Here is a 57026-nt window from a genome sequence, read left to right as displayed (position 1 = left end):
GCGTCGGCCGCGCTTCGTGCCCACATCGGCCCTGTCCAGGCCAAAATCTGGCGCAAGTTGCCTGCGCAACGGCAGGCCGTCTTGCGGCTGTTGTCCGGCTTCGACATCACGCCGCATCAAGTGCGGCTCCTGCTCAACGGCGACACCGAAGTCGAGATGACTGCCGAAGACCTCCTGGACAACCCCTACTTCGCATCCACGTGCACGTATGGCACGCCGGACCATGTGCCGTTCACTGCGGTCGACCGGGCGCTCTTCCCGCCGAGCCACGTGACTTGGACGCCGCCACTGCCGGACGAGGTGGTGCTTGACGGCCATCTCGACCGTCGGCGCATCGAGGCCCTGCTCACCGACGTACTGGAGCGCCGAGCGGTACAGGGCGACACCGTCGTCCCGGAAGGTGAGGCCTTGGCTTCGGCAAACGAGGTCACGCTCGCCCAGCCGCCCGATCTCACCCGGACGATTCTCGCGGGCCTCGAACTTGACCACGGAGGCATCTGCGAATGCCCGGAGTGGTCACCACTGACCAGCGTGCAGATGGTCGGTGGCAGCCCGGCCTTCAAACTGACGCGACTGTCCGAGACAGCATCGCTGATCCGACGATGGCTCAAAGACCAGCGTGACCTGGGTAGTCTGGGTGCCATCCCCGGTGCCCGCAAAGTGCTCGACGACGCCCTCGACCGGAACGACAACGTCGCGGGGGACCTCGACGATCTGGAGGATCGCGCCCGCACAGAGAAGGCCGCCGGCCTGTCGGCCCTGCACGACTCACCGCTCACGGTGCTGATCGGGCCCGCCGGAACCGGCAAGACCACCCTTCTGCGCGCGCTGGTCGAGTACCCCGGTGTCGACGACGGGGCGGTGTTGCTGCTCGCGCCCACCGGCAAGGCCAAGGTGCAGTTGGAAACCAAGGTCAAGTTGCACGCGAAGACTCTCGCATCCCACCTCGTTGCGACGAAGCGCTACGACGGGGACACGGGTCGCTATCTGGTCTGGGGCGAAGAACAGCCGCGCCGACGGTACTCGTTGGTCATCATCGACGAGGCGTCGATGCTCACCGAGGAGATGCTCGCGGCCACCCTCGACTCACTGACCGGGGTCAAGCGGCTGATCCTGGTGGGCGACCCCCGCCAACTACCTCCTATCGGGGCCGGGCGCCCGTTCGTCGATCTGGTCAACCTGCTCCGTCCGGACACCTTCGAGAACTGGGTACGAGTGGCTCCCTGCTACGTCGAACTCCAGGTGCCCAGACGGCAACTCGCCGACGGCAGCCACGGGACGCGCCACGATCTGGAACTCGCCGCCTGGTTCGGGGACAACACGCGGGGCGCGGGCGACGAGGAGATCTGGGCAGAGCTGGCGTCAACTCCCGACCTGCCCACACTGCGCTATGTCCAGTGGGGCAGCCGGACGGCCGCGGCGGCGCTGGCCGACGAACTCGCCCACAACCTGGCGCTCGACGGCGACCCGGACCCCGCTCGCGCCTTCGCCTTGACATACGGCGGTGTCGTGAACGGCCCCTATCTCAACTGGCAGCTCGGGGCAGGCCCACACGCCGAAGACTGGCAGATCCTCACCCCGACCCGATCCCGTGCCTTCGGCTCCGTGGAGATCAACCGGCACATCAAGCGCACCTACCGGCAGAGCGACACCACCTGGGCCCAAAAGACCTGGAAGAGCAACATCCCTGCCCCCGTTGGCCCCGAGCTGATCGTCCGCGGCGACAAAGTCATGCAGACGACCAACAGGCGGTCTTCGGGCTGGCCGCGCGAGGGCAGTCTCAACTACGTCGCGAACGGGGAGATCGGCGTCGCCATCGGATATGTCACACCGGCGACGAAACGGCCGAAAAAGAGTCTGCGCCTGAACGTGGAATTCTCCTCCCAGCCCGGGTTCCAGTACTCGTACTGGCCTTCGGACTCGGATGATCCGCCGCTGGAACTCGCCTGGGCCGTGACGGTGCACAAGTCCCAGGGCTCCGAGTTCGGCACAACGTTCCTCGTCTTGCCGGCGAGGGCGAACGTGTCGCGTGAGCTGATGTACACCGCTCTGACCCGCCAGAAGGACAAGGTCGTCATTCTGCACGAGGGCACGTTGCCCGAGCTGCGCGAGCTGGCACAGCCCTGGCGCTCGGAGACGGCACGGCGTCTCACCGACCTGTTCGAGGCCCCGGATCCCACAACTGTGGAAATCCATGGCACAGCACGCCGCTTCGACCGCAAACTCGTGCATGTCTCGGCCAACGGCACCCCCATGGCGTCGAAGAACGAGGTGATCATCGCGAATCTGCTGGACCGCTTGGTTCCAGGCCGCTGGCAGTACGAGGAGCCGCTCACCGGCAGCGACGGCCGTACTGTCCGGCCCGACTTCACCATCACCGCCGACCAGGGCCGAACCGTCTTCTGGGAGCACGCCGGGATGCTCGACCTGCCGGACTACGCGCGCAAGTGGGAGCTCAAGAAGGCCTGGTACGCGGCCAACGGCATCCTCCCGCACGACCAAGGCGGCGGACCCCGCGGTGCACTCATGTGGACCGACGACCTGCACGGCGCCGACGCCCAGGCGTGGTTGTCGCATGCCGCTCAGGTACTCGCGGTGGACCCGGCGGTCCCAACCACCTCCTCGGCCACGGCCTCACCGGCACGACGCGCCGCGAAGCGCGTCGCCCCGCGCGACCCGAACCCGAGCCCATAGCCATAGCCATAGCCCTGGGTCGCGGTCACGGCTGCCTTGTCGGCCGGGTGTGGTTCGCTGCTGGGGTGACTCAGGACCCGGAGATCGTGACGTTCGAATCCGCCGAGGCGTTTCAGACATGGCTCGATGAGAACCACGCTGTCTCGGCCGGCATTTGGGTCAGGCTTCGCAAGAGGGTTCCGGAATCGTGGCGCTGGACTACGCCGAAGCGCTGGATGTGGCGCTCTGCTACGGCTGGATCGACGGCCAAAAGGCAACGTTCGATGACCGGTGGTGGCTCCAGCGGTTCACCCCGCGCAGGCCGCGCAGCAAGTGGTCCAAGGTCAACCGGGACAAGGTGGCCGCCCTGATCGAGCAGGGCCGGATGCATGCGGCGGGGCAGGCCGAGGTCGACCGCGCCAAGGCGGACGGCCGCCGGGAGGCGGCCTACGACGGCGCGAAGACCGCTACGGTGCCGGACGACCTCATGGCGGCCCTGGCCGCGGACCCCGCCGCGGCGGAGTTCTTCGAAACACTGGACCGGCAGAACCGCTACGCGATCCTGTACCGGGTCCAAGACGCCAAGAAGGCCGAGACCCGGGCGCGCCGGATCGAGAAGTTCGTGGCGATGCTGGCGAAGGGCGAGAAGCTGCACCCGTAGCCGCGCAGAGGGGACATGCCCCGGGACCGAGAACTGGTGGTACGCCTCACCGCGGTGGGCCGGAAGCCGGTCGTCTCCTGAGGCGCGAGACAGTCGGCGCCCGTCACCGGCCGGCCGGTTGGGATCCGGTCGACGGTGCGCTGCACCGCGCGCAGGATGGCCGACTCCCACCAGGTGCCGCACCAGCACCGCGCCTAGATCGGGGTGGTCCACGCGGACGTTGCGGTTGTAGCTGCCTTCCAACACAGGTTCCCCTGCCGCAAGGAGGCCCTGCGCCGACGGGAACAGCCACGCAGCCGTCGCCTCGTCCAACTCGCTCGACAGCGGTCTCCCGTGAATGGTCGCCTCCCGGCATCCGTGCCTGCCCCTGCGAGGGCCGAGGCAGGCTTCCGACCCGCGAGACACGCGATCGCCAAGCTCCGGAAGAGCCAGGCGATCCGGGCCCGCGCGCCGTTGCAACACCGACCCGGCGCAGCCTTCGCCGGGCGGCAACCCACGGCAGTCAGGCACGCTCACGGCCGGATCGCGACGCGTGCGGGCTCACCGTCGGACGGACGACAGGAAGGGTGACGCACCCCGACGGGGCGGCATTCGCATTCCACGCACGGAGGTACCACGATCTGCGCACATCCCTGCTTCGCAGCCGCGGGAAGACTGCCACCTGGACCGTCGGTCCCAACGCCGCGAGTGGCGCCGTAAACGGGAACCGGCCTCGATTTGGCGGTAGCAGCACAGGAGGGGTAGGACGCGCGGCGTCCCACCCCTGTGGCTGTGCGAGCCGATCCGTACGGTTGCGGCGGTCGGAGACTATGCCCAGGCGGGGTCACGGCCGGTCAGGCCGAGGATGCGGTCCAGGGTGGGTGCGTCGGCTGGCACCGCGACCTCCGGTCCGTACATGCCCATCTGTCGCCCCTGCTCGACGCCGGCGGACACGGTGTCGTGCAGGTGCGCCAGTAGGTCGGCGGGCAGGTCCAGGCGCTGCCCGGTCGCGGCTGCCAGGTCCCAGCCGTGCACGGTCAGCTCGCCGACGATCATGTCGCCCAGGACGGGCGCGGGCAGCGGGTGCGGCGTGTCGTCCAGCAGGGCGAGCAGGCGGCCGCGCCAATCGCCGGCCGCCAGGTCCACATCGGACTCGGCGGCTGCCGGCTGCGGAACGGACTCCTTGCGGCCGCCGCCGGCGAGCGACGGGCCCCAGAACAAGAGGTGGTTGACCAGCCCCCGCACGTCGTACTCCGCGCACGGAGTCTTGTTGGCGAGTTGGTCGTCGGTGATGCCGCGGGCAACTGCGGCCATGGCCTCGGCGGCGTTGGACAGGTGTGACATGCCGCGACACTAGGCGGACCGGGTCGAAGGGGTATTGAACAAACGCGACGCACACCCGCCGTGGAGCGGGACGTACGTGAGACGCGCAGTGCGTGGGCCACGTGACAGCGCCACACGTTCCCCAGCCCGTCGCCAACACGTGGAGCTGTATCCGACGCCGCCCACCCGACGAGGACCACCGCCGACCAACTCGCCAAGTCCGGCGACGGGCGCAGAGGCGACGGCGGCGTTGAGTCGGGGTGGACGAGCGCCCGATCCGCGTCAGTCTGTGGAACTGCTTTCGAGCAAGTTCTTGAGCGGACGCAGTCGACGGCATGCCAATCGCGCACCACGATGTCGTCTCCGTCGCGAACAACCTCCGCGTGCTTTGGGACGGACGTGGCAGGGCCAGATTGCGGATGGCGTGCCGTCTTCGTCCTCGGCTGCCAGGTCGATCGACCCGACGGGCGCCCTGTAGGTGTGGTGTTGCGCGACTGCGCAGCCCTGGCCGTCTAAAGCTCTCGATGATGTTGTCGCCGAAGGTCAGCTGGTCCACGACCGCCGGACACAGCCGGGATCGGTGAACCTCCGGGTCCCGCCCGCGAACGCTCCCGACCGAGTTTGCCTTGCGGCGTCAGCCCCGCAGTTCGCGGAGGCGCTTGACTACTTCGCCCGCGCCTGCAGCAAGGACAGCCAGGACCGTCACGGTGTAGAAGGAGTCCGGGGTCTGCCAGCCGCCGTTGAAGTCGGCCAGAAAGACCGGGTTGAAGAACTCCTCGTCGTACAGGATCCACGCCAGCGGCAGGCTGAAGGCGGCCTCGGCGGCGATGCCCCAGACCGCGAGAGATCGCGTGGCCCCGCGTACCGCCCGGACCGCGTCGATTGTCACCAGCGCGGCAAGTCCGGCCAGGATCGGCCAGATCCAGCCCGACCACAGGCCGGGCTCCAGGACGTCTACGTGGGTGCCGTCCTCGATGCGGTACGGCTGCGCGGTGTGCTGCCACACGATGAGCGCGGCCAGAAGCGCGTGCCACGCCATCGACGCGTACGCCGGTGTGCCCGGCTCCGTCGGCGTGCGGCGGTCCGGCAGGTCGTCGGGCGTCCATGTGGCGCCGGCGACGGCGGTCCGCTTTCCGGACCGCTCGACGACGGCGAACACCACCGTGAGCCAGGCGACCAACTGCGCGCCCACGGTGAGCACCGTCCCGACGGCCCCGCCGATCACGTCCGGGGTCCCCCGGCCGTCGACGACATCGAGCACCGCACTCACCGCCACGACCACCGGCAGGACGGCGGACAGCAGGAGGGTGAGGATCCGTATGTACGTCGGGTAGAGCGCGGGGCCGACCAGCGCCAGCGGGCGGTCGGTGTACCGGGACGCGAGCCGGATCGGGTCGCCCAACTCGACGAGCACCTCGCGCTCGGCGGATTCCGGGTCGTCCGCGCCGCGCGCCTCGACCGTGTCGGCGATCGTGGCACGCAACTCGTCAGCCACGTCTCCGCGTTGGTCGGCCGAGATGTGTCGAACGACCTCCGCCACATAGCGATCGGTCAGCTCACCGGCGCCGGTCATCTGCAACATCCTCAACAGCCTCCCTCGGTCAGTCGTGCAATCGACGCACCGAGCTCCTGCCATTCGCGCAGCAGCCCGGTGCGGACCTGCGCGCCCTCGGGACTGACCCGGTAGAACTTGCGCGGTCTGGACTCGTCGGTGTTCCACTCGCTGATGAGCAACCCCTGCTTCTCCAGGCGGCGCAGCAGCGGGTACAAGGTGTTGCCGTCGACAGCCACCCCGGTGTCGCCCAGTGTCTCCAAAAGCGCGTACCCGTACTGCGGCTCCTCCAGGAGCGCCAGGCACGCCAGAACGACTGTGCCGCGGCGCAGTTCCTGGACGTGACTGACGATCAGCTCACCAGTGTCCATGCATCACACGATAGTGTGTGCCACACACTATCGTCACGAGCCCGCACCCGAGCGGCGCTCCCCGGCTCAATCCGTCCGGCACCTCTGACGGACTCGCCCTGCCTGTGATCTCCCCGGGAGGCCCCCAGCCCTACCGGTCGACAGATGCCTACGGCAAGGGCCAACTCTCATAAGTAAGTTCGCCAGAAGGCAGGCATGAAGGTCACCGCCACGCTCAGGCTTCCTCCTCGACCGCGCAAACGTCGCGCAGGGATTCGAACTCCTCGACTCCGCCGCCGGAATCGGCCTCGCCCAACTCCTCAGGGGCAACCCGGCGCAAAACCGCCGAAGCCGCGGCCTCAGCTCCCTGGTGTGCTACTCGTCCGATTGTCGTTCCGCCGCGGCCGCGCGCGGCCCACCGCACCGCGCACAGCACGGCCTGCCGTGACAGCGCCTTGCGGTTGCCGGGTGGGAATGCGCGCCGCGCGTGGGTGCCGAGGTGGCTGGGGATCAGCTTTCTGCGGCGCGCACCGCACCGCACCGGTGCGGTGCGCGCGGTGCACTCAGGCCTGAGTGCGCTGCTCGTAGTCGAGCTCCGCCTCAAGGCCGCAAGCGCCGCGGGACTGGCCTCCCTGCTCCTGTCGGCCCTGCTGTCGGCCCCCGCAGCACCGGCATCCGCGGCCCCGACAATCCCAGCAGCGGCACCTGCCCTCGAACTCATCCCCCAGAGCCGGTACATCGAGCGGTTCGGCGCGCAGCGGCTCGCACAGGCCGCGCTGACCAAGATCCCGGCGCAGCGCCCCGCGCGGTCAGGACAGGAACGCACGGCCGCGATGGACCCGCCGCTGCCGTGGCACAACATCGCCTGGGTCGCGTCCGACGCCGACGCCCGCGACCTGCCCACACGACGCGGCAACTCCGAGCTCGGCTACCTGCACTACTCCGAGCGGCACAACGTGCGCTACTCCAAGCCCATCCTCATCGCCTACACCGACACCAAGCCCGCCGTGATCAAAGGAACCCACCTGGAGTACGTGGCAATCCTCACCGACCGGTTGGGGATCATCTACGCCAAACTCCGGGTCGTGAACGAGCAGAGCCCCGTCACCGAGGACAAGCGCTACAAGACCCCGGACGGCCGCCCCATCGGCACCATCACCGCCTTCTGCGAAGGAGTGAACAAGTGCCCCGACCAGATCAACCAATCCTGACGATCCGGCAGGACGACATCAACATCGGGGGCGAGCTTGTGTGCCTGACAGTCCGCCCGCGACATCGCATCTGTGGTCGGCCACCTGGCGGCGGGCGGTCGGTCCGGAAGGGGCGTGTCTATCGGGTGGTTTCCACGCGGGTGAAGGAGAGCCGGTCGTGGAGTGCGCGGTTGCCGGGCAGCAGTGCCAGTGCGAGTCCGCCGGTGGAGACCCAGGAGATGACGCGGTAGGCGAGGGGTTGGTCGGCGCGTTCGGCGACCTGGTAGGCCCAGCCGTAGCAGATCAGTGCGGTGGGCACGCCGATGAGGATCAGGCTGCGGACCAGGCCGCGGACCATGCCGGCGCGCCATCCGCCGTGGACGGGGACGACGGCGATGCCGAACACGATCTTCCCGAGGGTGCGGCCGAAGACGGCGTGGGCGATCCAGTCGTAGAGGAACCAGAGCACCATGGAGACCAGCAGCAGCGCCATGACGAAGGTGGACGCGGTCTTGGCCATGGTCTCGGCCGAGTCGCGGGCGGTGTCCTTGAGGACGTCGGTGTCCAGCCCGGAGGAGACGATCCGCCCTCCGGTGCGCCGGCCCACCCGCTGGGCCTGGACGGTGACCGCGCGCTGTACCAGCGGGACGGCGGTCCAGCCGACCACGGCGGTCGGCACGAGCACCAGCATGTAGTCGAGCAGCCTGGCCCCGACACGGCGCCGCAGCACACCACCGGACACGCCCCCACCCACCCTCACGTGTCTGTATCCGCGCACCCCTACGCGAACCACCAGTGTGACGCCGACAACCGCGCCAGGCCCCGTGATCGGCGAAAACCCCGGGGCCGGGGACGGCTTCGCGGTGCGGCCGTGGGGACGTACGGCTTGCCTGTCTGCGGGCCGTGGAGGGGGCGATGTTCTGTTCAGCCCAGCGGAGGCAGGCGACGGCGGCCAGCAGGTGTGGATGGGCACGCCGCTGCTGACCAGGTCGGTGGCGAACTGGCGCTGAAGTCGTGCGCGGTGAACGCCAGTGCGGCGAACCGCACATCGTGCTGCCCGATCTGGTGGCAGGCCGTGCGTAGCAGGCGCAGCATCGTGCCGTCGTTCAGCGGACCTGGGGCGGAGTTGTGCCTCCACCGGAACGTGGCGAGGTTCGCGCGGGGCCCGGTCGGCGAGTTCGGTGTCGACTTCGACGGTGACGACCTGGTCGACGCTGAGCCGGGCGGCAAGTAGGGCGGCGGTGTAGCGGGTGCCGACGTCCAGGACGCGGTCGCCGCTCACCTTCAGGTCGTAGAGCATGTCCGCGGCTGCCGACGGCATCGACGCCGACGACGCGCTGCCGACCCGCAGCCTCGTCGACACGCAGACCGCCGACCTCGCCGGGCGGCTGCGGTATCCGGGACGGCCGACAGGTCATACCTCGCGGAGCCGATCGACACCACATCCGTGGACTCCCGGCCACCAGGTCGCGGGGAGCGTCTTCGGCGTTCGTGGTCAACGCCACAGGACTGAGTCGCCCTGCCAGGCTCCCGGTGCCGCCCGGGAGCGGCGCGTGCAGACGGTTGTCTCGGCCGCCGTGATCGTCCGGTCATGGTCTACCGCGCAGCCCTCGGTGAGGGGCCAGTCGCTGTGCGCGCGCCGTGGAGCGCTGCTGGTCTCACCAGGGCGTGGGCGGCTTGCCGCCGTTCCCAGCGCCGGGGATAGAGCGAGTTAGGCGACGTAGATGCAGAAGGGGTGTCCGGAGGGGTCGGCGAACACGAACAGCGGTTCGTCGGGGTCGTCGTGCTCGTCGAGCAGGAGCTGCGCACCGAGCCCCAGTGCGCGCTCGCGCTGCGCGTGCAGGTCGGCCACGGTGGGGACGGACAGGTCCAAGTGCATCTGCATCGGGACGTCGTGCCGCGGCCACGTCGTACGCGGCAGGCGGTCCACGCGCTGGAAGGCGAGCCGGTTCGCTCCGGCGACGTCGCGCAGCACGAGCCAGTCAGGCTCGTCCTGCGTCCCGACCCCGGGCGGTTCGTCTCCCGCGCGGTACGACAGTCCGAGCAGTCGGCGGTAGAACTCCGCGAGTTTGCGCGGTTCGGTGGTGTCCAGAACAGTCTGAACAAGCCGCGGGTATTCGACCATGCCCGCTCCCCTGCCCAGAACCGCCCCTAACACACTCACTCCTCCAGCGCGCCTGTCACCACCGGCGGCAGGGTCAGCCGGTCACATCTCCCGCGCGGCGCGCGTCAGGGGGGTACGAAGCCAGGCTGCGGCGGCCCGGGGTCACAGTCCGGACCCGGCCACGCCACCTGACCCGTTCCGTTCCCTCGTCGTTGATTCGGAGGTGCGCCTTGTCCGCGCCCGTCAGCCCCGCCCAGCCACCCGACCCCACGACCGGCCGCACGACCGGCCGCACGACCGGCCGCACGGCAGGCCCAAGTCCCGGCGCAGTCCTGGCGTTCGTCTGCCTGGGCCAGTTCATGGTGTTCACGGATGTGTCGATCGTGAATCTCGCGCTGCCGTCGATCCAGGACGGCCTGGACATGTCGGATGTGAGCCTGAACTACATCGTCACCGCGTACGCCACCGTGCTCGGCGGGTTCCTGCTGCTCGGCGGACGGCTCGCGGACACGTTCGGCCGCCGCAGGCTGCTGCAGATCGGCTTCGTGGTGTTCGCGCTCGCGTCTCTGGCGTCCGGGCTCGCTCACAACGGCGCCATGTTGATCGCCGCGCGAGCCGTCCAGGGCCTCGGCGCGGCGATGATCACCCCGGCCGCACTGTCCGTCCTCACCAGCACGTTCCCCGAGGGCTCGGAGCGCAACAAGGCACTGGGCGTGTGGGGTTCACTGTCCGGCATCGCCTCGATCTTCGGTGTGATCCTTGGCGGAGTACTGGCGGACGGGCCCGGCTGGGAGTGGATCTTCTGGATCAACGTGCCCATCGGCCTGGGCGCCGCACTACTCGCACCGCGCATCGTCCCGGAGGGCCGAGCGGCGGAACGGGGGCGGTTCGACTTCCCCGGCGCGGCCACCCTCACCGGCGGACTTCTGCTGCTGATCTTCACCCTCGGCGAGGCCACCCACGTCGGGTGGGACAGCGCACGCACCATCGGCGGGCTGACCGGCGCCGCAGTGCTGCTCACCGGCTTCGTCGCCGTCGAATCGCGGGTGGGCGCACCGATGATGCCGCTGCGCATCTTCCGCCTACGCACCATGCGCACCGCGAACATCACCGCAGTCCTGGTGTTCGGCACCTTCGGCGGACTCTTCTTCTTTGCAAGCCTGTTCATGCAACAGGTCTTCGACTACTCGCCGATGAAAGCCGGGTTCGCGTACGTGCCGCTCGCCGTCGCCGTGGCCGCCGGCGCGGGCGTCGCCTCGGCGCTGATCGCCAAGGTCGCCGCACGCTCGGTGCTCATCGCCGGCCTGACCACCACCGTCGGCGGCCTCCTGCTTTTGTGGCGCGCCCCGGCCGACGGCCACTACGCCGTCCACCTGCTACCCGCGTTCATCGCCCTCGGCCTGGGCTGCGGCATGGTGTTCGTGACCCTGCAGATCGCCGCGTTCAGCGGCGTCGGCGAACAGGAGGCCGGCGTCGGCGCCGGCCTGATCAACACCAGCCAGGAAGCCGGCGGCGCACTCGGCCTCGCCGTCATCGCCACCATCGCCTACAACGGCCTCGGCACCGAACTCGCCAACGCAGGCACCGACTCCGCCGCGATCCGCGACGTCCACGCCGCCGCCAACCACGACGCGTTCCTCACTGGCGCATGCCTCGGCTTCACCGCCCTGCTCCTCGCGGTCTTCCTGATGCCCCGCGGCAAACAACCCGAGCCGCACCCCGCCCCCGAGCACAAGCAGAAGCACGAGCACGAGCACGACGTGCAGGTGACCACCCAGCACTGACCACCCAGCACTGACTGCCCCGGCACGGGCACCCCCGCGCAGGCGCCTGACCCCATGACGTCAGGCGCCTGCGCGCCAGTCGGTAGGAGCGGCACCACATGGACCGCACGTCGCGCTCGGCACCGTGTAGTCGTCGTGTGGGGCGCCGACCCGAGTCGATCACCCTTTCCGTCTCCGGTGGGAATCGCGATTCGGTCCTCGGACTGAAGACCGGGGGACGCGCGGGCTCCAGGCTGCCGGTATGGACTCTTCGCGATCACATAGGGCGGCGATTTCGGTCGAGGGGCTGACGAAGCGCTACGGCCGGACCACCGTCGTCGACCAACTGTCCTTCACGGTGCGGTCCGGCGCGGTCACCGGCTTCTTCGGGCCCAATGGCGCAGGCAAGACCACCGTACTGAAGGCGGTCGCCGGGCTGGTGCGTCCCACCGCCGGCCGCGTGCTGGTCCAAGGCGCTCCGGTGGTGTCCGACGCGCGGGTGCTGGGCGTACACATCGAGCCGTGCGGAGCACACCCCGGGCGTACCGCACGGGCCCACTTGTGGACACTTGCGGTTATCGCCGGGCTGCCCGGGGCACGCGTCGGCGAGGTGTTGGACCTGGTGGGGCTGGACCACGCCGCCGAGGTGCGGGTCGGTACGTTCTCGCTGGGCATGCGCCAACGGCTGGGACTGGCGAGCGCGTTGCTGGGCGACCCGGAGATCCTGGTGCTGGACGAGCCGGTGAACGGCCTTGATCCGCAGGCGATCCGATGGCTGCGTACGCTCATCCGGGAGCGAGCGGAACGCGGAGGCACGACCTTTCTGTCCAGCCACATCCTGAGCGAGGCCGCCCGGACCGTCGACGACGTCGTGATCATCGATAAAGGACGCCTGGTCTGGTCCGGCACGGTCGACGAACTGTCCCAGGGCGGCGGCTCCCTCGAAGACGTGTTCCACGACCTGACCGGGGGGCGGGGCGTATGAGCCGCCTGGTCAAGGGGGAACTGCTCAAGACGGCGACCACTCGGACCGGGTACGCGTTCCTGGTCGGCGTTGTCGCGTTCGGCGTGCTCAACGCCGTGGTCGTCGCGGCGGCGTCGGGTGGCCTGGACGAGGCCGCGGAGAAGCAGGAGGCGTTCGCGGGGCTGCCGGTCCTGCCGATGCTGTGGGGTCTGGTCGGTGCCGCGGGCGAGTACCGGCACCGCACCGCGGCACCGACCGTGCTCGTGGCCGGGCGCGACCGGGGGGCGGTGCTGCTCGCCCGGATCGGCGCGTACGCTCTCACCGGCCTGGTCATCGGGGCGGTGACCGTAGCCGCCTCGGTCGCGGTCGCCGTACCGCTGCTGCGCGACGACCCCGGGCCCGACCTCACATCCGCGCAGGTCGCGGCGGTCGCGGTGGGCAACCTGGCGGCGTTCGTGCTGTCTGCGATCATGGGGGCCGCCATCGGCGCGATGGTGCGGGTCCCGGTGGTGGGGGTGGTCGTCCTGCTCGTCGTGAACTTCGCGGTGCTCCCGCTGATCGCCGGCGTCGCCGAATCGGCCGCCGACCTCACGCCCTTCGGAGCCGCCGCCATCCTGACGCGGTCGACACACCACACGACGCTGTCCGTCGGGACGGCCGCCCTGGTCGTGGCCGCGTGGGCGGTCGCCCTGGTGATCACGTCCGTCGCGAGCGAACGTCGACGGGACCTGGCGTGAACGCCTCACTCCGCTTCCCGCGTGCGGTGCGCCGGTGGTTGCCCGCGCACCGCACGCAGGTGTTCGACATCGCCGTCGCCGCGGTGACGACCGGCGTGGAGATGGGACTGATGTTCGAGGACGCCGCGCCCGTCGCCCCCGCCCCCACCCTGCTCGCCCTCGCGGGCGGCGCGGCGCTGCTCGTCCGGCGGCACGCACCCGAAGCCGTCCTCGCCTTCACCTGCACCATTGCCGCCGTACTCACGGTGGTGGGCCACCACCACCCCGGCGGCGCCCCGCCCCTGGTGGCCCTGTTCACGGTCGCCGAACTCCGCGAACGCGGCGCGTCGCTACTCGCGCTCGCGCCGACGGCGGTGTTCCTGACGGCGGCGGGCATCTCGGCCGCCCCGGTCGCTGCCGGCGCGTGGGCGCTCGGCGCGTACGCCCAGACCCGGCGCCGGTACACCCTCGCCCTGGAGGAACGCGCGGACCACCTCGAACGCGAACGCACCCAACTGTCCCTGATTGCGGCACATCAGGAACGCACCGCGATCGCCCGCGAACTGCACGACATCGTCGCCCACTCCGTCACCGTGACGCTGCTGGGCGTACGCGGCGCCCGCGACGTCCTGCGTGCCGCGCCCGACGTCGCCGACGACACCCTGGCCCGGGTGGAGATCAACGCGGAGCAGAGCATCGCCGAGTTGCGGCGCATGCTCCTGGCGCTGCGCGAGCCCGGGCGGCAGGAGGCCGCCCTGCACCCGCAGCCGTCGCTGGACCGACTCGGCGAACTCGTCGCCACGTACGACGCCGCCGGGCTGCCCGCACACCTGGAGGTCAGCGGCCACCAGCGGCCGTTGGACGGCGGCGTGGAACTGTCCGCCTACCGCATCGTCGAGGAGGCGCTGACCAACGCGCTCAAGCACGCCCGAGCCACCCGGGTCGCCGTGCACGTGGGCTTCGGCCGTACTCACCTGGAGGTCTCCGTCGTCAACGACGACGGCCACCGGTCCCCGCCCGCGGACTCCCCGCCCGTCGCCGGCGAACGCCCTTCCCGGCCCGCGCGTTCCCCGGCCGTGACGCCCTTGCCCGCCACCGGCCACGGCCTCGTCGGGATGCGCGAGCGGGTCGCCGTCCTCGGCGGCGAACTGGACGTACGCCCCGAACCCGACGGCGGGTTCCGGATCGCGGCCCGGCTGCCCATAGGCGGCGCGGCGTGACGATCCGGCTGCTCATCGTCGACGACCAGGAACTCATCCGCACCGGCCTGCGGCTGTTCCTCCAGACACAAGACGCGTTCGCCGTCGTCGGCGAGGCCGCGAACGGCGAGCAGGCGATCGCGCTGGCCCGCGAACTGCAGCCCGACGTGGTGCTCATGGACATCCGCATGCCGCATGTCGACGGCATCGAGGCGACCAGGCGACTGCACGCGGCGGGCATTACGCCGTCGCCTCGCGTACTGATCCTGACGACGTTCGACCTGGACGAGTACGTCTTCGGCGCGCTGCGAGCCGGTGCAGCGGGCTTCCTGCTCAAGGACGCGTCCCGCGCGCACCTGGTCGAGGCCCTCCACGTGGTCCACGACGGCGAGGCACTCCTCTCCCCCTCAATCACCCGCCGTCTCATCGAGAACTTCGCCACCCGAGCCGAGCCGCGTCCCGCAGACATGGCCCTGGTCGCCGACCTGACCCCGCGCGAACGCGAGACCCTGCTCCTGGTCGCGCGCGGCCTCTCCAACACCGAGATCGCCGCCCGCCTCGTCGTCACCGAGGCGACCGTGAAAAGCCACGTGGGCAGCATGTTCGCCAAACTCGGCCTGCGAGACCGGGCCCAAGCGGTGGTCTTCGCCTACGAACACGCCTTGATCATCGCCGGCGAGGCCGGCTGACCCAGGAGCGGCCGTCATACGCGGATCACCTATAGACCGCACTCGTCCATCCAATCGGGTGAGCTACGTGTCCTGGCCGAGATCACCGAGGCCGCCCCGCAGGACGCGCTCCATGCCGCAGCCGGCTTGCTGGATGAACTTGAATCGGTTGCCTCGCCGATTCTCCTGCACGGCGAGGACCGCCGCGTGGCCCATTCTGCGATTTGCGGCCTCCCGCCGCCTGGATACCCGGGTCGGCCTGGAGACGTACTCCACCTCCCCGACGGCGCTCCCGCCCCGGACAACGCCGCTCTCATCCGCGTAGCACGCGAGACCATCCAGCGCACACCGCGGGGCACGCCGTAGCGAGTCGTGATTGCCTGGTCCGCGTGAGGTCCTTGATCCAGATCATGGGGGCGCGGAGGCGCCCCGACGACCAGCCCGCCGGTAGCACGGCCCCCGTTCGCACCTGTCACACGTGTGCGGCCTGGAGACGTCTGCCGGTGGGCTGGTCGTCGGGGCGCGCCGGATCACCGGGGAACGTCGCGATCACGGCGAGCCCTCCGTCGGGCCTGGCATGGGCGGTGACGTCGCCGCCGTGGGCGCGGGCGACGGCCTGGACGATGGACAGGCCGAGCCCGGCGCCGCCGGCGTCGGCCGGGCGGTGTCCGCCGAGGCGGTGGAAGGGTTCGAACAGGTTTGGTACGTCGTCGGGTTCTATGTGATCGCCGCTGTTGGCGACCTCGATTTCGGCGCGTCCGTCCGGGAGGGTGCGGCTGGTGACGGCGACCCAACCGTCCGCGGTGTTGTGCCGGATGCCGTTCTCGACGAGGTTGTGCACGAGTCGCTCGAGGAGGAGGGCGTCGCCGACCACTAGTGATTCGCCGGCGTGCTCGTGGACTGTGACCCCCGCGCGCGCGGCTGCGGGCGTGGTTTGGGAGACCACGTGGCCGACGATGTCCGCGAGATCGAGGGATGCGCGTTCGGTGAGTTCGTTCTCAGCGTCCGCGAGCGCGAGGAGGCCGCCGAGGAGGCGTTCGTGGCGCGTGCTGATCTCCAGGAGCTTCGCGCCCAGCCGCTGTACGTCGTCCGACGCCGTGCCGCGGTGCATCGCCACTTCCACCAGCGCACGCCCGAGGGTGAGCGGGGTGCGCAGTTCGTGCGAGGCGTTGGCGACGAATCGGCGCTGCCCGTCGAAGGAGCGGTCCAGGCGTTCGACCATCCGGTCGAACGTCTCGGCCAGTTCCTTGACTTCGTCGTCGGGCCCGCGCAGGGCGATGCGTTCGCGCAGACCCCGGTTCGCGGCGGGCGCCGCGGCTATGCGGCGCGCGGTGTCGGTGACGCGGTGCAGAGGCCGCAGCACCTGCCCGGCGATCAACCAGCCGAATCCCGCCGCAAGGCCCCCGACGATGGCGAGCGCGACACCGCCCTGCGTGATCATCGATGTTGTCGCGGCGTCGCGCAGGTGCTCCTTGTATGACTGCATCTCTCGCCGCGCCGCCTCGCCCACATGGAGCTCGCCGTCGGCGCCGACAGCGAACACCTGCTGCTGCAGGAGGGCCTCGCTCTGCGGGGTCGCCGGGGTCGACGCGCCGGTGGTGACCTTGACCACCCGGGAGCGTTCGAGCTGTTGGGTGAACAGGGCGTAGGTGAGGCCGAGGAGGACGACCCCGGCCACCAGGAACATCGCGCCGTAGATGACGGTGAGCCGGGCGCGCAGTGTGATTCTCACGGGATGCGGTACCCCACCCCGGTGACGGTCTCCACGACGGGCGGGTCACCGAGTTTGCGGCGCAGTTTGAGGACGGCTTGGCGTACTGCGCCGGTGAACGGGTCGGCGTGTTCGTCCCACGCCTTTTCGAGTAGTTGCTCGGTGGCGACCACGGCCCCGTCGGCGAGCAGCAGTTCGGTCAGGACCGCGAACTCTTTTTTCGACAACGGCACATAGCGGCTGTCGCGGAATACCTTGCGGCGGGCGGGATCGAGTGTGACGCCGGCTCGGCACAGCACGGGCGGGGCGGCCGGGCGGGCGCGGCGCCCGAGCGCCTGGACGCGCGCTCCGAGTTCGGCGAACGCGAACGGCTTCGTGAGGTAGTCGTCGGCGCCCAGCGCGAGTCCGGTGACGCGCTCGGTGACCTCGGCGGCGGCGGTCAGCATGAGGACGCGCGCGGGCGATCTTGACGCGACAAGCGAGCGGCACACATCGTCGCCATGCAGGCGAGGGAGGTCACGGTCGAGGACGACGATGTCGTAGTCGTTGGTCTCGGCGCGGTACAGCGCCGCCTCGCCGTCGTAGGCGATGTCGACGGCGTGTGCCTCGTCTCGCAGCCATTCCGCGATCGCATCGGCGAGGGTCGGTTCATCTTCGACCACCAGGATCCGCATTGGCGGCCTGCTTTCTCTTGGGCGGCACTGCACAGGAGCGGCCCATGCTCGCGGAGCGGGCGTTTCGTGCGCGTTAGGAGGTCGCTCCCCCGATGCGCCGATGCGCCGATGAACTGAACTCGCGTACCGCAGGTGTCTCCAGGCTCCGGTCTCAGTCCTCGGGGCCGGCGTTGTGTCTGCCGTCCTGTCCACCCGGCCCGCCGGCGACGATGCTCCCGTCCGCAGGCGTGTCCGGGGACGGGTGGAGACAAGGGGGAAACAACTGTTGGCGTTCTATCGGCTCCCGACCGGCCGGAACGAACCGGCCCGCGACGAGGAGACATCGATGCGCATCACCCGATCACTGCCGACGCGGATATTCGGAGAACTGCGGCCCCGGCCGAAATCCGTGCCCCGGGTGCTCTCCACCTTGCTGCCGGTGGCGGTGGTTCTGGTGGTCGGCGGGTGTTCCTCGGACGACGGCGACGGGTCGGACAAGGCCGCCCGGACGCCGGCCGGAACGGCCTCCGGGCTGAGCGACGACGAGCGCAGCGTGAAGTACGCCGAGTGCCTGCGGGAGAACGGCCTCGATGTCGCGGACCCGCTGCCCGGGCAGAGTGTGCAGTTGCGGATCGACAGCGGCACGACCGACATGGCCACGGTCGGCAAGGCGAAGGAGGCGTGCCGCACGTTCAGCCCGCCCCAGTCCGCGGTCGCCCCGGGAGGGCAGGGCAACCCGGCCGGGCAGGAGTTCGCCGCGTGTATGCGCGACAGGGGCGTCGAGGCGTTTCCCGACCCCGATCCCAACCAGCAGGGCGTGCGGATGAGCGGAGAGGTTCAGAAGGACCCCGACTTCGAGAAGGCTGCCGCCGCCTGCCAGCCGATCTTCTCGGGCGGCCAGGCCGGACAGGGGCAGGGATGAGCAGCTCGGAGCCCGGCACGGCGCCGACACCCGACGACGGCCTTGCGGACCGCCCCTCCCGTGCGCGGCGCGGCAGGCGTACCGTCGTCGCATCCGCCGCGGTCACGGCGGTCATTGCCGCGATGACCGCCGGCGCGTTCGCCCTCCGCGGCCAGGGCGGTGCGGACAGGCCCGCCCGGTCGGGGCCGCTGCCCCCGAAGACCACCGAGGTCAGTCGGCAGTCCCTCAAGGACACCCGGACCGCCGACGGCGAGCTCGGCTTCGGACCGACGACGACGGTCACCGGGCGCCGCGCCGGGACGATCACGGCCGTCCCGGAGTCCGGCGATCGCATCGTGCGCGGGCAGGCCGTGTACGCCGTCGACGCGGAGCCGGTGCCGCTCCTGTACGGCGCGCTGCCCGCGTACCGCGACCTCGCCGTCGGCGTCGAAGGCGAGGACGTCCGCCAATTGGAGACCAACCTGTGGGCCCTCGGCAGCCGCGGCTTCACGGTCGACGACGACTACACCGAGGCGACCGCCGATGCCGTGGCCGACTGGCAGGAGGACCTCGGCGTTCCCGAGACCGGCGTGGTCGCGCTGGGACACGTGGTGTTCGCGCCCGACGAGATCCGTGTCGAGGCCGTCAAGGGGACCGTCGGTACCGCCGTGACGGCCGGAGCCGAAGTACTCACCTACACGGGCAACGCCACGGTGGTCACCGTCGCGCTCGAGACCGCCGACCGACGTCTGGCGGCCAAGGACGCCGAGGTGACCGTGACGCTTCCCGACGACACACCGGTACGCGGCCGGGTCCACGACGTCGCGACCGTCATCGAGCCGGCCGCCGGACCGCACGAGGAGCCGACCACCAAGGTGGAGGTCGTCGTCGCACTCGACGACCGGCAGGCCCACCAGGCCGCACCGTACGCGTTGGCCGCCGTCGATGTGACGTTCACCGCCGGGACCCGGGACGACGTCCTCACGGTCCCGGTCGCGGCGCTGGTCGCCCTGCCGTCCGGTGGGTTCGGCGTCGAGGTCGTCACCGGTGCCACGACGCGGTACGTCCCTGTTGCCACGGGCCTGTTCGCCGCGGGCCGGGTCGAGGTCTCCGGTGAAGGCCTCACCGAGGGAACCACGGTGGGGATGCCGAAATGATCACTTTGAGCAACGTGTCCAAGGCGTACGCGGGCGGCGTGACCGCACTGTCCGATGTCACCCTCGCCATCGCGCGCGGGGAACTGGTGGCCATCGTCGGCCCGTCCGGGTCCGGCAAATCCACCATGCTCAACATGCTCGGCACGCTGGACCGGCCGAGCACGGGGGTGGTCCACGTCGACGGCTACGACGTCGCGGAACTCTCGGACGCCGAACTCTCGGGGCTTCGAGCGCGCCGCATCGGCTTCGTCTTCCAGCAATTCCACCTGGCCTCCGGAACCCCGGCGCTGGACAACGTCGCCGACGGCCTCCTCTACACCGGCCTGCGCCACCGCGAACGCAGGAGACGCGCCGCGGCGGCGCTGCACCGTGTCGACCTGGGCCACCGGATGCACCACCGCCCCCACGAAATGTCCGGCGGCGAGCGGCAACGCGTCGCAATCGCCCGCGCGGTCGCGGGCGACCCGCCGCTGCTGCTCGCCGACGAACCCACCGGCGCCCTGGACACGGCCTCCGGTGCGGCAGTGATGACCCTGCTCCGGGAACTCCACGCGTCGGGCACCACCGTCGTGATCATCACCCACGACCGTGAGATCGCCGCTTCCCTCCCCCGGCAGGTCAGCATGCGCGACGGCCGTGTGACAGCGGATTCCCCGCAGGTTGCGGTGGCGGCCACGTGACCGCACGGGAGGACGGGACAGGGCCGTCCGAGGCCGGTGTCCGGGTGCGCCGGGCGGCACTTCGCCCGTCCCGCCTCACCCCCCGCGACGTTGTCAGAGTCGGTGCGGTGGGGCTGCGCACCCGGCCACTGCGGGCCTTCCTCTCCGCGCTCGGCATCGCCATCGGGATCGCCGCGATGGTCTCGGTGGTCGGCATCTCGTCGTCGTCGCGCGCCGAACTCGACCGGCGGCTCGCGGAGATGGGTACCAACCTGCTCACCGTCGGCCCGGGCAGCACCGTCACCGGAGCGGACGCGCAACTGCCGCTCGAATCCGAGGCGATGGTGGGCCGCCTGGAGCCGGTCGAGACGGTGTCGGCGGTGGGCCTGGTCGACGACGCGAAGGTCTACCGCAGCGACAAGATCCCCAAGACGCAGACACAGGGGATCAGCGCGTACGCGGCTCGCAGCAACCTGCGCGACGCCCTCGGCGCCGAACCGCGGGCCGGAACGTGGCTCAACGACGCCACCGCCGGCTATCCGGCAGCCGTCCTCGGCGCGAGCGCCGCCGAGCGCCTGGGTATCGGAGCGGTCGGCGCGGACACTCAAGTACTCATCGGAGAAAGGTTGTTCACCGTGATCGGGGTGTTGGAGCCGATCCCGCTGGCACCGGAACTGGACGCTGCCGCCCTCGTGGGCTGGCCCGCCGCGGAGACCGTCCTCGGCTTCGACGGACACGCGACCACCGTCTACACCCGAACTGTCGGGGCACGCGTCGAGCAGGTCCGGGCGGTGCTTGGCGCGACGGCGAACCCCGAGGCGCCGAACGAGGTGGAAGTCTCGCGTCCGTCCGATGCCCTCGCCGCGAAGGAGGCGGCGGGCGACGCGTTCACCGGACTGCTGTTGGGCCTGGGCGCGGTGGCGCTGCTCGTCGGCGGCATCGGGGTGGCGAACACGATGGTGATCTCGGTCCTCGAACGCCGCGCCGAGATCGGTCTGCGGCGCTCACTGGGCGCGACCCGCGGCCAGGTCCGCACCCAGTTCGTCGCCGAGTCACTGCTGTTGTCGGCCCTCGGCGGCATCGGCGGTGCGCTCCTGGGAACCGGGGTGACCGCGGGATACGCGCTCTCCCAGGGCTGGCCGACGTCCCTACCGGCCTGGGCGGTCCTCGGAGGAGCCGGAGCAACGCTCGTCATCGGCTGCGTCGCGGGACTCTACCCGGCCGTCCGCGCGTCGCGCCTGGCTCCGACCGAGGCCCTTGCGGCTCCCTGACACCGACCGCAAAGCCGCCTCACCGCCTGTCCCGGACAGCACGCCGACCCGGGGTCGAGCGGGGAAGCGTTGGCGCCGCGGGGCCCGACCGTGCCTCCGGTCGGGCCCCGCGGCCGCGCTGCCACGGCACCGCGTTTGCGGCGAACCCATCCCGACCGCACAGGTCTTCGGCGACGCGGCCGAGACGCGGCACCGGCGGCGGCACCGGCGGGCCAGTCGGACCCGCTTCCTCGCGTGGAGCGACGACCCCGCAGCCGAACGGCCGGCCGCGTCACCGTATCCGGAGCGCTTCACACAAGGGCGCATCCCGCTTCCACGTCCAGCCGGGAACGTGCCTGGCACCACACCGGTCGGCGACCGCCGCGCCCCACCTGGTGACCTGACTCAAGCGGCTCTTGTGGCGTCGACGGAGCACGGCCTGCGGGTGCCGGGGCCTCCCCCGCCTCCGACGCGCCCTGCCCACCAGGGTCGTCAACGTCGACGCCCCCGGCCGGGGAGGACGCCGTCGACGCCACCCCGGCGGGGTGAATCCCCGACGCACACGCCTCATTGCCGTTGGCAAGCGCGGAGACATCTGCGAAACACGCTCCGGTGTTGCATCGACCGCATGACTCGACACCGCACCCCGACATCCCGGCGAACCGTGCTCCGGCTGCTGGGCGTCGCCGCTCCGGTCGGCGTTCTCGCGACCGCCGTCACCGCGCAGGCCGACGGTGACGGCCGGGCTCCGGCCGACCGGATACCCGAGGACCTGCGTCCCGGCGGCGCCTACGACCGATTCGTCGCGCAACTGGCCGCACAGGACCAGTTCTCCGGGACGGTACTCCTCAGCCACCGTGGAAGGACGGTGCTGTCCCGGGCCTACGGGATGGCCGACAAGGAACGGTCCGTACACAACCGCCCGGACACCATCTTCGCTCTCGCCTCCGCCTCCAAGCCGTTCACCGCCCTGGCCATCCTCCAACTCGCACAGCAAGGCAAAATCGACTTCTACGGGACCCTGGGCACCTACCTGCCCGGGTTTCCGGCCGCCATCGCCGACACCGTCACCGTCCATCACCTGCTCACCCACACCTCCGGCATGGGCGACCTCCTCGACAACCAGGAGTTCCTCGAACAGGTCGGCACCTGGACCAGCGCCGACCAGGTCACCGCAGAGCTGGTACGGATCATCCAGAAGCAGCCACTGCACTTCGCCCCCGGTACCAACAGCCGGTACAGCAACAGCGGTTACGACACCCTCGGCGCGATCGTCGCCGCAGTCTCCGGACAGTCGTTCTACGACTACGTCCGCGAACACATCTTCGCTCCCGCGGGCATGAACCGCAGCGACTTCTACACCAGGCCGCAGTGGCTTGCCGACGGGCGCATCGCCCACCCCTACGCGCTCAACGCGTCGGGCCAGCGGTTCGACGTCCTGCGCGCCGGGGAAGGCGCGTCGCGCATGTTCATCGGCACCGGTGGCGGCAATGCCTTCTCCACCACCTCGGACCTGGTCCGGTTCGCGCACGCACTCCAGAGCGGCGCCCTGCTCAATCCCGCCTACACCGAACTGTTCATGGGGGCCAAGCTGCCCATGCGCCCACGCGGCGCGGCGACGCCCGGCGTACGGAGCTTCATGGCCTATGGCGCAACCGCCCCCATAGTCAACAACCACCGGCTGCTCACACACGGCGGCGGAGCCGCGGGCGAATCGACCAACTGGACCATCTACCGCGACCTGGACTGGTGCGGAGTCATTCTCGCCAACTACGACCAGATCGACCTCACAGCGATCATCGACAAGGAACGAGGCCCCATCTGCGGCACGTCGTAGGCCGCCAGATCCAAAACCGACGGACGTTGTTCACAGACGGGCCTCTCGAATCCGGGAGACCTGCGTGAACGAACCTCACTCGGCAGGCGTGCCGCGGCACCGGTTGGTGGTGCCGCGGCACGTCGAGGAGGTTCGGCGGCAGCGTCCCGGCCGTCTGCCGCCACCACGGGATCCGCGGGTTCCGTATGCCGCCGCCATCGGCCCAGCACGGGCCATGGCGGCGGCGTTGCCGTGCGAGGCGCTCTCGCCGCATCCGCGCCTGATGGGGCCACGGGTCGGCGGGTGCGTACATGGTCAGTTCACGGCGATCACTGTCTTCCCGAGTGCCTGGCGGGACTCGATCGCGGCCTGTGCGGCCGCGGCCTGTTCCAGCGGAAAGGTCCGGCCGATCATCGGCCGGACATGGCCCGCCGCCGCGGCAGCCATGATCTGTTCGGCCCACCCGCGCATCCGCGGGCCGAACGTGAACAGTTGCTCGATCGCCAGCACCCGGACCCCGCGCTCGCGGGCCTCCTGCGGGTCGACGAACGTGGGTTCCCCGCTGGCGACACCGTGGACGGAGAACCGGCCTCCCCGTGCGGTGATCTCGAACGCGGCGCGCCCGATCGCGCCGCCGACCCCATCGAAGACCACGTCAGGACCGCCACCGGTCACCTCGCGCACCTGCTCCGTCCACCCGGCCTGTGCGTAGTCCACTGCGGCCGCGGCACCCAACGCGCGGGCCGCGTCCAACTTCCGGGCGCCGCGCGCCGCGGCGACCACGTGCGCGCCCGCCGCCACCGCAAGTTGCACGAGAATGCTTCCCACCCCGCCGGCCGCCGCTTCCACCAGGACCCAGTCGCCGGGCTTGACCTACGCGCCTTCCAGCAGCCCCGCCGCAGTGCTGCCGTCCGTGTGCAGAGCGAGCGCACCGGACAGGTCCAGCGCATCGGGGACCGTGATCAGCTCACTCGCGTCGGCCGCCACTCGTTCGGCGAACCCGCCGGTGCCCCCGGTGCCGGCCAGCACGCGCCTCCCCACCCAATCCGGCGCCACCCCGACGCCCGTCGCGCTCACTCGCCCGGCGACCATGCCGCCCGGGATGAAAGGCAGTTCGGGTCGTTCGTGCCATTGGTCGGTGCCTGCCCGCATCTGCGTCTCGACGAACGTCACCCCGGCGAACGCAACGTCGACCACAACCTGCCCGGTACCGGGAACCGGATCAGGCGCTTCACCCAGCACCATGACCTCAGGCCCCCCGAACCGTGTCACGAAAACCGCTCGCATAAAGCACCCCGCTCCGTCCCGACCTGGTCCGCCGGAACGCCTTCACCGAGTGGAGCGATCACCAAGCGCGGAACATTCGATCCCGCAGTGTGAGGAACCCGACAGCCGAACCCACGCACCGGGAAGCGGTCCGTCGCGTCGTCATCGCGAGGCCACCCCCATTGCGCTCGGGGCGGCGTCCGGGTCGGTGTTCGGGCCGAGGCTGCGAACCTCGATGCGCGGCTCCCAGATCCACAGGACTCAGCGGCACTCGCCCTCGACGATCTCACGCGTACTCGTGAACTGCTTGGGCTGGGAACCTCATGGCCAAGGTCAACGCCACTGGACGTTGTCTGGGTACGTGTTGTCGGTCATCGGTGCGGTCCTTCCTTGAGGATCAGGTCTTTGTCCTGGCAGGTCCCGCAGGTCCCGCAGGTCAGCCGGTGGCCGTGATCGCGGTCCTGGTGCCGGTGCTGCTTGGTGCGAGGATCGAGGGGGTCGTTCGCTCGGAGGGGCACCGATGAACACGCTTGCCGCTGCTGCTGGTTGCGGGGGCGTCGGCTTCTGCAGGAAGAGCGGGCGGACACGATGACGATGGCGGATCCCGGAGGTGTCGCCGAGCTGGCCGCGTTGATTGCCTTCGTGGCGGAGCGGTTGGACGAGGGGGAGCAGGAGGCGGCGCTGTTCCACGAGCCGACCTGCGCGTCTGCGCCCGTCGCCGGACCGATGGAGTGCGGTTGCCGGTGTCCCGCCCGGCTGTTGGAGCAGGCCCGTCTGGAGCGCGGTGTCCTCCACGGCTGTCTGCGGCGGGTCGGGTACATGGAGTCTGGTGGCACTCCCGACGCGGGCGATGTGGCCTTCGCGTACATGAGCTTGCGTGTGCTCGCGCTCCGTCATCGACGGCACCCCTTGTGGCAGCAGCGATGCGGCCCGTGAGCTTCTCCTGTGAGCGGGCCGATGAACTCGGCTGCCGGAGTGGCTGTTTGCTCTGGATCTGTGCGTGCCGCGCCGTTCTGCCTGGTTCGCGGATGACGCGGGGTCAGGTTCCAGAGCGGGGCCTGGCGTCGATGCGGGCGGTGTCGGCCAGACGGATCTGGCCGAGCAGGATGAGCGGGGCCGCGTAGGCGGCCTGGTGTCCCAGCGTCAGCGCGAGGGCGAGAAGCGGCCCGGGCACCCAGCGGTCTTCGGGCGTCAGGTGGTTCAGGACGGCCCAGACGACGGCGAGGGCGGTCTGGGCGACGATGCAGAGCCAGGAATCGAAGACTGCGGCGGCGCGGCCGGCGAGCCGGGCGCCCGCGGTTCGGGCGCGGTGGCGGCGTCGACCGTTCACCTGGGGGCAGGTGTCTTGTCGGCCGACGAGGTCGAAGTCGCGTTCCGGCGGGTGGTGCGGGGTTGTCGGCATCGGCGTGGTGGTATCGCGATCGGCGGTGGGGCGTCACCTCCGTGCGGTCCGCCGCCCCAAGCCCCTGCCGCGGCTCCTGCCGCCACTGCGGCCACGGCCCCGGCTTCGGCCGGTGCTGCGGCCCGAGCCGCGGTTGGTGATCGCGCGGTACGCCACGAGCAGCAGGATGGATCCGGCGATGGCGCTGACCCAGGTGGAGAGGTTGAAGAAGCCCTGTGTCCCGTTGACGTCGAAGACCCGGACGGCGATGAAGCCGCCGAGCAGGGCGCCGGCGATGCCGATGAGCGCGGTGACGACGAGGCCGCCGGGGTCCTTGCCGGGGACCAGCATTTTGGCGATGACCCCGGCCGCCAGGCCGAGGACGATCCAGGCGATGATGCCCATGACCGGTGCTCCTTGTGAGCGTTGTGTGTCGGCTGCGGGGATCGGCTTTCCGGGCCGGTCACGCAGCGCCGAAGGCCGCGGGGTTGCGGCTGGCGACGGTTGCGCTGTTCGTCGTCCAGGTCTGTTCTGTGCCGGGAGCACCCTCCACGGGCAGATCTGGAGTGCCGTCTCTTGATCGGCTGTGCTGGCCGGGCGGGAGCGGCGTCACCGAACGCGGGGCGTGCGGTTTTCCACCGCGTCGTCGTCGAGCAGATGGACGTCGTGAACGGAGATGTTCACGGCGGCGACTTCCAGGCCGGTCATGCGCTCGACCGCGTCAGTGACGTCGGCACGGGCCTGGGCTGCGACGTCGGCGATGTCGACGCCGTAGTCGACGATCACGGCGAGGTCGATGGCCGTCTGCTTCTCGCCGACTTCGACCTTCACGCCACGGCTGATGTCCGTGGCCGTGCCGGGCACGCGGTCGCGTACCGCGCCGTAGCCGCGGGCGAGTCCGCCGCCCATGGCGTGGATCCCGCGGACTTCGCGGGCCGCCATCCCCGCGATCTTCGCGACCACCGCGTGCGCGATGGCGGTCCTCCCCCGGGCTGCGGGTGCCTCGCGGAGCATCATGTGCGGAGTCGGATGTGCGGCCGGTGTGGCCGGCTCGGCGACCGGGGGTTCGAGCGGCCGGGTCGGGTGATCGGGGCCGCGCCTGGGCTGGATGTGCGCCTGGGGCTGCGGCTTGGGACGGGTCTGGCTGATCGGCTCCGTCATGCGAAGCCACCTCCTCGGGAGGTCTGCGGAAGTGCGCGCGACGGCCGGCGGTGCCCGCCTCGTCCGGCACCGCACATCACGGCGTTGCGGAATCGTCCGGGTAGCGCCGACGTACGTGGGCGGGTCCGGCGTCTCGTGATGTGCGGAGTCGGACGAGGCGGGTCCTCCGGCCGGCTTCGCGAGGCACATGCCTTCCCGACATCCGGGAGCAGCCATCGGAAGCGGTACCGCGGATGCGGACGCTGGATCCCTGCCCGGACCCCGTCGGGAGCCCTGAGGAAGTGTGCGGCAATGAGGGGGAGTCCGCCGACTGCGTACACCACGCGCCTCCTCGGAGCGGACGGTTCGTCTCGCTGCCGGGGGCCAGGGCGGTCATGGACAACGTAGTCCCACGAGGGCGCCGCGAACAGGCCCCGCCCCCGACCGTTACACGCAGTCTGCGCAGCCGGGCCGCGATACGCCGGTCGGCGGCAGCCGTCGGGCAAGGGCTCGTTGCCCCTGTGCGCAAGGGGCGACCGGGGCTAACGTGGGCGAAGCGGCCCCGGCCCCCGGCAGCACGGAACCTCTTCCGCGCCCCCACGGGGCGCCCCTATGCGGGCACCGCTCTCCAGCCCGTCGGCGTCATCCGCACCCGACGACAGGCATCATCGATGTACGCACTAATCCTCGTGCCCGTGTTCCCCTTCCTGCTGCTCGGCACCGTCCTGGGCCTGTCGTGGTGGGAGGACCGCATCCTGCCCCCGGCCGGCCGCCCCGACCCGTTCGCCCCCGTGCTGCGCGCGCCGCAGGCACCTGGGGCGACCGAGGCGCCCCGCACCGCGCCCCGCGCCCTGCCGATCCCCGGAACCGCCCGGGCGCCGTCTGGCATCCGGCGAACCTCCCTACGCCGAAGCCCTGTTGACAGCCATCGCGGCCGGGAGTTGACTGATGGGCACAGTAGGAGAGCCATGACGCCCCGGAATATCCGGGCGACGCGCCACCTGCCTGCTTCGCCGGGACCCCGCGGACATTGACCGTGTGAAGGCCCGGCCATGCTCTTCTGGATCGTCCTTGTTCTGCTCGCCCTGGTGCAGGTTGGGGTCGGACTCACCACCTTCCTGTTCTGGTGGATCGTGGCAGTCGTTCTGATGATCGCCGGGTGCCTCGGCCACCGCCACTGACCCCTACGGCGAACACGACCGCCTCGCCGAACAGCGCGTGCATGCGGGTCCGCAACAGCACCCGAAGATAAGGGGATTCCTCATGGCACTGCCCACGCTCACCCCCGAGGACCGCAGAGCCGCACTGGCGAAGGCGGTGGCCGCCCGCCGGGAACGCGCAGTCCTCCTGGCCGACATCAAGGATGGCTCACTCACCTTGGCCGCGTTGTTCGACCGCGGCGGGCCGGTGGCCGGCAAGACACCGGTGCGCCGGGTGCTCGAGGCGCTGCCCGGCGTAGGGAAGGTCCGCGCCGCACGCGTCCTGGGCCAGATGGACATCCCGGCGAACCGCCGGCTCAAAGGGCTCGGCCCACGCCAGCGCGACCGGCTCCTCGAACTGTTCCCGCCCAGGCCCCGGACTGTGGCCGGGCGCAAGGAGATGCAAGTACTCCGTAGCGCGGCGTCCGCGATTCGCGCGCACTGATGCCCTCCTACCGCGGACGCAACGGCCCGGCCAACACCCGGCATCGCGCCGAAACGGTCGGCCTGGTGTTCCGCGTCCGACGACGAGGCGCCGACCTGCGGCGTGCCTTGGGAGCCTGGCCGACGGTGCGCACCATCACCCGTGGAGCGCTACACACCACCCGCGCCCGCAGGCCGGACGGTCCAAGGGTCGCCATGGTTCGGCCCCGCGGGAAGCCACGCCCGCGAGCGGCCCTGACCCATTGAAGCCGCGACCGAGAGCGTTCGGCGACGTGGTCTCTGCGCGGTGCAGCCAACTGAGGGACGGGGCAACCCGCCCTGGAGGATCGGGCCTCCTGACGCCCCGGCGCCCGGCATCGGAACCTTCGCAGCCCGACCCATCGAACCGCCGTAAACCTCATCGAATCGGCTCGAACTCGCCGACGTCGCAAGGTTGTTCACAGATGTTGCCGCGGGGCGTCGGCTGAGAGTTACGGCAACGGGGTTGACAGCGCAGCTGTGACCGGGCAGCGCTCTCGATGTCGCTTCGCCGACCCCGCACGGACCGTGCTTGACCGCGTGGAGGCCCGGTCGTGCCGGTCTGGATCGCGCTTCCGGTGCTGGCCCTGGTGCTGTTCGGGGTCGGCTTCTTCACCATGCCGATCAGGTGGATCATCGCGGCCGCCGTGCCTGGGCGTGGATCGCCGCCCGCGCGGTCAAGCGCGAATACCGCAAGCGATGTCCAAGCGCACCGAACAGTTCGTCGACCTGCTCGGCGTCGTCGGTGGGGTGAGCCGGGGCGGCGCGTCACCAAGGGGTGGGAGGGGCCTGGCGATCTGCCCGGGCGGCATGTCGCCGTGGCCCCCTCGGCCTCGTGAACTCCGGTGATTCTGTAGGTGGTTGACAGGAGCGACGGTAGGGCGTTGACTCGGAGCCAACGGTATACGTCGGTAATGCTCCGGAGATTCCGGAACGCGTGCCTCATACCGTTTCGCCGGGACCCCGCGGATGTGACCGTGTGGAGGTCCGGCTGTGTTGATCCTTGTTCTGATCGTCGTGGTGGCTGTCGTGTTGTTCCTGTTCGGCTTCATCGCGCCCTTGCTGTGGGTCGTCGCGATCGGGCTCCTGATCGCGTGGATCCTCGGCACCTTCCGCCGTGCCCGCTACGGCCGTGACCACTACGACGACGACTATCACCACCACGGCCGACGCCGCAGGTTCTGACCGGCTGGGCGGCGGCCTTGACACCGACAACGGTCCACCTGCGCACGCGTCAGGGAGATAAGACCCGAAGCCCCTGTCAGTCGATGGGCGCCTTGGCGGACCTCGGGATGTCGGGGACCAGGAGGAACGGCCGCGGGTATCGGGCGCCGATGCCGAAGTCGCCCGCGAGTGCGTCGGCGAAGGCGGCGGCGATGCGCAGTTCCCCGGCCAGGTTCGGGTGCGTGCCGTCCCAGGTGTGGTCCGCGGCGACGAACACCCTGTCGGTGGCCGCGACGACGATCGGCGACTGCTCGGTGCCGAGTTCCGCGGCGACGGCGCCGATCCGGTCGTCGCAGGCGGCCACTCGTGCGGCGAACACCGGATCCTGCGCGGCCTTGTGGGTGGGCAGCATGCGGCCGAGAACGATGCGGATGCCCGCATCGGCGCGGCGGGCGCCTTCGAGGAACATGCGCAGGCTCACCTCGAACCGGGACGGCGCCACGTGGTGCCAGAACAGGTCGTTGATGCCGAGAAGGACAAGCAGGTACTTGGGCGTGTGGATGGTGCCCCTGGCTTCGATCTCGTGTGTCTCGTCGGAGAGAGGCCGACCCCACTGTGCGTCGTGGTCGGTGCCGAAGTGCGGGTCGGCGTACGTGTGGTCCTCCCCGCCCCCGGCGATACGCGCGTTCTCGAGGGTGCCCTTCGGCCCGACGAGGTCCAGGCCCACGCGGTGCGCACGCAGGTGCGTCCAGAGCCGCTAGCGCCACGTCCAGTCGCCGCTGCTTCCCTGGCTGATCGAATCGCCGACGACCATCATCGACACCTCGGGCCCGGTCGGACTGTTCGACACCGCATCCTCCTGCCGGGTCCCGGGCACGTCCGGGCGTGGCGGTCCGCCCGTCGGACCCTCCCGTGTCCTCTCCCCACGCCTGCACGGCATGCGTGGCAGGTTGGCGGAGTTCGCCGATCCATGGTGCCGCTGTGAACGCCAAGCACGCCGCCCAAGCAGAAGCAGCCCCGCGCCTTCGCCGAAGCACCGTGCACGCCGACGCCCTCCGGGCCTGGACAGTCGGCGCCCGCAACTCCGGCTCCGGGCGGTCCCGTTGATGTCCGACACCACCCGGACCGTCCAGTTCCAGGATGAAGAACTCCGCAGTGTCGAAGGCCTATTGACAGCGGCAGCCACCGGGCGTTGACTGAAAAGCACGGCAGGAGGGCTATGACGCCCCGGGATTTCCGGGTAGCGCACCCCGCGCCGTTTCGCCGGGACCCCGCGGATCGTGACCGTGTGGAGGACCGCCCATGCTGATCTGGATTGTTCTTCTTGTGCTGGCCCTGGTGTTGTTCGGGGTCGGCTTGTTCACCATGCCGATTGTTTGGATCGCTGCGGCTGTCCTGCTGGCCATCGCCGTGTTCGGCGGCGGCCGCAGCCGCCGCTCCAGTCGTCGTTGACACTCCCGCGTCGACGCACCCCAGCCCGAAGCGGGCCCACATGCGCAGATCGATCGACAGGAGAGGGACGCCATCAGCATCGTCGACAGGCTCAGGGGTCAGGCATACGTGCTCGCAGGACGCTCGAAGGGCTACGGCCGCGCCGTCGGCAACCGGCGCAGCAGGGCCGAAGGCCAAGCGGACGGAACCTCCAGGAGTCGGGGGCGGACCGTCGCACGGGCGATGAGCGCGTTCCGGGGCGCCTTCAGGCGCTGACCGGAGCCCTGTGTCCGGCGTCCACCCCCCGGGACGCCGGACACTCGGGTTTCCAGGGAAGGCCCGGTCGGCAACGCGGACGGCGGTCCTGGCCGGCGGAAGCGGTATCAGCGGCCGGACGAAGACGCTGGGACGCAATGCCCATCCGGAGGTGGCTTGCGTGCTCGTCCTCATCACCTACGCCACACGCCACGGCTCGACCCGGTCGATCGCGGAACGCATCGGAGAACGGCTGACCGAACACGGCAACGACGTCGAGGTCGTGGAGGCCCGCGAGATCCAGCGGCTGTGGCAGTACCACGCGGTCGTCGCCGGCAGCGCGATCCACGACGGCGACTGGCTCCCCGAGGGCGCCGAATTCCTGCACCGGCACACCGCGGAGCTCGCCGACCGGCCGCTGTGGCTGTTCAACGTCGGAATGGCGCCTGTGGGGCGCCGCCGGCTCAGTCGCTGGTTCGCGACGCACACACAGTCACCGCACGCGGTGGCGGTCGAACGCGCCTTCCTGAACCCGCACGACGTCCACTACTTCGCCGGCGTCCTGGAGTGGGGCCATATGCCGCGGCGCAAGCGGTCGTTCGGGTGGGCCTTCGGCGGCAGGGTCGGCGACTTCCGCGATTGGGCGGAGATCGACGCGTGGGCTCTGGGCATCAGCGAGAAGCTCGCTGTGGAGTGACACCGCCCCGGTCGACAGCGTCGCTCCCGTCGACAACCCGGACCATGCCCTGATGGCGACCACCATCACCACACAGGCCGTCGGGTCACTTGGCACCAGCCAAACCTCGGGTCCGGTCGGGCCGTTCGGCACCGTGTCTCTCCGTCGTACCGTGGACACACTCGGCGCGTGGGCTGTCCATCCGCCTGACCTCTCCCGTGGCTCCACCCCGTGTCGGCACGCATGCGCGGCAGGTTGACGGAGTTCGCGGATCCCCACGGCCGCATTGAGGACTATGCTGCGGAACGGACGTCCCAGACCCCGACGGCACACTGGCACCGACCACGGATGCCTTCAGGGAGCGGATGATTCGTCCGGCCCCCGAGCGCGTTCCCGAGGGGAATCGACCGCGTCCCGGCCCCGGATCTCCGGCTACCGGACCGGCTTTTCGCCTGCCGACCGCACCACACCACCGGGAACCGTCAATGCGGAGCCGGGAAACCGACTCCAGGGCGACCCCGGTCGGCTCTCGGAATCGAGGCGTCATGCCCAAAAGCCGGCCCGTCCCCGTCCCCGTCCACCTGACCGTCTACCGGTGCGACACCAACACCGGGGCCCTGCTCACCGTCCAGGGCGAGATCGACCTCGACACCGAGCCGCAGTTGCGCGGCTCGATGACACGCTGCCTGCACGACGGCCACCGCACCATCGACGTCGACCTGTCGGGTGTGACCTTCTGCGACAGTAGCGGCCTGCACGCCTTCCTCGACATCTCCCGCGACGCCGCCAAGGCCGGCGGCCACCTGCGGCTGCACCACCCGAACCCGATCGTGGCCCGGCTCCTCACCCTCACCGGAACCGGAACCCTCCTCCTCGGCCTCCCCGTTCGTTCATCTCCCCCGCAACCCACCATCACCGCCACGGAACCGCTCGCCGGCTCCACCGAGACAGGACAGGTCATCCTCTTCGCCAAACCCGCTGCCTATGCGGCCGACGCAACCGCAGGCCCGCAGGCGGCGAACCGCACGCGCACCGGCCAGGTCCTCGCCTGGCTGAGCGGCGACCGACTGCGCGAAGCCCTGCTCGGCAACCCCCGTGCGTCACTCGGGGCCGCGCTGGTAAGCCAGGCCCAGCGCGCCACCCACGAAGTCACCCAGGCGTGGCGCGGGTAGGCATGGCACGGCGCCGGACCGGCGGTACGCAACGCCGGTGTGCGGCAGGTACATCCCGCCGGAGCAGGTGCCGTCCGTAAACGTCGTCGGCCGGTTGGTGCGGATCCGCGTCCTCGTGGCGCAACTGTGGGTGTGCACCGCGGCCCGACCCATGGTCCGCATCTCCTGCGTCGTGAGCACGGCGGTGTCGTCGGTGAGCTCGTTGTCGATCGGTTGTGTGTCGCCTTGTCGGGCGGGAAGGGGGGATGCGGGCATGATGGTTCAGGCTCCTTCGCCTTCGCGGAAGCCTCGATGCGGACGCAGCGCCGAAATGCCGCCCCATTGGGTCGGGGGCTGCATGTACCGGCACCAGGCGTGGGCCGCGCGGTGTCCGGTGCCTTCAGGCACTGCGCGCCCAGGGGCACAAAGCCTGTGCCGCAGCGGGCGGTTGGGTGCTGCCAGGGGGCGGGCCCGTGCCGGATTCGTCCACTGACCCGATTACCACCCCACCCGCGCGTGAAACATGCCGTTGGCTCTCGTCGACGCATCGGAGAGCCGGATCGACCGAACAGCGAGGCGCAGGTGCGGCCTCCGCTGCGCCCAACCCTTGGCAAGGACGGTCCGGCGGCGTTTCAGGACGGTCCTGTGGCGGTTTGGGCGCGGGCGCTCCAGCCGTCTTCCAGTTCGGCGCCGTCCACCGTGATGGCCTCGACCACCCCGGTGTCGGTGGCGATTTCGGCTTGGACGCCGTCGCCGATGTACCGGGGGTAGCCGGACGCTCCTTGCTCGCCGGTAGGCCGGACGATCGCCGGCCGTACCGCGGGGCCGCGGGAGTCCGCCGCCGGCATGTCCTGCTCGTTGAACGGAAAGATCAGAACCTCGAAGCGCTCGATGGTCACCCGTCTGCCCGATTCACCGTGTTCTGCGCACAGGCAGTGGCCGCCCCCCCCCTGCCACGTCGAGCCGCATCGGGCGCGGATCAGCCCGGCTCCGTCCCCGGGTATGGCTGTGCTTGTTCCCGTTGTGGCGTGTGATGACTATGCTGGTTGACAGACGTCCCAGACCTAGGCGGCTACTGGCAACCAACCATGGATGCTTGCCGGGGCGGACTCTTGCTCGTACCCGGCGCATCTCCGATGAGGGGAATCGCCCGGGTCTCAGGCCTCGGACCACCGGCTGCCGGACCGGCTTTTCGCCTGCCGAACGCACGCCACCACCGGGACGATCGACGCACAGCGGCACGTCCGCCCGCGTGACCCTCCCGGCCGACCGCCGGAACGAGGCGTCATGCCCAGCCACCAGCCCGTCCACGTCCCAGACTGCGATCCCCTTTACCTGGGCATCCACAGGTGCGACACCGGCATGGGGGCGCTGTTCGTCATTCAGGGTGAGATCGACCCCGACACCGCCCCGCAGTTGCGCGGCGCGCTGCAGCGCTGCCTGCGCGACGGTCACCGTCACATCGACGTCGACCTGTCACGCGTCACCTTCTGCGACAGCTTCGGCCTGCACGTCTTCCTCGACGTTTCCCGCGGCGCTGCCGAGGTGGGCGGCCATCTGCGGCTGCACCGGCCGAACCCGATCGTGGCCCGGCTCCTCACCCTGACGGGAACCGGCGCTCTCCTGCTCGGTCTTCCCGCCCGTCCGCCGCCCGTACCGGTCAGCGTCACCGCCGCGCCGAGGCAGGCCGCGCATTTCCCGACCAACGCCCCCTCCGACGGCCCCACAAACGGATGTGGCAATCCGACGGCGAACCGCGTACCCGTCGGCCGGGCTGGGTCGGCCGCTGCAGCACTCTTCCCGGCGAGGTGGGGGCAATGGGGTTCCGGCCGTCGGGGCTGATCGCCGCACACGCGCGGTGTGCGGTGCAGACGTCGACGCGTGACAGGAGCTGCCCGTGAACGCCACCGGTCGGACGGTGCGGATCCGGGTCCTGGTCGCCGAGCACGCCGCCCGGCGCGGAGCCCGGGTCGGGGTGCTGGATGTGTGCACCGCGGCTGTCGCCGTGCTGCCGGTGCAAGGTGCCGGGGTGTCGGCGATGTCGCCGACCACGGCCAGTCATCCGCTGTGCAGCACCGACGGTGTCAGCGAACTGCTGGAGGAACTGCAACTGACCCTCGGCGAAGGGCCGTGTGTCGACGCGCACGCGCACGGCACGGCCGTCCTGACTTCCGACCTGTCGGCCGATGACGCCCAGGTGCGTTGGCCGTTGTTCGCGCCGGCCGCGGAACAGGCGGGTGCGGGTGCGGTCTTCGCGTTCCCGCTGCGGATCGGCGCCATCAGTCCCGGCGTCCTTGACCTCTACTCCCGCACGCCATGCCATCTGGACGCCGATCAGCTTGCCGACGCCAGGGTCTTCGCCGACACCGCGACCCTGGTCCTCCTCCAGACCCCCGTCACCGGGCACGAGGCGCCATCCGACCGACCCGACCCTTCCCTGGAGGGTCTGGACGGCTACCGGGCCGAGATCGACCAGGCCACCGGCATGCTCACCGAACAACTCCGGGTTGGGATCGACGAGGCGTTCATCCGGTTGCGCGCGCATGCCTACGCTCACGAGCGCCGCCTCGCCGATGTCGCACGCGATGTGGTCGCCCGCACCCTGCGGTTCACCCCGGATAGTCCGGCGCGGCCACCGTCGCCGCCCGGGGAGGAAGGCGGTGACCACCATCGATGATCCGGCCAAGTCCCCTGCCCTGTAACGAAATTCCTTGTCTCCCATGATGGGAGTAGCGTTGACCGAGGGTGCCTGTGATGGATGAACGACTTCTTGCCCAGACCTTCGTCGAATTGGCCGACAACCTGGTCGCCGACTTCGACCTCATCGACTTCCTCCGGCTGCTGACCGACCGCTGTGTCGGCATGCTCGGCGTCAGCGCGGCCGGTGTGCTCCTGGCCGACCCGCAAGGCAGCCTGCGGGTGATGGCCGCGTCCGACGAACAGGTGCGTCTGCTCGAACTGTTCCAACTGCAGAACGATGAGGGCCCGTGCCTGGAGTGCTACCGCACCGGCACACCGGTCACCGTTCCCGACCTCGCCGCCGAGGCGGAACGGTGGCCACGGTTCGTCCCGGTCGCCCGGCAGTGCGGCTTCTCCGCCGTGCAGACCGTCCCGATGCGGTTGCGCGACGACGTGGTGGGCGCACTGAACCTCTTCCGCGCCGAGCCCGGCCCGTTCGACGCGGTCGACACGCCGATCGCGCAGGCCCTCGCCGACGTCGCCACCATCAGCCTGCTGCAGCAACGCTCCACCGACCGCAGCGACGCCCTCAACGAGCAGTTGCAGCACGCGCTGAACAGCCGGGTCCTGATCGAGCAGGCCAAAGGCAAACTCGCCGAACGCCGCAACATCGACATGGAGCAGGCGTTCACCGCGCTGCGCGGCTACGCCCGCTCCCACAACCGTCGCCTCTCCGACCTCGCCCGGGCGTTCGTCGACGGCACCGAAACCCTCGCCGACCTCGAACGCGACGGCGCCGGGGCCGCGCCGGGGTCCGGCTCGGACGCCGGCTGACCGACAAGGCAGCCGGGCTGCCGGCGACGAGCCGAAACGCCGCAGGGCCCGTGGGTCCCCAGGGTTCACGCTTCTTCACGCGTCGTGCCGACGTGTGGGACGTGCGGCCTGCGGGGGATGGTGGCGGTGATCACCTTTCCGTCCGGGAGGGCGTGTATGTCCAGTGTGCGGCTGAGACGGCGTACCACCAGGAGTCCAAAGCCGCCGGGAGGCCGTTCGTCGGGGACGGCGGCAAGCCACTGCGGACCGCCGTCCCGCACGGCGACGGTCACCGCGTCCCGGTCGACCGACAGGCTCAGGCGGTACGGGCCGGGGGCGTGGCGGCAGGCGTTGGAGACGAGTTCGACGACCACCATCACGACATCGCGCACCGTCTCCGCCGCGGGCGCAGGTGCCGCTGCCGCCTGGTGCAGGAATGCCTGCGCGGTCTCACGAGCACGTCGCACCGCTCCCGGGGTGCTGTCCAGGTCGAGAACGAGAGCCTGCGGGCCTGAAGTCGTCGTCATCATCCGGCCCCTTGCTGCTGTTACCACGCGGCCCCGTCCGCCGTTGCGGTCGCCGTGCGGCGGCGAACCTGTTTGGCGGCAACCCGCACCACCCTGCCAGGAACCGCCGTTCGCGGCGTGGGTCCCGGGTACGCGGCTACCCGCATACCCGCTGCCTAACAAGCCGTCCTGCGGCGGCGCGGAAGCCAACGTCGCTCAGGCGCCTTCGGCGCTCGGCCGTCCGGGAACCACCGGCCGCCCTTGGCGCTGCCGAGGCCACACCACCCGGTCGCCGCCGACGTCGCCGCGACGAAGGCGTCGACCGTCCGACTCTCCCCGAGGCCGCGTCTAGTGCTGTGACCGGAAAGGTTCACCGGTTCTCGCCGCCCAGCACGGCGCCTCGCGGCGTTGCGGACCCTCGCGAGTACGACCGAGTACGAGCTTCGGGCCCGCGCCTTGCGATGCACCGCACTGAACGACGAGAACCGGCAAACCTTCCCGGCCACAGCACTAGACCTTGCGCCAGCGGGCCATCGCGAAGGAGAACAGCCCGAACAGGACCAGCCCCACCGCTATGGCCACGAGCAGCAGCGGCCCGGCCGGGGTGTCGGCGAACGAGCGGAGTGTGTCGTCCATGCCCTTGGCTTTGTCCGGGTCGTACTTGACGGCCGCCACGACCGCGAAGCAGCCCGCCGCGACGAAGACGACACCGCGGCTGACGCCCCCCACGATGCCGAGGGTGTCCACGGCCCTTTCCGTGCCCTTCGACATTTCGGAGAGCTTGAGGTGCTTGCGGTACTCCCTCTTGATCGCGCGGACCGTGACCCAGATCCCGGCGCCGGCGATGACCACGCCGACGAGGCCGACCAGCCAGCGGCCGACGGGCAGGTCCAGGACGTTCGCGGTGGCGTCCTTGGACTGCTTGTCGCTGGAGCCACCGCCGCTGTCCTTCTCCCCGGCCGCGAAGGAGATCACCGAGGCGGCCACGAAGGAGTAGAAGACGAACCGTGCCGCGGCGAGCAGCCGCTTGGAGGTGTCGTGGCCGCCCGGTCCGGCCGCTCCGAGCACGGCCTCCGACAGCCGCCACAACGCCATGCACACCAGACCGACGCCCACCGTCCAGACCAGGAACGCCCCGAACGGCTGCTCGCCCAGCTCGGTCAGCGCCCCGCCGCGGTCGGCCTGCTTGCCTTTGTCGTCCAGGGCGACCTGGACGGCCAACGCGCCGACCAGCAGGTACACGACCCCGCGGGCCGCCAGGCCGGCGCGGGCGACGACGTTGACCGCCGGGCTCCCGCTGCCGGCGCCGCGCTGGGCTGTCGCTTCGGGACCTGCTGTCCGGGTGCTCATCGGGACACGGCCTTCCGGTTTGCGTGCTGGTCGGGCGGGGGCTTGTTCGGTTGCACCGGGTGCGTCCACACGCCGCGGACCGGGCTGGTGGCATCGGTTCGCAGGCTTCCGGTGCGGGTCCATCCCCAGCCCACGAAGGCGTTGTGGGCTGGGATGTTCGTCGCCTCGGCGAAGGCGGCCACCAGGTCCGCGCCGCACCGGGTGAGCAGGTGCCCCATCATGCGGGAGGCGACGCCCCGCCGTCGGCAGTCGGGCTGGGGCATCAGGCCGATGACGGCGAACGCCCTTTCCCGCGAGATGAGTTCCTTGATCTGGTTTGGCGGTTCGCCGAAATACCCGCGCCACCAATCTCCTTCGGGGTCGAGGGCGGAGCCGTAGGCGCAACCGGCCTCGCCGACGGCCACCATCGTGAACCCTGGCCGCGCGGTGTCGATGGTGAATTGCTCCAGGAAGACCTCGCGGTCACGAAGGTCCTCGCCCACCGCTCCGCCGTACGCCACCGCCGACAGGTCGGCGACGGCGTCGCGCCGGGTCCGGGCCCGCCGTCGGCTCAACGCCCGCATGAACATCGCGCCTGCACCCGCCTTTCCGCGACCGGGTCTTGCTGGTCGGCGCCCGAGGGGCGCCTGTGTACGCGCTGCTCGCCCGTGCGACGGTCCGCCTCAAACCGTTCCAGGTGCGGTCCGTCCGGCCGTCGGCTGCGACGCGCTGGTTGCCGGCGTCGTGGCCGTGGTCCCTGTCGGGCTTCGTGCGCGCGCGTGCCTGGCATGTGTGCCGGTCGTCGGCGCCGGGGTGAACGGCATGGTGACAAGGCCGACCCCGAACAACACCAGGGTCAGCACGTCGAGGACGATCCGCAACAGCATGGCCAGGTCTCCGCACGGTCAAGATCCGCGGGGTCCCGGCGAAACGGCGTCAGGGCTGCTGCCCGGACAGTCCGGGAGCGCTGTCACTCTGTGCCGTATCTGCCAGTCAACGCCCCGCATCCACTCCTGTCAACGCTTGCTCGACGTCGGGGAGTTCGCCATCGCGACCGGCCGTGCCGGTCGTCGGCAGGCTCAGCGGGACCGGTGCCACCGCGTTCCGGCCTCGCGGCATGATGGCTGCCTTGGGGACGACGACGGGCCGCGGTGCGCTGCGGCGAACGCGTCCGGTTCCACCGGGGGGCTGGAGCCGCAGCGCCCACGCCAGCCCCGGCCGACCCGTCCACACAGGAGGCAACACGCCAACGCGCCAACGGTGTTCAGGGACTCGGGACTTTGGCCGGCGTCGGGCCTGGCCGGGCTGCCTCTGGGGGACTACGTTGGAGTCAGCGGCCCCGGCCCCCGGCAGCGCGACGATCCGTCCGCTCCCAGGAGGCACGTGGTGCACGCGCTTTCCGCTCTCTGGCTGATCGCCGTCCGCGTACGCGGGTTCCTCTACCGCACCCGGACGGCCACACGCGTAGGCGTCTCGCCGGTCAGGCGGCCCGCCTGGTCTGACTTCGCAGCCGGGCCTGGCGGGACCGGTCGGCCGATGCCCGTCCGTTGGTGGAACTTCCGAGGAGGTGGCTTCGCGTGACGGAGCCGATCAGCCAAACCCTGCCCAAGCCCCAGCCGCAGGCGCACATCCAGCCCAGGCCCGGCCCGGAGCACCCGGTCACGCCGCTCGAGCCCCGGGTCTTCGAGCCGACCGCTGACCCGACTCCGCAGGCCCTGCTCGTCGAGGAAGCCGCGACCCGCGGGAAGACGGTCGTCGCCGACGGCGTCGTCGAGAAGATCGCCGGGCTGGCCGCCCGCGAAGTCCGCGGGATCCACGCCATGGGCGGCGGGTTCGCTCGCGGCTACGGCGCGATGCGCGACCGGATGCCCGGCACCGCAACCGATGTCAGCCGCGGCGTGAAAGTCGAAGTCGGCGAGAAGCAGACCGCCATCGACCTGACGGTGGTGGTCGACTACGGGATCAGCATCGCCGATGTCGCGGCTGACGTCCGCGGACACGTCGTGGAAGCCGTTGAGCACATGACCGGCCTGGACGTCGTCGAGGTGAACATCACCGTCCACGACGTCCACCTCCCCGACGACACCACCGCCGAGGCCCCCACGCCCCGCGTGCGGTGACGCCGCTCCCGCCTGCCCGGCGTCGCGGCCACGGCGGGACGCCCCGGGAAGATCCGGCGTCCCGGAACGGCCGCTCCCCGCGGCCATCCTGCCAACGCACCGCAAGGAGCACCGGTCATGGGCATCATCGCGTGGATCATCCTCGGACTCATCGTCGGCGTCATCGCCAAATTCCTGCTCCCCGGACGCGACCCGGGCGGCTTCATCATCACGATCCTGATCGGCATCGCCGGTGCGCTTCTCGGCGGTTGGGCGGCAGCCGAACTCTTCGACCGCCCCTTCGAGAAACACTTCTTCGACCTCAAGACGTGGGGCGTGTCCATAGCCGGCGCCCTCGTCCTGTTGGTCCTCTACCGCGCCACTCTCGGCCGGTCCCGGCGTTGACCCTCACACAACCGCGGACTGCCGCACCGTCCACGCCGTCGGCTGCCGAAGCCGGCCCGGCACGGCGGCTGGGCCGTGCGGGTGACACGTCGACCGTGACGCGCCGCGGCGAAGAGACGCCCGGACGGTGGGCCGAGGCCGTTACGAAAGGCGTCCTCGGCCTGGTCGTTCATCGCTTCCCGGACAGGGGAACCGGACCATGGCCGCACAGCCGGCGAGATACGCGGAGTGCGCCGCCCGCTCGCCTGCCTGTAGTGCTCACGCCGCCAAAGCGGTTGTCAGCGGGAGGACGATTCGGCTGCGTGAGGGGTTAGGCTGTGGCTCGGACGTCCCGGACCCCGACGGCATACCGCTTGTCGCCACTGATGGCTGCGCGGTGCGGATCCGGTTGACCCGCACCGCGCGGTGCATCCCCCGAAGGCGAACACCGGACCACCGATTTCCGGAGGCCCCGTTCGCCTTCCCTACAGGAACGCATCACCGCCCCTGCCGCGTGCCGGGTGCCCGGGAGGATCCGGGCGCCGTCTCAGTACGCCGGGCGGCCTTTTGGGAATCGAGGCGTCCATGCCCACCCCATGCATCGCCCCCTTCGGCACACCTACACCGGTTAGCCCGTCCGCGCTGCTCCACCCGTTCCTGAACGTCTCCCGTCGCGACACCCGCGACCGCGCGGTGGTCACCCTGGCCGGAGACATCGACCCCGACTCCGAGGCGCTGCTGCGCCTGGTGTTGGCACGGTGCCTGGCCGACGGCGTCCGCGCCATCGACGTCGACCTGGCGCAGGTCGCCTACTGCGGCTGCTGCGGCCTGCGCGTCTTCCTGGAAGCGTCGGCTGCCACCGCCGCGGCCGGCGGCATACTGCGCCTGCGCCGCCCGGGTCCGCTGGTAACCCGGCTGCTCGACGTCACCGGAACCACCGCGCTGCTGTTCGGCCTCCCCGCAACACAGATCCGGGCCCCGCACCTTCCGGCGCCGGCCGACGCCCTCTTCGACTGCCTCGCCGGAACCGGCGTTCCGCCCGCACGCCGCGCACCCCTGGCGGCGTGACCAGTTGCGGCCCGCGCGGGCCCCACCACTGGTCGCGGAAGTCGGGGGCGGGAGCCGCCGGTTCGTCGCTCGCCTCTGGTGGGGGCGGTCCGGCATGACAGACGGCGACCGGTATCCCGGTCTGGTCCGGTACGAGGATCGTCTCGGGGGCGGCGTCGGTGTCGCCGACCGCGAGGCACGGGAAGCAGTCGCGGTAGGTCAGCGTCAACTCCCCGGGCCGCGCACCGGCAGAGACGGCCTTGTCCCGGGGGGGTCATGTCGGCGTCCCCTCGCTCGGCTGGCCGACCTTGGCGGATCGTCCCACGATGCGGCTGCGACATCGCTCCTTTTCGCCGCAGGGGCGTCCGCACGGTGCTGCGTGGGGGCCAGCAGCCGCCAGGGCACGGCGGATCCGGAGCTGCCGCGGCTGCCCAGCACCGCGCGAAGGCGGTCCTGCCCGCCGGCGAGCATCTCCGCGCGGACCCGCTCCACCCCGGTCCGGCCCCGCACCCACGCCCGCGTCGACCGCGTTGCCGTCCGGCACCGGCCAGCCGCGGGCGCGCCCGACGCCGGGCATTCACACCAACCACACGACAGGAATCGGGGAACAACCCATGCCCACAGCCATTCCGCCGTCCGGATACTCGGTCCTGATGGTGGAGGACGACGACGCCGACGCGATGCTGGTGGAGGAAGCCATGGCCAGCGCTGATGGTGCGGCCCGCTCGATACACCGCGAACCGGACGGGGTCGCCGCCCTGGCGCGGCTGCGCGACCGCTCGGCGCCGCGGCCGGACCTGATCATGCTGGACCTGAACATGCCGCGCATGAACGGCCACGAGTTCCTCAAGGTCGTCAAGGCCGACGACGACCTGAAGACCATCCCCGTCGTGGTGCTGACCACCTCCCAGGCTCCCGACGACATCACCGCCGCCTACCGTGACCACGGCAACGCGTACGTCACCAAGCCCGTCAACCTCGACGACTTCGCGCGCGCCGTGCACAGCATCGACCGGTTCTTCCTCGACACCATCACCCTGCCCACCCCTTGACCGGTACACCAACCCTGCGGCAGACAAAAGAACTTCGTGGTCCTTGCTATCGCGACCGCCCGCGAGGCGGAACGGTGCGTGTAGCGTCACGACGTCCGGCCGGTAGCGGATACGGCTGTTCGGCGGTGCGGGGCGCGATGTCATCACCGCAGCGCATACCGGATCGTCACCGCCATCCAGGCCATGGCCTCATCCTGGCCCGGGGTCACCGCGCATCCGACCGGGGCGTGGGCCATCCAGGTCGCCCGTGAGTTCCCGGCCGACCTTGAGGACGCCCGACACCGGTTCGCGCATCTGATCCGCGATCGGAACGCGAAGTTCTCCGCCGCGTTCGACGCCGTCTTCGCCGCGATCGGCATCGCGGTCGTTCCCACCGCGCCCCAGGCACCATGGACGAACGCGTTCGCGGAACTCTGGATCGCCTACGCCCGCCGCTGATGCACCGACCAGCTCCTCGTCACCGGCGTCCACCACCTGCGCGTAGTCCTCGACGCATACGTCGAGCACTACAACTCCGACCGCAGCCACCAAGGCCACGGACTCGACCTGCGGGCCCCGGACGACGTCCCGAACGTGATCACATTCCCGCCCCGACCGGATTCGACGCCGCCAACGACTCGGAGGGATCCTCAAGTTCGCGCGCCCGGAGGCCACGCGGCCCAGGCGCCCGCCGGAGATGCCAGCGATGCCAGCGCACGCCACGAGGACACCACTCCCCCCAGCTCCCCAGCTCTCCCAGTTCCTGGCACCGCAGCCACGACCATCCAGCGCCAGGGGTCGCGTGTGACCGGATAGCGGCTATTCATCGCCGGCTGCATGGCCTGGACACTCGCCTCGCGTCGGTACTGACGCCGTGCAGACGCGGCGGCGCCCAGGGGTTGTTAGCGCGTCAGCAGACGCCGCGCTTACGCCGTGGGCAGGGCGTGGCGCAGGACGCGGCCCCACATCGAGGCGTACTGGCGCGACAGCGGGCCGGTGACGTAACCGATGCCGTACTGCTCGCAGAGTTCCCGTACCCGCGGGGCCATCTCCGCGTAGCGGTTGCTCGGCAGGTCGGGGAAGAGGTGGTGTTCGATCTGGTGGCCGAGGTTGCCACTGAGGATGTGGAAGAGCGGGCCGCCTTCGATGTTCGCGGACCCTTGGATCTGGCGTGCGTACCACTGGGCGCGCGGTTCGTCCGCGACTTGGTGTTCGGTGAAGGTCCGTACGTCGTCGGGGAAGTGGCCGCAGAAGATGATGGTGTGCGCCCACACGTTGCGCACGGTGTTCGCCACCAGGTTGCCGAGCAGGCAGGGCAGCGCGGACGGCCCGGCGAGCGCGGGGAACACCAGGTAGTCCTTGGCGAGTTGCCTTGCGGCCTTGCGGCCCAGTCGGCGGATGTCGCGCAGCAGGCTCGTGCGCGTCTTGCCGCCCTCGGCGACGGCTTCGGTCTCCAGGTCGAACAGGGCGATGCCCCATTCGAAGACGGGGGCCAGGAGCACGTTGTACAGCGGTTGGACCAGGTGGATCGGCTTCCACGGCTGTTCCGGGGTCATCCGCAGGATCGTGTACCCGAGGTCGCGGTCGCGGCCGACGACGTTGGTCCAGGTGTGGTGCAGGTCGTTGTGGGTGTGCTTCCAGGCGTCGGCGGGGGTGAGGAAGTCCCATTCCCACGTGGTGGAGTGGATGGCGGGGTCGCCCATCCAGTCCCATTGGCCGTGCAGGACGTTGTGGCCGATCTCCATGTTCTCCAGGATCTTGGCGATGCTGAGCATCGCCGTCCCCGCGACCCAGGCAGGCGGGAACAGCGAGACGGCGAGGGCGATGCGGCCGCCAACTTCGAGGCCGCGCTGGGTGGCGATCACGGTACGGATGTAGCGGGCGTCGTCGCTGCCTCGGGCGGCCGTGACGTCGGCGCGGATGCGGTCGAGCTCCGCGCCGAAATCGTCGGCCGGGCATGCCGGGCAGACCGGGGATGCAGGGGCGGCAGAGCGGGTAGGGGACCGCACTTCCAGGGCGTCAACGGACATGGTGGTCCTCTCCGGGCGGGTCACAGATCGAGTGCGAGGGGTCCCACCGCAGCCGAAACGCAGGTCTGGATCAGTCGGCCGGGCTCGCCGTTGACCTCGCCGGTGCGCAGGTCGCGGACCCGGCCGTGGACCAGCGGGGCCAGGCAGCCGAAGCAGATCCCGCGGCGGCAGCCGTACGGCATCGCGACGCCTGCCTGCTCGCCGACTTCGAGGAGCGGGACGGACGCGTGGGCGCGCGCCTTGACCCCCGAGCGCGCGAAGTGGACGCGCCCGGCGGCGGCGCGGGTGGCGGAGGGGGCGAACGGGGCGAGCTGGAACCGTTCGAGGTGCAGGCGGCCCGCGACCCCGGCGTGTGCCCAGTGCCCTTGGACGTTGTCGAGCATCGGTCCGGGGCCGCAGGCCCAGGTCTCGCGCTCCGGCCAGTCCGGACAGAGCTCGGCGATGTGCCGGGGGCTCAGATGCCCGATTGGAAGGCCGTGCCGGCGGGTGTGGTGCTCGTGGAATCGGAACCACGGCAACCGGCGGTTCATGGCGAGGAGTTCGCTGCGGAACAGGCAGGCGCGGGCGTCGGGCGCGCTGTGCAGCAGCAGCACTTCCGGGTGCGGGGGCGGGCGCTGCCCGAGTGTCCGGAGCAGCCCCATGACGGGGGTGATCCCGCTGCCCGCGGTGACCATCAGCATGCGCGGCGGCAGTACGCCGGGCAGTGTGAACTCGCCTTGTGCCGGGCCCAGTCGCAGCACCGTCCCGGGTGGGGAGCGGTGTGCCAGGAACGGCGACGCCCGGCCGTGCGGCGCCGCCTTGATGGTGATCTCCACGAGTCCGTCCGCGCGGCCGGCGGGCGAGGTGAGCGAGTACGTGCGCCACACGCGCACGCCGTTTACCTCGACCCCGACGGGCAGGTACTGCCCGGCGCGGTGTCCGGCCCAGCCCCGGCCGGGACGGATCACCAGGGTCGTGGCGTCGGCGGTCTCCGCGCGTACCGCCGTCACGCGGCCTGCGGGATGCCGGGCGTCGAGCAGCGGATCGACCAGGCCGAGGTAGTCGTCGGGTGACAGCGGGCTGGTCAGCCATCCCGCCGCCGCGTACAGGCGGTTGAAAGCCCATCCGGGCGAAGCCGGGAACACGTGCGGACTCCCCTCGTCGCGCCGCACAGGGGACTCTTCGGCACCCTGTGTCGTTGCACGCGGGCGGGGTCTCGACCCGGCGCCACCAGCCTAACCGCAGCAGCTCGTTCCCCGCCTCGGCGAGGTGGCCGGTTCACGCCAAACAAACGCGCCCGGCCGGGCGAATGGCTGGAACGCGCGGCCCTCGATGATCAGGCAGCGGCCGCGAACACCGCCTGGCCTGCAGACCCCCTCGGATGCCAGGTCACCGAAAAACCGGAAATCCCCGGCCGCGTCGACCTCTGCACCGTCCAGGCCGACAAACCCACCGCCCTGCGCCTGTCCGGCGCGCCGCCGTGCACCGGTGTCTCCGTCGCCGTGGTCGAGGACAGCCCCGCACCGCGCGTGTACAGCCCCGCCAACCTGTGCTTCGACATCACCCTCGTCAACCTCGAACCCGGCAATCGGTACGTGATCATCGTCTGGCACGACCAAGGCAAGACCACGGACTACACGTTCCGGGTGATCGGGCGCCAAAGCGAAAGGCAACCGCGACCTTACGACTTGCAAGACCGCGGATCCCGCCGGGCGTCGCCATTACCCCGTTCTGTAGACCAGCTGCTGGCCGTGGCCGAGCAGGATGTTGATCCACAGCGCCGCCATGCCGTTCGCCCTACCTCCTCGGACGGGTCCTGCGGACACCGCAGTTGCCGGCATCGGACGCCTTGTCGGCCGGGTCCGAACGCCTGGGGGCACGAACCGGCGTCCGGTTCGGGGAGGGTGTCGGCGCCGAGGAAGAACCGGTCGATGCCGCGCACTGTGCGGGTGAAGTGGTCGAGGTTGACCGCCTTGGTGACATAGGCGTTGCCGTGGTCGCGGTACGCGGCCTCGATGGCGTCGGGCGCCTGGGAGGTGGTCGGCACCACCACGGGGATGGTCCGCAGGTCCCCGTCGGCCTTGACGCGGCGCAGGAACTCGCGGCCGTTCATGCGCGGCCTGTTCAGATCCAACACGATCAGGTCCGGACGCCGGTCACGCGGCAACTCCAGCGCGGCCACCCCCGTCGCATTCGCGGTGGAGGGAACGCGCCCCTCCCAGGCTGAGCAGCACTTCCTCGACCAGCATCGCATCGACGTCGTCGTCCTCCACCAACAGCGCCGAGTAGCCGGACGGCGGCCTGCCAGTCGTCACACTGGTCCTCGTTTCCTGCGGGCGGAGCGCTCCGGGCCGCAGTTGCCGTACGGCAACGTATCCCACCTCGCCTCGCCGCTGGACCGGCCAGGGCCACGCCCGGTGTCCGTCGCGCCCAGATCCGGTTCGGCTGCACGATCGAGCTCCTCGGACCTGCGGCAGGGAACCGGCGCGGATCTCCAGCTCGAACGCCAGCGGTCGACGTGGCCGGACCAGAAGTCGTGGAGCACAGAACTCCTCCAGGGAGTCGCCGAGTTCGCTGACATCCGGATCGACGGTCGGGTGGAACTCGATCTCCCGGGACCGGCCGCAGGGGTCCGTCCCGTCGGGCAGAGCCGGATCGGGGTGTTCCCGCCGACCGTCCTTGTCACCCACCCCGTGTGCTGCCGTGGATGTCGGCGAGGATCACGCCCTGGGTCGGCGTCCGTTCACGCCCGCCGCCGCAGCGCCCGCGTCGCGCGGGGCAGTTCCTCGTCCAGCAAACGGCCGACCAGCGCGCCGCCGAACACCACCACGCCCACGCCCACCAGCCAGGACTGGATCACCAGCACCGTCCCGAACGGGCCGTACGTGACCGCGTTCGAGGCGATCAGCGGCGAGAAAACCAGCCGGGAGAACAACCTCAGCCCAAGCAGCCCCGCCGTCGTGGCCACCGCCCCGGGCAGCAGCGCACGCCACGCGATACGACCGCCCAGCAGCAGCCGCTGCGACCACCAGAAGAACACCACCGCGCTCAGCACCGCCAGCACCCCGCCGACCGGCGAACGACGCCACAGCGAGCTGGTCGCCGACACGAACAAGAACCCCGTCAGCACAGCCAGCCACAGCACGTGCCGCCACCTGGCCCACCACCGAGCCGGCACCAGACCCCAGACCTTCTCGTACCCGATCTGCACCGCAGCGCCGAACGACACCCCGAACACCGCCAGCGCCGCGAGACCGAACGCCGTCGTCGTCCGGAACGTCTGCGCCGGCCGCGCGAACAACCGCTCCACCTCGACCCGGGCAGCCGACGACACCCCCAGCGCATCGCCCAGCCACTGCGCGAACCCCCGCCCCCGCTCCGGATCCGCCGCCGAGACCACGAACAGCAGCGGCACCAGCGTCAGCAGACCCAGCGCCGCGAAACCCAGCGCACGCTGCCACAACTCCACCTCACCGCCCCGCCGCAACCCCCGACCGACCCACGAATCACGCCACCGCAGGTGACGCGACACCCGACCCGGCGACGCGGCCCCCTCCCCCGCGGAAGAGCGGGTCACCGCAGGCCTGCATCGACGCCGGCGTCACCGGCAGGCTTCTGGGGCGGGGGCGCGAAGATGTCCACGGCATCGACCATGACACCGAATGCTCGCAGAACAGGGGGTGGTCCGCGTCGTTCGACACCAGCTCGCGTTCTCCCAGCGTGACTGGCTGAGCAACCCTCCGCTCGACGACTCCATGCCATGTCGCAAGGCGCAGCAGATTGCGGTGCTGTGATGACGACCGCAATCGCACCCCCGATGCATGCAGTCGGCAACCCCCGCAACCCCCGGGACTCCGCAGTCCACGCCGTCACCCTGGTTATGGGCGCCGTCGTCGACCTGACCTTCCTGTTCGGTTTCGGCAACGTCTGGGCGCTCGCGCCGTGGCGCACAGCCGCTCCATCCCGCGGGCGCGACGCCCCGACGCCGCCGCCTTGGTCGCCGCGCTTGCGGATCCCGACCGCGACCTCGACGCGATCGTCATCGGATCCAGCGAAAGAGCCTTCTACGGACAACAGTTCGCGACCATGGCACCGCTGTTCGCGCACTACGGAGTCTCCATGTGGCTACCCGAACTCGGCGGAGAGGACGACCCGGAGATTGCGGCACACGACGAACTCATGGTGCTGCTGGGCATCATCGCCAAACGCGAAGTCGTCCGCGCACGAATGCGGGCCCGGACCTCGATGACCGTGCAGGCCCGCGACCAAGGCCGCTACCTCGGCGGTCGACCCCCGTACGGCTATCGGCTCGTCGACGCCGGACCACACCCGAACCGCGCCCTCGCACGCCGCAGCGTCCGCGCCCGCCGCCTGGACATCGACCCGACAAACGGCCCCGTCGTCACCTGGATGTTCCAACAACGCCTCGCCGGCCACAGCATGGTCCGGATCACCCGAGCCCTCAACGACATGCAGATCCCCTGCCCGGCCGCCGCCGACCGCGAACGCAACCCCCACCGCACCGCCCAAGCGTGGACCCCCACGTCCGTGAACTCCGTGCTGAGCAACCCCCGCCCGGTAGGGATCGACCAATGTCGGCCGGTAGCGCGGCGCGCGGCGCAGGGTGTCGGGTTCGCGGGTGCGTGCGTACCGTTTGACGGTGTTCAGGGACACGTCCAGCCGGCGGGCGCACTCGAGGAGGCTGACGCCTCTGCCGAGCAGGTCGTGGACCTGATGCCAGCGTTCGCGGGTGGTCTGCTCGTGGACACCGCCGGGTCGGGGTGGGTTGACGGTGGCCCAGCACGCGCTGTGCGAGCGGACTTCGGCGAGCGTTTTATCGCATAGGTTCCGCCATAAATGCCACCTGTCGGACACCTGTATCGCGTTGGGCAGCGCGCGGCGTATCGCCTCGGCGTAGGCGCCCGAGCCGTCGCGGCAGACGATCTCGACGCCGGGATGCTGTCCCAGCCACGCTTCGAGCGCGCCGACGCCACGGCCAGCCAGCACGTCGATGCGTTCGCCGGTCTCGGCGTCCGTCAGCACCGTCGCGTAGCGATGGCGGCGCTTGAGCGCGAAGTCGTCGACGCCCAGAACCCGTGGAACCCGGCGGACCGGCAACGGGATACCGGTCAGGACACGCAAAGCCGTGCACCGCGGCACCCCGGCGCCAAGCGCCTCCAACGTCCGTGCACCCGCGCGGCCCGCGAGTTCGCGCCCCACGGCACGGACCTGGGCGAGCCGCCGCACTGTCCGACGCTGGTAGCGCTCCAAAACACCAGGGACCTGCTCACGAAACGTGATCCTGGGGCAACCTGGGGCGGGGCAGACGAATCGGCGGAGCCGCGCCAGAACGACGACCCTGCGGGCGTCAACGGGCACGTCCGTCACCGTGCGTTCATGGAAGGCGTGCACCCGACCGGTCCGAGCACCGCAATCCGGGCAAACCACCGGCCCGCCAGGCGTCCGGGCCCACACCCGGATGACATCGCCCTCGTCCACAACCTCATCGATCACCAGCGGCGCAAGCCCCGAAAACACCACGCCCACAAGCTCGTTCGCGCTCAACACCCGAACATGATCACGGACTCACACCGTGTTACCACCGAAAGTGAGGCAGAGCCGTTCGATTTACTGGTGGGCCAGATCCGCTTCGCTGATCATCTCGGGTACGGGAAAATGGGTCGGGCGTCTCGGTCAGCCGATGGGTCTGCGATGCGAGCGAGCTCGTTTTACAGGATGGCGATGGGGGCCTGCCAAGGGATCACGGATTGTTGCCAAAGCATCGAGCATCCGGTGTCGGGAGCACGCGTGTCAGACTCCACCTTCTGCCCTGGCCCCTCCGGGACGCCCGCCGGATGCGCCGCGCGGGAGGGAGAACACGATGCCCCGGCTCCAGGATGTGAAGGACGAAGTCATCCATCTGCGTTCTGCGGGGGTGGATCTGGGCAAGCGTTTCCTGCTTGCCTGCGTTCGCGCACCGAGTCCGCAGCGGGCTGGCAGCTGGTCCTTGGAGACGGAGCGGTTCGGCACGACCTCCGCCGAAGTCCGGCGCCTGCTGGCCTGGTTGCTCGAACGCCGGGTCGAGGTCGTGGTGATGGAGGCGACCTCTGACTATTGGCGCGGTGTCTACTACCTGCTGCAGCCGCACCTGAACCTGATGCTGGTGAACCCCGCCCATCTCAAGGGCATCCGGGGCCGCAAGACCGACCCCAGTGACGCGGCCTTCCTCGCACGGGCCGGCGCCTCCGGGATGGTGATGGCCTCGTTCGTTCCGCAGCGCGACATCCGGGAACTGCGCGATCTGACGCGCCGCCGCACCGAGTTGGTCCGGGCGGCGGGCTGGGAGGCCCAACGGCTGGAGAAGGAACTGGAGGACACCGGCATGAAACTGTCCTCGCTCCTGAGCGACATCACCGGCGCCAGCGGCCGGGCCATCCTGGAAGCCCTCGTCGCGGGCGAACGCGATCCGGCCCGTCTCGCCGACCTCACCCGCGGCAAGGCCCGCAACAAGATCCCCGCCCTCGTCGCAGCCCTGGACGGCGAATTCACCGACCACCACGCGTTCATGGTCCGGCACTACCTCGACGAGATCGACCGCTGGAGAGGCGTCATCGCCACGTTCGACGCCCGCATCGCCGCGCTGCTGGCCGACCGCGAGCAAGACCTGGCGAACCTGGCCACCGTTCCCGGCATCGGCCGCCTCGGCGCAGAGATCATCATCGCCGAGACCGGCGGTGACATGGCCCAGTTCGCTTCCGCCCGCCACCTGGCCTCCTGGACCGGGGTCTGCCCGGGCCAGAACGAGTCCGCTGGAGTCAGCAAGTCCGGCCGCACCCGCCCGGGCAACAGCAACCTCAAACGCCTGCTCGGCATCGCCGCCATGGTCGCGATCAGACGCAAGGACAGCTACCTCGCGGTGTTCTTCCGACGCATCGCCGCCCGGCGGGGCGGCAGACGCGCGCTGGTCGCGGTCATGCACAAACTCGCCATCGCGATCTGGCACGTCCTACACGACAAGACCGCCTACCGAGAACTCGGCACCGACCACTTCACCAAACGTGACCCCGAACGCGCCATGCGCCGCATGGTCAAGCAAGCCAACGACCTCGGACTGACCATCCGCTTCGAACCCATCACTGCCACCTGACCAGCTCGGCCGTGGTTCATTTCCGTGTCAGACCCTCCGACTCCTCCAACAGCGAGTCCATCCGCCACCTGTCCTGACTGCACCCATCCGATTTGCGCGGGTCCGATGGCGGACACGCAGCGACGTGTGAACAGAAAGCACGCATGCGACAAGATTGCTTGCCTTGCAGCGTGTGTGAATGGTCGGTGTGTGAGGCGGGTGCGTCATTCTGAAACGTGGGGTCTGGCACACCTATGTCAGGTGAGTTTTCGGAGAGGTTTTGGCCGGAGGGCCTGGGCCGCATCTGGCAGACCGTCCGCCGCCTCGCCGGGCGTGCCGATGCTCTGGCGGCAGCCTCGGCGCGTTCAGACCGGCCCTGGGCGTGGAGTATCGACCGCTCTCAGCAAGTCCTCCGCCATCTGCTCTGGCGTGCGGGTGTGCCGGTGGATCCCTTCCCGGTCCGCAATCCGTGGCTCGCCGCGGCGTCCGGGATCGCCGAAATCAACGCGGCTGCCGCCCGGGCGCTCCAAGCCTCACAAGCAGGGCTCGACGGACGTTACCCCCACGTAGCGGAGGTGACGTTCGGAGACAACGTCGATCCTGACCGGGCGCGTCATTTCCTGGACGGGATGCTGTTGGCGGCCGAGCACTTCCCCGACGCCCCGGTGTCGCTGGTGGACGACAGACCACTGAGCAACCAGCCCCTGGTCGGTGTCGACCACGGCCAAGTGTCCGCCCAGACAGGGTCGACTCTTTACATGTCCCCGTCCGCCGACAACAAGCCTGATCGCTTTGTGCACGCGCGGTCGGAAATCCTCGTGGACTCCGATTCCTACCTGTCCGCGGACCCTGACACACAGCGGATCAATGACGCCGCCCTACGCGCGACCGAGCGCGATCGGCTGCTCCTGGGGTTGGGCGCAATCCTGCCGACGCCCGCAGGTGTGCACGAGTACATCCATTCGGTCGACAAAGCGATGGCCCACCCCGAATGGCGCGAGGCCGACGTGGTCCCGGGCCATCCGCTGGCGCTGCGCGACGAGGCGTTGGCCGAGGTCGGCCGACGCGTGGGTAAACCCACGGACCAGGTATCCCGTGAGGATGTCGTAAGCGTCTGGGGAGAGTACGCGGCCACCGACCTCAGCGAGTTCGTGCCCCTCTTGGTCGCCGACAAGATCGTCAATGGGCCCTATGCGGACCGCTTCAGCCACCGTGTGTACGACCGCCTGCAAGTCGCAGTGAGCAACTTCAAACCCGGCCCCGGTGCGAAACTACAAAAATGGCGCGGGCGGCCGCGCACCGACAACTCCCACGGCATCTCCGAACTCTTCGACGAATATCCCGTGTTGCCGCCAGGCGCACCGACCGCATCGCCCGGCCGGCTGGAAGACGCCCGCATCAGCCGGACGACCGAGATCCACGGCGCGATGGCGGTCGCCTGCGCCGGTCTCACCCCCGCGGCCAACACCGCCGCGGCCCCGAAAAGCCCCGCCCCCCGTAGCCCATCCACGGTTACGGCCAACCGCCCCGAGATCCTGCGCAGTACCACCCCTCCACAGATCGACAAGGCCCACGAGCTCAAAGAAGCACCGGGCCTCGGTACGTCCCTGGAGCTCAACTGAAGTCTGGTGTCGGGGAGAGGTCGGCGTCAGGTGCACCCCGCCGTATCCCGTCGCGAGTACCTGGCCGCCCACTGTCCGGATCCGTGCAGGTGAGAGTGCCTTCGGCGGCTGCACGCGAGCGGTGTCGTTAACCCGCTGGCCGGGCACGATCGCTGCCGCGGCAGCATGATCACTCGTGCTGCTTCGACTCGCCTACCTCGCCGTTACGAACGCGTTCGCCGCATTGTGGCTGCTCCCGATGGGCGACCGCGACAAGGACGCCGAGATTCTGGCGTTGCGTCACCAGCTCACCGTCCTGGAACGCCAGCTCGGGGACCAGTGGCCGCGGTTCACCGCGGCTGACCGGGCATGGCTCGCCACGCTGCTGCACCCGCTGCCGCGCGAGGTGCTGCGACGGCTGCGGCTGACCGTGCAGCCGGACACCGTGCTGCGCTGGCACCGCGACCTGGTCCGCCGCCGAGACGCGGCCACGTCCCGCCCGAAGCGACCCTGGCGTCCGCCGACCGTCCGCTCGATCCGCGTCCTGGTGATCCGGCTGGCGCGGGAGAACCCGGCCTGGGGCTACCGCCGCATCCACCGTGAACTCGCCGTCCTCGGCATACGCATCACCGCCTCCACCGTCTGGGAGATCCTCAAGGCCGCGGACATCGACCCCGCACCCGAACGCGGCGCCACCACCTGGGCCGCGTTCCTGCGCTCCCAGACCGAGGCGGTCCTCGCGTGCGACTTCCTCGAGACGGTCACCCTGAACGGGCAGCGCCAGTACGTGCTCGCGGTCATCGAGCACGCCACCCGCCGGGTCCGGGTCCTCGGCGCCACGCCGCACCCGACCGCCGCCTGGGTGGCCCAAGCGGCCCGCAACCTGGCCTTGGACCTCGAAGACGCCGGCGCCAGGGCCGCGTTCATGATCCGCGACCGGGACGGGAAGTTCCCCGGGCTATTCGACGAGATCCTCGCCGACGCCGGGATCCGCACCGTCGTCACCGGCGTCCGCATGCCCGCGGATGAACGCGGTCATGGAACGCTGGGTTCGCACCTGCCGCCACGAACTCCTCGACCGGACGCTCATATGGAACCAACGGCATCTGCTCCACGCGCTGCGCGAGTTCGAGCGGCACTACAACCAGCATCGTCCGCACCGAACGCTCCACCAGGCGGCGCCACTACGGGCGCGGCCCGAGCCGATCACCGATCCGGACCGGATCGCATCCGAGGAGCAGCGTCCCGGAGTGGGGCTCTTTCGGAGAGCGGCGGACTTGGTCATCGGGGCGAGACCGGCCGAGGCTGCCACGATGTGGCCGATCTCGATCCCCCGCGCCTCGCGGGCCCGGGTCCAATCTTCAACCTGTCGGAGCAGCCGGGCATGGATCTGGCTGGTTTCTTCCCGCTGCGAGGGCGGCGCGGGCGTCAACACCGGTGGCTTGTCAGACAGTTCGACGATGCCGCGGCCGTCGCGGGTGTGCGGTCGTCCGTGCCAGTTCTGCAATTGCGCACCGGTCCCGGGCTTGAAGTCGCTCACCGCGACCTGCAGACGGTCGTAGACGCGATGGCTGAAGCCGTCCGCGTGGGGCCCGTTGACAATCGAGTCAGTGACCAGGACAGCGACGAACTCATTGAGGTTCGTGGCCGCGTATCTTCCCCAGACGCGGGCGATGTCCGCCGTGGTCACCTGTTACGCGGGCTTGTTCAGGCGCCGTCCGACCTCGTCCCTCGCTTCTCTACTCGGCATGCACCCGGAGACGCTTCGGACATGGGTCCGGCAGTACGAGCGGGGGCAGGAGCGCCCGGACGAGCCGCTGGCCCTGGACGAGCGCGCCAGGCTCAAAGAACTCGAACGACGAAACCGCGAGTTGGAGATGGAAGTCAGCTTCCTGAAAAAAGCCGCAGCGTACTTCGCGAAGGATCCCCGGTAGCGAGCAAGTACGAGTTCATCGAATCGATGCGACTCGATACCGCGGAGTACGCATGTCCCGTGGAGTTCATGTGCGACCGACTCGGCGTGTCCCGATCCGGATACTACGAGTGGCGCCGCCGCCCGGATTCCGCGACGTCGCAAAGGCGCGCGGAATTGATGCTGCTCGTCGCCAAGGCATTCGAGGAGTCCGACAGCACATACGGATACCGGCGCATCCACGCCCAACTCCTGCGCTGGGACGCCTCGGCCGGCCCGGAGCTGGTACGTCAGATCATGCGCGAACTGGGCCTGGTCCCCTGCCAGCCGCGGCCGAAACGCTGGTCTCTCACCCAGGCGTCGGCCGTTGCCGCGCCCGACCTGGTCGGGCGCGACTTCACCGCCGAGGCGCCCGGCGAAAAACTGGTCGGCGACATCACCTACATTCCGACCGGTGAAGGCTGGCTCTACCTGGCGACCGTTCTCGACTGCTGCACCAAGGAAGTCATCGGCTACGCGACGGGCGACCACTACCAGACGTCACTGATATCCCGCGCGATCCGCAGTGCGGCACGGAACCGCCCACTCGCCGAGGGCGCGATATTCCATTCGGACCGCGGGAGCAACTACATGTCGACGGAGTACGCGGCGGTGCTCGGCGAACTCGGGCTGCGCCGTTCCGTCGGCCGTACAGGGATCTGCTTCGACAACGCCATGGCCGAATCGTTCTTCTCGACTTTGAAGAACGAACGTGTCTCACGCGTGAGTTACCCAGGTCGCGAGGCGGCCCGACGGGACATCAACCGATACATCGAATTCTGGTACAATCGCAAACGCCTTCACTCGGCCTTGGGTTACCGCCCTCCACGCGAAGTACACGCCGAGTTCGAAGAGTTGCAACTCGCCGCATGAACTGACAGTGAGGCCTTTTCAGGTGTAGATCGTGAGGGTGAGGATGGCGGCGGTGATGCGGCTCATGCGGCTGGGGCTGCAGCGTGCGCCGCGTAGGACGCGCCAGTGCTTTGCGGTGGCGACGCCGCGTTCGACGGGCCCGCGGATGCGGGCGTGGACCCGGT

At 70.2% G+C, this 57026-nt stretch carries 53 protein-coding genes and 5 pseudogenes (1 of these 58 running past the window's edge); 34 read left to right on the top strand and 24 right to left on the bottom strand.

Translation table 11 applies throughout. From position 1 onward, the window contains the following. Positions 1–2694: the 3' portion of an AAA family ATPase gene (locus tag ACWD12_RS18015; RefSeq protein ID WP_450100313.1), read on the top strand. The gene continues 1110 nt to the left of window position 1, outside the view; 2694 of the gene's 3804 nt are visible here — the last part of the coding sequence; the start codon falls outside the window, past its left edge; its stop codon occupies positions 2692–2694. A 47-nt stretch (positions 2695–2741) separates the two neighbouring features. After that, positions 2742–3334: pseudogene (locus ACWD12_RS18010) on the top strand (YdeI/OmpD-associated family protein). Between the two features lie 807 nt (positions 3335–4141). Here ACWD12_RS18010 and ACWD12_RS18005 read toward each other — a convergent pair. From ACWD12_RS18005 to ACWD12_RS17995, 3 genes are all read right to left on the bottom strand, one after another. After that, complete coding sequence (locus tag ACWD12_RS18005) at positions 4142–4657, bottom strand: TIGR03086 family metal-binding protein (protein WP_450100312.1); 516 nt, start codon at positions 4655–4657, stop codon at positions 4142–4144. A gap of 613 nt (positions 4658–5270) precedes the next feature. Then, entirely contained in the window at positions 5271–6218 is a 948-nt protein-coding gene (locus tag ACWD12_RS18000; RefSeq protein ID WP_450100311.1) for an HAAS signaling domain-containing protein, read from the bottom strand. 2 nt (positions 6219–6220) lie between these two features. Continuing rightward, a complete protein-coding gene (locus ACWD12_RS17995) occupies positions 6221–6559 on the bottom strand; it encodes a PadR family transcriptional regulator (protein ID WP_358362707.1) in 339 nt (112 codons plus the stop codon). Positions 6560–7095: 536 nt separating this feature from the next. Here ACWD12_RS17995 and ACWD12_RS17990 point away from each other — a divergent pair. Further along, on the top strand, positions 7096–7749 hold the full coding sequence (locus ACWD12_RS17990) for a hypothetical protein (RefSeq protein WP_450100310.1): 654 nt from the start codon (positions 7096–7098) through the stop codon (positions 7747–7749). Positions 7750–7867: 118 nt separating this feature from the next. Here ACWD12_RS17990 and ACWD12_RS17985 read toward each other — a convergent pair whose 3' ends face one another. Beyond that, positions 7868–8470: an RDD family protein gene (locus ACWD12_RS17985; RefSeq protein WP_450100309.1), complete on the bottom strand. Its 603-nt coding sequence runs from the start codon at positions 8468–8470 to the stop codon at positions 7868–7870. A 219-nt stretch (positions 8471–8689) separates the two neighbouring features. Between ACWD12_RS17985 and ACWD12_RS17980 the strand changes: the two genes are divergently transcribed. Beyond that, positions 8690–8962: a hypothetical protein gene (locus tag ACWD12_RS17980; RefSeq protein WP_450100308.1), complete on the top strand. Its 273-nt coding sequence runs from the start codon at positions 8690–8692 to the stop codon at positions 8960–8962. Positions 8963–9439: 477 nt separating this feature from the next. Here the strand turns inward: ACWD12_RS17980 and ACWD12_RS17975 are convergent, their stop codons facing one another. Further along, entirely contained in the window at positions 9440–9853 is a 414-nt protein-coding gene (locus ACWD12_RS17975; RefSeq protein WP_450100307.1) for a VOC family protein, read from the bottom strand. Positions 9854–10062: 209 nt separating this feature from the next. Between ACWD12_RS17975 and ACWD12_RS17970 the strand changes: the two genes are divergently transcribed. The 5 genes from ACWD12_RS17970 to ACWD12_RS17950 all read left to right on the top strand — a co-directional run bounded on the left by ACWD12_RS17970 (position 10063) and on the right by ACWD12_RS17950 (position 15163). Then, positions 10063–11616: an MFS transporter gene (locus ACWD12_RS17970; RefSeq protein WP_450100306.1), complete on the top strand. Its 1554-nt coding sequence runs from the start codon at positions 10063–10065 to the stop codon at positions 11614–11616. A gap of 241 nt (positions 11617–11857) precedes the next feature. Then, on the top strand, positions 11858–12580 hold the full coding sequence (locus tag ACWD12_RS17965; protein ID WP_450100305.1) for an ABC transporter ATP-binding protein: 723 nt from the start codon (positions 11858–11860) through the stop codon (positions 12578–12580). Then, positions 12577–13296 carry an ABC transporter permease gene (locus ACWD12_RS17960; protein ID WP_450100304.1) on the top strand — a complete coding sequence of 240 codons (720 nt, stop codon included), beginning with the start codon at positions 12577–12579 and terminating at the stop codon, positions 13294–13296. Before ACWD12_RS17965 ends, ACWD12_RS17960 begins: the two co-directional genes overlap by 4 nt. Then, entirely contained in the window at positions 13293–14495 is a 1203-nt protein-coding gene (locus ACWD12_RS17955) for a sensor histidine kinase (protein WP_450100303.1), read from the top strand. The genes ACWD12_RS17960 and ACWD12_RS17955 overlap by 4 nt, the downstream gene beginning before the upstream one ends. Then, on the top strand, positions 14492–15163 hold the full coding sequence (locus ACWD12_RS17950; protein ID WP_450100302.1) for a response regulator: 672 nt from the start codon (positions 14492–14494) through the stop codon (positions 15161–15163). Before ACWD12_RS17955 ends, ACWD12_RS17950 begins: the two co-directional genes overlap by 4 nt. Positions 15164–15614: 451 nt before the next feature. Here ACWD12_RS17950 and ACWD12_RS17945 read toward each other — a convergent pair whose 3' ends face one another. Further along, positions 15615–16874 (bottom strand): sensor histidine kinase, encoded by a 1260-nt coding sequence (locus ACWD12_RS17945; protein ID WP_450100301.1) that lies wholly within the window; start codon positions 16872–16874, stop codon positions 15615–15617. Further along, positions 16871–17527 carry a response regulator transcription factor gene (locus tag ACWD12_RS17940; protein ID WP_450100300.1) on the bottom strand — a complete coding sequence of 219 codons (657 nt, stop codon included), beginning with the start codon at positions 17525–17527 and terminating at the stop codon, positions 16871–16873. The genes ACWD12_RS17945 and ACWD12_RS17940 overlap by 4 nt, the downstream gene beginning before the upstream one ends. 325 nt (positions 17528–17852) lie before the next feature. On the opposite strand from ACWD12_RS17940, the gene ACWD12_RS17935 reads away from it, so the two are divergent. The 5 genes from ACWD12_RS17935 (at position 17853) to ACWD12_RS17915 (ending at position 23310) form a co-directional block, all read left to right on the top strand. Beyond that, the gene (locus ACWD12_RS17935; protein WP_450100299.1) at positions 17853–18428 is read left to right on the top strand and encodes a hypothetical protein; all 576 of its coding nucleotides are present in this window, start codon (positions 17853–17855) and stop codon (positions 18426–18428) included. Further along, on the top strand, positions 18425–19564 hold the full coding sequence (locus tag ACWD12_RS17930; protein ID WP_450100298.1) for a peptidoglycan-binding protein: 1140 nt from the start codon (positions 18425–18427) through the stop codon (positions 19562–19564). The genes ACWD12_RS17935 and ACWD12_RS17930 overlap by 4 nt, the downstream gene beginning before the upstream one ends. Beyond that, positions 19561–20244, top strand: coding sequence for an ABC transporter ATP-binding protein (locus ACWD12_RS17925; protein ID WP_450100297.1), 684 nt, complete (start codon positions 19561–19563; stop codon positions 20242–20244). The genes ACWD12_RS17930 and ACWD12_RS17925 overlap by 4 nt, the downstream gene beginning before the upstream one ends. A 44-nt stretch (positions 20245–20288) precedes the next feature. Then, the gene (locus ACWD12_RS17920) at positions 20289–21494 is read left to right on the top strand and encodes an ABC transporter permease (RefSeq protein ID WP_450100517.1); all 1206 of its coding nucleotides are present in this window, start codon (positions 20289–20291) and stop codon (positions 21492–21494) included. A 607-nt stretch (positions 21495–22101) separates the two neighbouring features. Next, the gene (locus ACWD12_RS17915; RefSeq protein WP_450100296.1) at positions 22102–23310 is read left to right on the top strand and encodes a serine hydrolase domain-containing protein; all 1209 of its coding nucleotides are present in this window, start codon (positions 22102–22104) and stop codon (positions 23308–23310) included. Positions 23311–23604: 294 nt separating this feature from the next. On the opposite strand, the gene ACWD12_RS17910 is transcribed toward ACWD12_RS17915, so the two are convergent. Both ACWD12_RS17910 and ACWD12_RS17905 read right to left on the bottom strand, forming a co-directional pair. Beyond that, entirely contained in the window at positions 23605–24117 is a 513-nt protein-coding gene (locus tag ACWD12_RS17910) for a zinc-binding dehydrogenase (protein WP_450100295.1), read from the bottom strand. 45 nt (positions 24118–24162) lie between these two features. Further along, entirely contained in the window at positions 24163–24534 is a 372-nt protein-coding gene (locus tag ACWD12_RS17905; protein WP_450100294.1) for an alcohol dehydrogenase catalytic domain-containing protein, read from the bottom strand. Positions 24535–25149: 615 nt separating this feature from the next. Here ACWD12_RS17905 and ACWD12_RS17900 point away from each other — a divergent pair. Beyond that, entirely contained in the window at positions 25150–25491 is a 342-nt protein-coding gene (locus ACWD12_RS17900) for a hypothetical protein (RefSeq protein WP_450100293.1), read from the top strand. 103 nt (positions 25492–25594) lie between these two features. On the opposite strand, the gene ACWD12_RS17895 is transcribed toward ACWD12_RS17900, so the two are convergent. The 3 genes and pseudogenes from ACWD12_RS17895 to ACWD12_RS17885 all read right to left on the bottom strand — a co-directional run bounded on the left by ACWD12_RS17895 (position 25595) and on the right by ACWD12_RS17885 (position 26953). Beyond that, complete coding sequence (locus ACWD12_RS17895; protein ID WP_450100292.1) at positions 25595–25957, bottom strand: DUF1003 domain-containing protein; 363 nt, start codon at positions 25955–25957, stop codon at positions 25595–25597. A gap of 117 nt (positions 25958–26074) precedes the next feature. Further along, positions 26075–26341, bottom strand: a pseudogene (locus tag ACWD12_RS17890) (GlsB/YeaQ/YmgE family stress response membrane protein); the annotation flags it as partial. Between the two features lie 204 nt (positions 26342–26545). Beyond that, complete coding sequence (locus ACWD12_RS17885; RefSeq protein WP_450100516.1) at positions 26546–26953, bottom strand: Asp23/Gls24 family envelope stress response protein; 408 nt, start codon at positions 26951–26953, stop codon at positions 26546–26548. Between the two features lie 1175 nt (positions 26954–28128). Between ACWD12_RS17885 and ACWD12_RS17880 the strand changes: the two genes are divergently transcribed. The 3 genes from ACWD12_RS17880 (at position 28129) to ACWD12_RS17870 (ending at position 29922) form a co-directional block, all read left to right on the top strand. Continuing rightward, on the top strand, positions 28129–28257 hold the full coding sequence (locus ACWD12_RS17880; RefSeq protein ID WP_450100291.1) for a hypothetical protein: 129 nt from the start codon (positions 28129–28131) through the stop codon (positions 28255–28257). Positions 28258–28339: 82 nt separating this feature from the next. Beyond that, the gene (gene mihF, locus ACWD12_RS17875; protein WP_450100290.1) at positions 28340–28720 is read left to right on the top strand and encodes an integration host factor, actinobacterial type; all 381 of its coding nucleotides are present in this window, start codon (positions 28340–28342) and stop codon (positions 28718–28720) included. Positions 28721–29730: 1010 nt separating this feature from the next. Further along, a complete protein-coding gene (locus ACWD12_RS17870; RefSeq protein ID WP_450100289.1) occupies positions 29731–29922 on the top strand; it encodes a hydrophobic protein in 192 nt (63 codons plus the stop codon). 76 nt (positions 29923–29998) lie between these two features. Here the strand turns inward: ACWD12_RS17870 and ACWD12_RS17865 are convergent, their stop codons facing one another. Then, positions 29999–30628, bottom strand: coding sequence for a GDSL-type esterase/lipase family protein (locus tag ACWD12_RS17865; RefSeq protein WP_450100288.1), 630 nt, complete (start codon positions 30626–30628; stop codon positions 29999–30001). 575 nt (positions 30629–31203) lie between these two features. Between ACWD12_RS17865 and ACWD12_RS17860 the strand changes: the two genes are divergently transcribed. The 3 genes from ACWD12_RS17860 (at position 31204) to ACWD12_RS17850 (ending at position 33435) form a co-directional block, all read left to right on the top strand. Further along, on the top strand, positions 31204–31353 hold the full coding sequence (locus ACWD12_RS17860) for a hydrophobic protein (RefSeq protein WP_450100287.1): 150 nt from the start codon (positions 31204–31206) through the stop codon (positions 31351–31353). Between the two features lie 415 nt (positions 31354–31768). Further along, positions 31769–32284: a flavodoxin domain-containing protein gene (locus ACWD12_RS17855; protein ID WP_450100286.1), complete on the top strand. Its 516-nt coding sequence runs from the start codon at positions 31769–31771 to the stop codon at positions 32282–32284. Positions 32285–32808: 524 nt separating this feature from the next. Further along, positions 32809–33435 carry an STAS domain-containing protein gene (locus ACWD12_RS17850; RefSeq protein WP_450100285.1) on the top strand — a complete coding sequence of 209 codons (627 nt, stop codon included), beginning with the start codon at positions 32809–32811 and terminating at the stop codon, positions 33433–33435. A gap of 611 nt (positions 33436–34046) precedes the next feature. Here ACWD12_RS17850 and ACWD12_RS17845 read toward each other — a convergent pair. Next, complete coding sequence (locus ACWD12_RS17845) at positions 34047–34313, bottom strand: hypothetical protein (RefSeq protein ID WP_450100284.1); 267 nt, start codon at positions 34311–34313, stop codon at positions 34047–34049. A 388-nt stretch (positions 34314–34701) separates the two neighbouring features. Here ACWD12_RS17845 and ACWD12_RS17840 point away from each other — a divergent pair, with 388 nt between their 5' ends. The 3 genes from ACWD12_RS17840 (at position 34702) to ACWD12_RS17830 (ending at position 36927) form a co-directional block, all read left to right on the top strand. Further along, positions 34702–35256 carry an STAS domain-containing protein gene (locus tag ACWD12_RS17840; protein WP_450100283.1) on the top strand — a complete coding sequence of 185 codons (555 nt, stop codon included), beginning with the start codon at positions 34702–34704 and terminating at the stop codon, positions 35254–35256. Positions 35257–35311: 55 nt separating this feature from the next. Further along, complete coding sequence (locus ACWD12_RS17835; RefSeq protein WP_450100282.1) at positions 35312–36091, top strand: GAF and ANTAR domain-containing protein; 780 nt, start codon at positions 35312–35314, stop codon at positions 36089–36091. 77 nt (positions 36092–36168) lie between these two features. After that, a complete protein-coding gene (locus ACWD12_RS17830) occupies positions 36169–36927 on the top strand; it encodes a GAF and ANTAR domain-containing protein (protein WP_450100281.1) in 759 nt (252 codons plus the stop codon). 65 nt (positions 36928–36992) lie between these two features. Here the strand turns inward: ACWD12_RS17830 and ACWD12_RS17825 are convergent, their stop codons facing one another. The 4 genes from ACWD12_RS17825 to ACWD12_RS17810 form a co-directional block, all read right to left on the bottom strand. Further along, positions 36993–37433, bottom strand: a complete 441-nt coding sequence (locus ACWD12_RS17825; protein ID WP_450100280.1) for an ATP-binding protein — start codon at positions 37431–37433, stop codon at positions 36993–36995. Positions 37434–37922: 489 nt separating this feature from the next. Next, complete coding sequence (locus ACWD12_RS17820) at positions 37923–38762, bottom strand: DUF1206 domain-containing protein (RefSeq protein WP_450100279.1); 840 nt, start codon at positions 38760–38762, stop codon at positions 37923–37925. Continuing rightward, on the bottom strand, positions 38759–39325 hold the full coding sequence (locus tag ACWD12_RS17815) for a GNAT family N-acetyltransferase (protein ID WP_450100278.1): 567 nt from the start codon (positions 39323–39325) through the stop codon (positions 38759–38761). Before ACWD12_RS17815 ends, ACWD12_RS17820 begins: the two co-directional genes overlap by 4 nt. Positions 39326–39424: 99 nt before the next feature. Next, positions 39425–39628 (bottom strand): hypothetical protein, encoded by a 204-nt coding sequence (locus ACWD12_RS17810; RefSeq protein ID WP_450100277.1) that lies wholly within the window; start codon positions 39626–39628, stop codon positions 39425–39427. A gap of 828 nt (positions 39629–40456) precedes the next feature. On the opposite strand from ACWD12_RS17810, the gene ACWD12_RS17805 reads away from it, so the two are divergent. From ACWD12_RS17805 to ACWD12_RS17785, 5 genes are all read left to right on the top strand, one after another. After that, positions 40457–40861: an Asp23/Gls24 family envelope stress response protein gene (locus ACWD12_RS17805; protein WP_450100515.1), complete on the top strand. Its 405-nt coding sequence runs from the start codon at positions 40457–40459 to the stop codon at positions 40859–40861. A gap of 117 nt (positions 40862–40978) precedes the next feature. Further along, positions 40979–41245 (top strand): GlsB/YeaQ/YmgE family stress response membrane protein, encoded by a 267-nt coding sequence (locus ACWD12_RS17800; protein ID WP_450100276.1) that lies wholly within the window; start codon positions 40979–40981, stop codon positions 41243–41245. A 564-nt stretch (positions 41246–41809) separates the two neighbouring features. Further along, entirely contained in the window at positions 41810–42292 is a 483-nt protein-coding gene (locus ACWD12_RS17795) for an STAS domain-containing protein (protein WP_450100275.1), read from the top strand. A gap of 593 nt (positions 42293–42885) precedes the next feature. Further along, positions 42886–43323, top strand: coding sequence for a response regulator (locus tag ACWD12_RS17790; protein ID WP_450100274.1), 438 nt, complete (start codon positions 42886–42888; stop codon positions 43321–43323). 183 nt (positions 43324–43506) lie between these two features. Then, on the top strand, positions 43507–43761 hold the full coding sequence (locus ACWD12_RS17785) for a hypothetical protein (RefSeq protein ID WP_450100273.1): 255 nt from the start codon (positions 43507–43509) through the stop codon (positions 43759–43761). A gap of 467 nt (positions 43762–44228) precedes the next feature. On the opposite strand, the gene ACWD12_RS17780 is transcribed toward ACWD12_RS17785, so the two are convergent. From ACWD12_RS17780 to ACWD12_RS17760, 5 genes are all read right to left on the bottom strand, one after another. Next, entirely contained in the window at positions 44229–45332 is a 1104-nt protein-coding gene (locus tag ACWD12_RS17780; RefSeq protein WP_450100272.1) for a fatty acid desaturase family protein, read from the bottom strand. Positions 45333–45352: 20 nt separating this feature from the next. Continuing rightward, positions 45353–46456: a ferredoxin reductase gene (locus ACWD12_RS17775; RefSeq protein ID WP_450100271.1), complete on the bottom strand. Its 1104-nt coding sequence runs from the start codon at positions 46454–46456 to the stop codon at positions 45353–45355. 536 nt (positions 46457–46992) lie between these two features. Next, positions 46993–47448 carry a hypothetical protein gene (locus ACWD12_RS17770; RefSeq protein ID WP_450100270.1) on the bottom strand — a complete coding sequence of 152 codons (456 nt, stop codon included), beginning with the start codon at positions 47446–47448 and terminating at the stop codon, positions 46993–46995. Positions 47449–47467: 19 nt separating this feature from the next. Next, the gene (locus ACWD12_RS17765; RefSeq protein ID WP_450100269.1) at positions 47468–47626 is read right to left on the bottom strand and encodes a hypothetical protein; all 159 of its coding nucleotides are present in this window, start codon (positions 47624–47626) and stop codon (positions 47468–47470) included. A 428-nt stretch (positions 47627–48054) separates the two neighbouring features. After that, positions 48055–48780, bottom strand: a complete 726-nt coding sequence (locus ACWD12_RS17760) for a YhjD/YihY/BrkB family envelope integrity protein (RefSeq protein ID WP_450100268.1) — start codon at positions 48778–48780, stop codon at positions 48055–48057. 617 nt (positions 48781–49397) lie between these two features. On the opposite strand from ACWD12_RS17760, the pseudogene ACWD12_RS17755 reads away from it, so the two are divergent. Next, positions 49398–49841, top strand: a pseudogene (locus ACWD12_RS17755) (recombinase family protein); the annotation flags it as partial. 45 nt (positions 49842–49886) lie between these two features. Here ACWD12_RS17755 and ACWD12_RS17750 read toward each other — a convergent pair. Continuing rightward, positions 49887–50876, bottom strand: a pseudogene (locus ACWD12_RS17750) (ISL3 family transposase); the annotation flags it as partial. 316 nt (positions 50877–51192) lie between these two features. On the opposite strand from ACWD12_RS17750, the gene ACWD12_RS17745 reads away from it, so the two are divergent. The 4 genes and pseudogenes from ACWD12_RS17745 (at position 51193) to ACWD12_RS17730 (ending at position 56862) form a co-directional block, all read left to right on the top strand. After that, positions 51193–52458 carry an IS110 family transposase gene (locus ACWD12_RS17745; protein WP_450100267.1) on the top strand — a complete coding sequence of 422 codons (1266 nt, stop codon included), beginning with the start codon at positions 51193–51195 and terminating at the stop codon, positions 52456–52458. 422 nt (positions 52459–52880) lie between these two features. Next, the gene (locus ACWD12_RS17740) at positions 52881–54059 is read left to right on the top strand and encodes a hypothetical protein (RefSeq protein ID WP_450100266.1); all 1179 of its coding nucleotides are present in this window, start codon (positions 52881–52883) and stop codon (positions 54057–54059) included. A 175-nt stretch (positions 54060–54234) separates the two neighbouring features. Further along, positions 54235–55267: pseudogene (locus tag ACWD12_RS17735) on the top strand (integrase core domain-containing protein); the annotation flags it as partial. Positions 55268–55422: 155 nt separating this feature from the next. Next, complete coding sequence (locus tag ACWD12_RS17730) at positions 55423–56862, top strand: IS3 family transposase (protein WP_450100265.1); 1440 nt, start codon at positions 55423–55425, stop codon at positions 56860–56862. Positions 56863–57026 lie beyond the last annotated feature (164 nt).

Source organism: Streptodolium elevatio, assembly GCF_053592165.1.
This window is presented reverse-complemented; position numbering and strand designations above follow the sequence as displayed.

Coding starts and splice junctions, on each gene's coding strand:
- ACWD12_RS17905 (WP_450100294.1), bottom strand. CDS start 24,534: ATGGTGCTGGGTGAAGCGCCTGATCCGGTTCCCGGTACCGGGCAGGTT.
- ACWD12_RS17860 (WP_450100287.1), top strand. CDS start 31,204: ATGCTGATCTGGATTGTTCTTCTTGTGCTGGCCCTGGTGTTGTTCGGG.
- ACWD12_RS17795 (WP_450100275.1), top strand. CDS start 41,810: ATGCCCACCCCATGCATCGCCCCCTTCGGCACACCTACACCGGTTAGC.
- ACWD12_RS17840 (WP_450100283.1), top strand. CDS start 34,702: ATGCCCAGCCACCAGCCCGTCCACGTCCCAGACTGCGATCCCCTTTAC.
- ACWD12_RS17965 (WP_450100305.1), top strand. CDS start 11,858: ATGGACTCTTCGCGATCACATAGGGCGGCGATTTCGGTCGAGGGGCTG.
- ACWD12_RS17810 (WP_450100277.1), bottom strand. CDS start 39,628: ATGCTGTTGCGGATCGTCCTCGACGTGCTGACCCTGGTGTTGTTCGGG.
- ACWD12_RS17730 (WP_450100265.1), top strand. CDS start 55,423: ATGGATCTGGCTGGTTTCTTCCCGCTGCGAGGGCGGCGCGGGCGTCAA.
- ACWD12_RS17900 (WP_450100293.1), top strand. CDS start 25,150: ATGGCGGATCCCGGAGGTGTCGCCGAGCTGGCCGCGTTGATTGCCTTC.
- ACWD12_RS17850 (WP_450100285.1), top strand. CDS start 32,809: ATGCCCAAAAGCCGGCCCGTCCCCGTCCCCGTCCACCTGACCGTCTAC.
- ACWD12_RS17800 (WP_450100276.1), top strand. CDS start 40,979: ATGGGCATCATCGCGTGGATCATCCTCGGACTCATCGTCGGCGTCATC.
- ACWD12_RS17815 (WP_450100278.1), bottom strand. CDS start 39,325: ATGCGGGCGTTGAGCCGACGGCGGGCCCGGACCCGGCGCGACGCCGTC.
- ACWD12_RS17925 (WP_450100297.1), top strand. CDS start 19,561: ATGATCACTTTGAGCAACGTGTCCAAGGCGTACGCGGGCGGCGTGACC.
- ACWD12_RS17975 (WP_450100307.1), bottom strand. CDS start 9,853: ATGGTCGAATACCCGCGGCTTGTTCAGACTGTTCTGGACACCACCGAA.
- ACWD12_RS18005 (WP_450100312.1), bottom strand. CDS start 4,657: ATGTCACACCTGTCCAACGCCGCCGAGGCCATGGCCGCAGTTGCCCGC.
- ACWD12_RS17895 (WP_450100292.1), bottom strand. CDS start 25,957: ATGCCGACAACCCCGCACCACCCGCCGGAACGCGACTTCGACCTCGTC.
- ACWD12_RS17940 (WP_450100300.1), bottom strand. CDS start 17,527: ATGCGGATCCTGGTGGTCGAAGATGAACCGACCCTCGCCGATGCGATC.
- mihF (WP_450100290.1), top strand. CDS start 28,340: ATGGCACTGCCCACGCTCACCCCCGAGGACCGCAGAGCCGCACTGGCG.
- ACWD12_RS17930 (WP_450100298.1), top strand. CDS start 18,425: ATGAGCAGCTCGGAGCCCGGCACGGCGCCGACACCCGACGACGGCCTT.
- ACWD12_RS17780 (WP_450100272.1), bottom strand. CDS start 45,332: ATGTCCGTTGACGCCCTGGAAGTGCGGTCCCCTACCCGCTCTGCCGCC.
- ACWD12_RS17820 (WP_450100279.1), bottom strand. CDS start 38,762: ATGAGCACCCGGACAGCAGGTCCCGAAGCGACAGCCCAGCGCGGCGCC.
- ACWD12_RS17960 (WP_450100304.1), top strand. CDS start 12,577: ATGAGCCGCCTGGTCAAGGGGGAACTGCTCAAGACGGCGACCACTCGG.
- ACWD12_RS17790 (WP_450100274.1), top strand. CDS start 42,886: ATGCCCACAGCCATTCCGCCGTCCGGATACTCGGTCCTGATGGTGGAG.
- ACWD12_RS17915 (WP_450100296.1), top strand. CDS start 22,102: ATGACTCGACACCGCACCCCGACATCCCGGCGAACCGTGCTCCGGCTG.
- ACWD12_RS17995 (WP_358362707.1), bottom strand. CDS start 6,559: ATGGACACTGGTGAGCTGATCGTCAGTCACGTCCAGGAACTGCGCCGC.
- ACWD12_RS17935 (WP_450100299.1), top strand. CDS start 17,853: ATGCGCATCACCCGATCACTGCCGACGCGGATATTCGGAGAACTGCGG.
- ACWD12_RS17745 (WP_450100267.1), top strand. CDS start 51,193: ATGCCCCGGCTCCAGGATGTGAAGGACGAAGTCATCCATCTGCGTTCT.
- ACWD12_RS17830 (WP_450100281.1), top strand. CDS start 36,169: ATGGATGAACGACTTCTTGCCCAGACCTTCGTCGAATTGGCCGACAAC.
- ACWD12_RS17880 (WP_450100291.1), top strand. CDS start 28,129: ATGCTCTTCTGGATCGTCCTTGTTCTGCTCGCCCTGGTGCAGGTTGGG.
- ACWD12_RS18000 (WP_450100311.1), bottom strand. CDS start 6,218: ATGTTGCAGATGACCGGCGCCGGTGAGCTGACCGATCGCTATGTGGCG.
- ACWD12_RS17825 (WP_450100280.1), bottom strand. CDS start 37,433: ATGACGACGACTTCAGGCCCGCAGGCTCTCGTTCTCGACCTGGACAGC.
- ACWD12_RS17885 (WP_450100516.1), bottom strand. CDS start 26,953: ATGATGCTCCGCGAGGCACCCGCAGCCCGGGGGAGGACCGCCATCGCG.
- ACWD12_RS17785 (WP_450100273.1), top strand. CDS start 43,507: ATGGCCTCATCCTGGCCCGGGGTCACCGCGCATCCGACCGGGGCGTGG.